This is a genomic window from Micropruina sonneratiae, from assembly GCF_025972045.1.
Lineage (GTDB): Bacteria > Actinomycetota > Actinomycetes > Propionibacteriales > Propionibacteriaceae > Micropruina > Micropruina sonneratiae.
Map to the genome: position 1 here is coordinate 570,077 of NZ_JAPDHX010000002.1, position 55,930 is coordinate 626,006.

A 55,930-nucleotide genomic window follows, 5' to 3' on the forward strand; every position below is an offset into this window, starting at 1 on the left:
TGCCCCGCTGGACAGGCACCGACTACGCCGACCCTCGCACCGGTGAGCTGCTGCCCACCTGGGAGGAATCCCTCGACGCCATCGACATCGATCCCGACGCGGCGCCGGCGCACGTGATGAGATTCGGCAGCCAGCTCGACGCTCAAGGGATCGTGCGCGGCCAGCCCGACGCCGACCGCGCCATTCGCTATTTGACGAAGTACCTCACCAAGGACGTGGTCGGCACCAACGACGACGACCAAGAAGCGCGCCGCCGCGCACACATCGACCGGCTGCATCTCGAGCTCCGCTACCTGCCCTGCTCCGAACGCTGCGCGAACTGGCTGCGCTACGGCATCCAACCCAAGCACGCCGGTCCCCACCTGGCGCCGGGCTTCTGTAACGGCAAAGCGCATCGGCGCGAGCACCTGGGGCTTGGTGGCCGGCGCGTGTTGGTGTCGCGCAAATGGTCGTCCAAGACACTCGCCAGGCACCGGGCAGACCGCGCCGAAGTCGTACGCGAAGCACTGGAATCGGCCGGCTTGGTCGCCCCCGACGTGGAACGGCTCTCGGCCAGCGTTACCACCACCGATGGGCGTGCCCGGTTCGTGTGGGAACAGATCGAAGGCGACCACACCACCTACGCCGAGGTAGTCATGCTGGCGGTCGCAGAACGGCGACGCTGGCGAACCGAATACGAAGCAGCCCGTGAAGTTCAGCAAGGCCGTTCAGCAATGCCGCCGTGACCGCAGACCGCTTCGACCTCCCCGATGACTGCCCACCGTGGGTCAGGGCTGACCGGTCAAGGGAGAGCGAAGCGAATCACGCAGTGACACGAAGTGCCCTTGACGGGGCAGACATGACCCACCAATTCCTTCCCAACGTCGGGGAGGGCGAAGCACCTACGTTCCCAGACCCCAGGGGGTGGATATCCGTGGCTGAGAAGCTGTTGACGATGGCCGATGTGGCTGAGTTGTTGTCGGTGCCGATTGGCACGTTGTATTCGTGGCGGCACCGTAACGAGGGTCCGCGCGCTTACAAGATGGGGCGGCACGTCAGGTATAGCCGGGCTTCGGTTGAGTCGTGGTTGAAGGGGTGCCTCGAGGAGGCAGATCATGGCCTCGATTGAGCGGCGCGAGCTTCAACGAACAGATCGGTCGGGCCGGGTTCGCGCTGTTGTCCGGTACAAGCTTCGTTATCGGGACGCGTCCGCTCGGGAGCACTCCGAGACCTTCGCTCGGCTGAGTGACGCGGAGCGGCGCAAGGCAGAGATTGAGGTCGCCCTCGGCGCCGGCACCTGGCACGACCCTCGCCGCGGAGACGTTCGTTTGAAGGACTGGGCGAAGGAGTGGCTGCCGACTCGTCACGATCTGCGGCCCACCACTCATGCCCGCTTGGTGACGACGATGGAACGCCAGGTGCTCCCTCGCTTTGGCGATGTGCCGCTGATCAAGATCACGAACGGCGCGGTGCGGGCATGGGTGGCTGATCTGTTGGCCGAGGAACTGTCGCCGGCGACTGTGCGTAAGGCTGTGTTCGCCTTGCGGCGGTGCCTGGATGCTGCCGTTGAGGACCGTCGCATATCGGCCAACCCTGCTCAGAAGGTATCGCTTCCGTCTGAGAAGGCGAAGCGGCCTCGATACCTAACCAGGGACGAGGTGGAGCGCCTCGTTGATGAAATCCCTGATCGGTACCGCGCGCTCGTGCTGGTGGGAGCCTTCGCCGGCCTGCGGTGGGGTGAAGCGATTGGGCTGACCCGCGAGAACGTCGACCCGCTGCGATCACGGATCACGGTGATGTCGACGGCCATTGAGGTCGGCGGGAAGGTGCAGCTCGGCCAAGAGCCCAAGACCGCTAGGTCGCGTCGCACGGTGCCGGTTGCGCGCTCGATCATGTGTCGAATCGCGAACCACCTCGATCAGTATGTTGAGCCGTCGCCGGATGCTCTCGTGTTCACGACGACCACGGGCGGGCCTCTGTATAGGGGCACCTTCGGTCGTCAGACTTGGAGGCGAGCGGTCGCCGCGGCGGGTCTGGACGGCTTCACCTTTCACGGCTTGCGGCACAGCTTCGTGTCGATCTTGGTCGCCGCCGGCTGCAACGTGCGCGAGGTCTCGGAGTGGGCGGGCCACAACAGCGTTGCCTTCACACTCACCCGCTACGGCGGTCTGTATCCCGACGGCTCAGACGCCGCCGTCGACCGCCTCGACGCGCTACTCGGCTGAGCGTTCGTGTCCCGTACGTGTCCCGAGGGCTTGAGGTTGGAACATGCGAAGCGGCTCCCGCCGGGTGTTATACCCAGTGGAAGCCGCTTTCGTGCCTTGCAGCCCCGACGGGATTCGAACCCGCGCTACCGCCTTGAGAGGGCGGCGTGCTAGGCCGCTACACAACGGGGCCCTAGCGATCGCCTCGCGGCGACGAACAAGAAGATTACCAAAGCCAGCGCAGCTGCGGCGAATCCTCTGCGCTGGGGTACTAGGACTCGAACCTAGACTGACGGAACCAGAATCCGGCGGGCTGCCAATTACCCCATACCCCATCGCCGGCCCCTGCGGACCAGCCGAGGGACAACGTTACCGAATCGGCCGGGCGCCCTCCAAATCGGCGGACGCTTTCCGGCAGCACCGCGCCGGGGAACGCAGGCCGGCACGCCCAGGGCAGGCCTGCGATGACGCAATCCATCAGCCACCTGCGCGCACGCCGGGATCTCGACTCCGCCGATGTCGAGATCGGTGCCCGCTGGAGGGTTGGGCGTCCGATTTCGGGTTGTAACCCTGCATCGGCGTCGGTTCGTCGCCAGCGGACGCCGATGTCGAGATCGGCCACCCGCCGGGGTCGACACGCGATCCCCCGGGTGGCGTGCGGGACGTGAGGAGTCAGGACCGGACGACCGGGTCCCAGGGGTCGACGCCCTCCGGTTTGCGGGTGCCCGGCGTGGTCGTGGCGAGGCCGAGCCGGCGTCCGAGCAGCACGGCCACCACCGCGAACAGGCCGAACCCGGCCACGTCCCAGGCGAAGTCGCCCCAGCCGATCACCTGCGTCGCCTTGACCTCGGCGATGGTCGATTTCAGGCCGGCGTAGGTGAACGCCAGGACGTTGTTGATCGCGTGCGCGCCGATCGCCGCCTCGAGCCCGCCGGTCTTCACCACCAGCACGCCGACCAGGACGCCGAAGCAGAACCTGTCGAGGAACAGAGGCAGATTCTGGGTTCCGTGGAACAGGGCGAACAGGGCGGCCGAGCACACCACCCCGAACCAGGGGCTGCGCGGCGCCAACGTGTGGAAGGCCTGCAGCAGGTAGCCGCGGAAGAAGAACTCCTCAGCGGCCGCCTGCAACGGCGAGGTCAGCACGATGACCACCAGGAACACCCAGAACCCGGGCTGCGGCTGCAGCGTCCCGAAGGGCTGGCCCAGGTTCTGCACCAGCAACACCACGTTGAACAGCACCAGGGCCAATCCCAGCGACAGCAGCAGGTAGCGCCAGCGGAACCAGGGCCGCACCGACGCCAGCCACTTCGGGTGCCGGCGATGCACGAACAGCACCATCGCCAGCGAGATCGGAATCAGCATCGCCAGCGCGAGGTGACCCGACAGCATGCCCCACGGATGCTCGTAGGCGTTCAGCGCCTTCGACCAGGCGCTGAAGTCGACGCCCGGCCGCAGCAGCACCCAGCCGAGCCAGGACAGCCCGACACCGACCAACGGGGTCAACACGAAGAACAGCAGCAGGCCCGACAGGATGCCGACGGCGGAACGCAGCTTGGGCCGGTCCTCGGCGCCGAGCAGGATCTCGTCATAGCGGACGCCGGTCGGCGTCGGCACCGTGGCGATCGAGTCGACCCACGACGTGCGCCGCGCGGGCGGTGGCGCCACCTCAGTCCTCCGCCACGACCGGGTTGGTCAGCGTGCCGATGCCCTCGATCGTCACCGACACCGAGTCGCCCGGCAGCATCGGACCGACACCTTCCGGCGTCCCGGTCAGGATGACGTCGCCGGGCAGCAGCGTGGTGAAGCTGGTCACGAACTCGATCAGCCGCGGAATGCCGTAGACCATCAGCGAGGTGGTGGACGACTGGCGCGGCTCGCCGTTGAGCGTGGTCGAGATCTCCAGGTCGGCCACCTCGTCCAGGCCCAGGTTGGTGACGATCCACGGGCCGAGCGGACAGAACGAGTCGTAGCCCTTGGCGCGGCTCCACTGCTTGTCCTTCGCCTGCAGGTCGCGGCAGGTGACGTCGTTGGCGATCGTGTAGCCGAAGATCACGTCGGCGGCCCGCTCGGCGGGCACCCGGCGGCAGATCCGGCCGATGACGATGGCCAGTTCGCCCTCGAAGTGCAGGTTCTCGGTCTCGGGTGGGTACAGGATCGGCTCACCCGGCCCGATCACCGAGGTGTTGGGCTTGAGGAAGGTGAGCGGTTCGGTCGGCACCGTGGAGTTGAACTCGGCGGCGTGCGCGGCGTAGTTCTTGCCGATCGCCACCACCTTGCTGCGCGGGATGACCGGGCTGACCAGCCGGACGTCGTCCAGCGCGACGCGTTCGCCGGTGTAGTTCACCGCGCCCGCCAGCGGGTCGCCGGAGATCGCGGCGATCGAATCGGGGTGACCGCCGGCGTCCTGTTCGAGTTCGACGATGCCGTACCGGGGGTCGCCGTCGTCGGCGACGTAACGGGCGATGCGCATGACCGCAGCCTAACCGGCCCCGACGGCTGCGCCGGTCAGGCCCGGATTGCCATACTCGCGCCATGAGCAGCTATGACGTGGTCGACCTGATCCGCGCCAAACGGGACGGACGTCGGCTCGGCCCCGACGAGATCGACTGGCTGATCGCCGCCTACACCGCGGGCGAGGTGGCAGAGGAGCAGATGGCCGCGATGGCGATGGCGATCGTCTTCCGTGGCCTGGACGCCGCCGAACTCACCCGCTGGACGGAGGCGATGATCGACACCGGTGAGCGGATGTCGTTCGCCGGGCTGAACCGTCCGGTCGTCGACAAGCACTCCACCGGTGGGGTCGGCGACATGATCACCCTGCCGCTGGCCCCGATCGTCGCCGCATGCGGGGCCGCGGTCCCCCAGCTGTCCGGCCGTGGCCTGGGGCACACCGGCGGCACCCTGGACAAGCTGGAGGCGATTCCCGGCTGGAGCCCCGACGTCGAGCCCGGCGACCTGATCCGGTTGCTGGACGAGGTGGGCGCCGTCATCTGCGCACCCGGCCCCGGACTCGCGCCCGCCGACCGCAAGCTGTACGCGCTGCGCGACGTGACGGGCACAGTGGAGTCGATTCCACTGATCGCATCGTCGATCATGAGCAAGAAGATCGCCGAGGGCACCCCTGCGTTGGTGCTCGACGTGAAGACCGGCTCGGGCGCGTTCATGCGACAGCGCGAGCAGGCCGTCGAACTGGCCCGCACCATGGTCGGGCTGGGCCGGCGCTCCGGGGTCGCGACCGTGGCCCTGGTCACCAGCATGGCGATGCCGCTGGGCCGGGCCGCCGGCAACGCCGTCGAGGTCGCCCAGGCCGTCGAGGTGCTGAACGGGCGCGGGCCGTCCGACGTGGTCGAACTCACCCTGGCGCTGGCGCGGGAGATGCTCACCCTGGCCGGACTGGACGCCGATCCGGCCGAGGCCCTCGCCTCGGGCCGGGCGCTGCAGACGTGGCGGGCGATGATCCGCGGTCAGGGCGGCGACCCGGACGCCGCTCTGCCCCGCGCCCGCCACCAGCGGGTGATCGAGGCACCCCGGGACGGCTTCCTGACCCGCCTGGACGCCCTGGCAGTCGGCGTCGCGGCCTGGCGGCTGGGCGCCGGCCGGGCCCGTAAGGAGGACCCGGTGCAGGCCGCGGCCGGAGTGCTGTGGCACGCCGGGGTGGGAGAGCGGGTGCGGGCCGGGCAGCCGCTGTTCACCCTGCTCACCGATACCCCGGAGCGGTTCGACCGGGCCGCCCAGGCGCTCGAGGGTGGCTGGTCGGTGGGCGACGAGCCGGGCGAGCCGCAGCCGCTCCTGCTGGAGCGAATCGCCGGGTGACCCGATCGGGTGGTCAGCGGATCTTCCGGCACTCGACCCCGACCCGCACATCGCGCCGGGACAGGATCCGCCGGCGCGTCGGCCGGTCGGCACCCGGCGCGGCATGCGTCCGGGTGCCGGCGACTGCGCCGACGGTGCTGGTGCTGATGCTGGTGATGGTCATGTCTCCTCCTGGTTTCCAGGCTCTCTCTGAACCTGGAACCACTGTCCGAGGACGCCGTAAACGGGCCATAAACGACCTCGCGCGAAGCAGCCGAGGCATCGCCGCCCGTCCGTCCGCAGGGGCTCCGGAAGCAGGAAATTCACACCAGCCTAGAGGGTGCAGGAACGGGTCCCGGGGCGGACACGCTCGAAATAGTCACATCTACCAATACCTGACAGAGTGGCCGCGGGCAGCCTTCCCCCCGGCCTCGGTGCCCGACCCCACTGAGATCACTTTCGAGTTCTGTGAAAGGCCTGACACACCATGCTGAAGCTGACCGGTTCGCGTTCGTCGTCCACCCGCAAGATCACCTTCGCCCTGCCCGCCGACCACCCGGCCGGCAAGGTGTCCGTGGTGGGCAACTTCAACGACTGGACGCCGGGCACCGTGCCGCTGAAGAAGCGCTCCAACGGCACCATGAGTGCCACCGTCACCCTGCCGTCCGACTACATCGTCGCCTTCCGCTACCTCGGAGAGAACGGCCAGTGGTTCGACGATCGGGACGCCGACTTCGTGGACGCCGGCGCGAGCGTCATCCTGGCCCGGGCCTCCTGAGTCGTCCCCGAGAACCGTCCCCGCACCGCCGGCACCGGGACGCCGGTACGGCTCCGCCGGAGCGTCCCACCGACAACGGGGACAGTTCCGGCGATCCCGGCGATCCCGGCGGCGCGCTGGACGCGCGGGGTGCTGACCGAGGGCTGATCAGGCGATGACCTGCGTGCCCGGGACCGGTTCATGGGTGCACACTGGCGGTCGTGACATCGCAGGGCTCCACCGACCAGGGCTCGTCGCGCCGGCAGCCGCAGGCTGCGCGTCCGTCTCGTCGAGGCCGTGCCCCCCGACGCTGGACCGTCAAGCGCTGGGACGACGCCGCCGCCTGGCCGCTGGCCGTCGCAGCGGTGGCCTTCCTGGTCGCGTACTCGTGGGAGATCCTGGCCACCGACCTGTCACCCCGGCTGCGCCTGCTGCTGCAGGTGGTCGACTACGTCACCTGGGCGGTGTTCGCCGTCGACTACCTGGTGCGGGTGCTCCTGGCGAAGCGACGCGGCGAGTACTTCGTCCGGCACATCTTCGATCTGCTGATCGTGGTGCTGCCGCTGCTGCAACCGTTGCGGCTGCTGCGGCTGTTCGTGCTGCTGCGGTTCATCGAACGCCGGGCGGCCAGCTCACTGCAGGGCCGGGTCGCCTCCTACGTGGGGGTGTCCACGGTGCTGCTGCTCTACACCGGGGGGTTGGCCGAGTTTGCAGCAGAGCGCGATGTCGCGGGCGCCAACATCACCGACTTCGGCACGGCGTTGTGGTGGGCGCTGACCACCATCACCACGGTTGGTTACGGCGACCACTACCCGGTCTCGTTCGAGGGACGGCTGGTGGCGGCGGTGCTGATGATCGCCGGCGTGGCATTGATCGGCGTGGTCACGGCCACGGTCGCCGCCTGGCTGGTGCAGCGCGTATCGAGGCCCGGCCGGGCCGAGGACGAGGGCGAGACCTCGATCGCCGAACTGCGCGCCCAGGTGGCGGAGCTGACCGAAGCCGTCCGGCAGCTCAACGGCCCGCCACAGGGCACGGCACCGGGCCGGGACCCGCACGGGACGGCTCCATCGGCTGCCGGTTGACCACCAACCGGGCCGCGCGTGCCCGGTGCACCCGCAGGGCGCGCGGCTGATCGAACGCAGCCGGCTCGGCGTGGTCGATCTGACAGCCTCCCGTCGGGCGGCGACCTCAGCGATCCTGGCCGAGGCGACGGCGGTCGAACCAGTTGGCACCCCGGGCCCGGAACGTGCCCAGGCCGATCGAGCCGCGGGCGACGATCAGCGGATTGCCCCAGGACGCCTGATCGGGAACCTTGGAGACCACCGTGCCGAGGGTTTTGCTCAGCCGGTCACACTGCACTGCCCAGCCTTCGGGGACGATGACCAGCACCGTGGCGGCGCCGGGCAGCACCTCCAGGTCGATCACCTCGCTCGCGGCGACGGCCTGCAGACAGTCCAGCCGGACGGTGTCGGCCAGCGCCTGCACCCGCAGGAAAGGCGGCACCCGCCACGGGCCCGTCCGCTTGGCGCCGGTGAACCCGGCGTTCAGCACCAGCGGGTCGTTGGGCGAGAAGCCCGGCGGGGCGGACGACGGGGCGGCCGGCACCGCCGTCGGCGACAGCCCCGGGTAGGCCTCCACCTGCTGCAACAGCACCCGTTGCTCGGGCGCGGGCGGGCGCAGGTCCGCGAGCACCTGCTCCAGCTCGCCGTAGGTCCGGGCGGCCTGGGCGCCGGCGATGCGCTCGAAAAGCTCCTGCTCGGTGAGCTTGCCCTCGGCGGCGGCCCGGCGCAGTTCGACGATCGCGGCGTCCCGCTGGGCGTGGCCGACCCGCAGGTGAGCATGGGAGTCGGTCATGCGCCGATCTTAGATCGTCGGGGTCCCGCCTCCGGTTGGCGCCGCCTGACAACCCCCACCCCGCTGCCGCCCCACCCGGGCACGGCGCCCCCAGGGCTTGGACGCCGAGCCCTCAGTGGGCGGCGCTGCCGGCCGGCTGCCGGCCGGCGTCCAGGTAGTCCACCTCGAGCAGTTCGGCCGAGTCGTCGGCCGCCGAATCCCGCAGGAACCGGTTGATGCCCCAGCGGTAGGCGTCCACCAGGGCCTCCCAGCTGGCCTCGATGACGTTGGTGCCCACCCCCACCGTGGTCCACGTGCGGCGGCCGTCGGTGGTGTCGATCAGCACCCGCACGATGGCGTCCGTGCCGTGACCCTGGTCGAGGATGCGCACCCGGTAGTCGGTCAGCTCGTAGTCGTCGGCCACCGGATAGGCCTGCTTCAAGGCGGTGCGCAGGGCCAGGTCGAGGGCGTTGACGGGCCCGTGCCCGTCTGCCACGAAGGCGAGCGGCGTCCCGTCCACCCGCAGCTTGACCGTCGCCTCGGAGTCCCCGTCGGACTTCACCTCGTGTCCGGTCAGCACCCGCCAGGCGAGTACGTCGAAGTGTGTGTCGCCGAGGCCGAGTTCCTCACGCAGCAACAGTTCGAAGCTGGCGTCGGCGGACTCGTAGCTGTAGCCCTCCATCTCACGCTGCTTGACGATGTCGGTGATCCGGCCGGCCAGCTCGCGGTCGGACAGGTCGTAGCCGAGCTCGGAGCCCTTGAGCTGGATGTTGGCCCGGCCGGCCATGTCGGAGACCAGCATGCGCATGTCGTTGCCGACCAGTGTGGGGTCGATGTGCTGGTAGAGGTTGGCGTCCACCTTGATCGCCGAGGCGTGCAGTCCGGCCTTGTGCGCGAACGCGGACATGCCGACGTAGGGCTGCCGCGAGTTGGGCGGCACGTTGGTGATGCCGGCGATGGCGTGACTGATCCTGGTCGCCTCGCGCAGCGCGGTGTCGGGCACCAGAGACCAGCCGTACTTCAGCTGCAGGTTGGCGATCAACGTGATGATGTTGGCGTTGCCGGTGCGCTCGCCGTGCTCGTTGACTGTGCCCTGGATGTGCATCACGCCGGCGTCGACCGCGGCCAGGGTGTTCGCCACGGCGCAGCCCGTGTCGTTGTGGCAGTGGACGCCGAGGTCGACGCCGATCGCGCCGGCCGCGGTCACCACGTCGCCCATCTGGGACGGCAGCATGCCGCCGTTGGTGTCGCAGAGCACGACGACCTCGGCGCCGGCCTCGGCCGCGGTGCGGACGCACTCCAGCGCGTAGGAGGGGTTCAGCTTGTAGCCGTCGAAGAAGTGCTCGCAGTCCACGAATACCCGCCGGCCCGCGGCGACCAGGTGCTCGACGGTGTCCCGGATCATCCCCAGGTTCTCCTCGAGCGTGGTGTGCAGGGCTCGGTGGACGTGGCCGGCGTGGCTCTTGGCGACGATGCAGACGACCGGGGTGCGGGCGTCGATGAGGGCCTGGACGAGCGGATCGTCGGCGGCGGTGGCACCCACCCGGCGGGTGAAGCCGAAGGCGACCAGCTCGGCGTGGTGCAACTCGAGTTCGCCCTCGGCGGCCGCGGCGAAGAAGGCCGTGTCGTTGGGGTTGGCGCCCGGCCAGCCGCCCTCGATGAAGTCGACACCGAGTTCGTCCAGATGGACGGCGATGCGCAGCTTGTCGGCGACGGTCAGCCGCAGGCCCTCCTGCTGCGCGCCGTCGCGCAGCGTGGTGTCGAAGACGTGGAAGGTGTCCGGTGCAACGGGAAGACTCGACATTGATCCTCGATCGGTGGTGGTGCGGAGTTCAAGCGTCACTGCGACGCTACAACCAATCGAGTGTGCAACCGGGGACCGCGGCGAGCCAAGGGTCTCAGGCAATGAGATCCGCTTCCGCTGGCGGCGTCCCGCTGGCCGGAACCCTGGTGTTCACGCCTCGGAAGCGTCGGCGTGCGTCCACTGATTGGGATCTCTGAGACGGTTGCCGGGTCGCGGCAGTGCGGGTTGTCTGCGGAGGCTGCGCGGACTAGACAGGCGACATGGCCACGACCAACTACAAGGGCACCGACACCGCGACGGCCGGAGACCCGCCCGCCGTGGGGGCACCGCTGCCGCCGCTGACGCTGACCCGCGGCGACCTGTCCGAGTGCACCCTGGACGACTACGCGGGCCGCAAACTGGTGCTGAACATCTTCCCCAGCGTGGACACCCGCGTGTGCGGGCTGAGCGTGCGCCGCTTCAACGAGTTGGCGTCCGGGCTGGCGGACACCACGGTGCTGTGCATCTCGCAGGACCTGCCGTTCGCCCAGGCGCGCTTCTGCGGGGCCGAAGGCATCGAGAACGTGGTGATGGGTTCGGCCTTCCGCTCGTCGTTCGGCACCGACTACGGCCTGACCATGCTCGCTTCGCCGATGCGCGGCCTGCTGGCCCGGACGGTCATCGTCGCCGGCGTGGACGGCCTCGTGCGGCACGTCCAGATCACGCAGAGCGTGGGCGACGAGCCCGACTACGACGCCGCCGTCGCCGCCCTGGGCTGAACTCCGCTGCGGCTCGGCCGGCAGCCGGGACTCGCCCAACTACCGAGCGCTCGCCAACCTTCGCGAGCGCTCGGTAGTTGGGCGAGCCTGAAGGGACGCCGGGGCGGCACTGCGACGTATCAGCACCGTGGTAGCGGGCTGCGCACCGGCCCGCACCCCGTACTCTGACCGCCGTGCCCGTCCCCGTCGCCTCGTCGTCGACCGCGACGTCGGGCGCTCCGCTGCTGATGGTGGCGGCCGCCGTGCTCTTCGGGACGACGGGAACGGCGCAGGCGCTGGGCCCGGCGGGCATGGACCCGCTCAGCGTGGGCGCGGTCCGCCAGGCCAGCGGCGGGCTGATCCTGGCCGCCGTCGGCCTGATCGTCTGGTGGCGCCGCGAGGGCGTCCGGACGCCACGCCTCACCCCGAAGCTCGGCTGGGTGGTGCTGGGCGGGGCAGCGATCATGTCCTTCCAGGCGACGTTCTTCGCCGGCACCCTCGCCAACGGGGTTGCGGTCGGCACCGTGACAGCGCTGGGCTCCAGCCCGCTGTTCGCGGGCTTGTTCGAGTGGCTGAGCGGAAGCCGGCCCACGGGACGCTGGCTGGCGGCCACCGCGGTGGCGGTCGTGGGTCTGGTCCTGCTGTCCGGCGCGATCGGTGCCGCCCGGAGTCTCGACCCCGTCGGCCTGGCGTTGTCAATGGCCGCCGGCGCCTCCTACGCCGCCTACGCGGTGTGCGCCGCCACCCTGTTGCGCCGAGGCGTCCGGCCGGTGATCTCGACGGCGTCCATCCTCGGCGTGAGCGGGCTGATCGCCGCGGCCATCCTGCCGTCCACCGACCTCGGCTGGCTGGCCGAACCCCGCGGCGTGGCGATGGCGGCCTGGCTGGGACCGGTCACGGTGGTCGCCGCATATCTGTTGATGGGGACGGCACTGAGGACGCTGACCGCGGCATCGGCGGTCACCCTCGGCCTGGCCGAACCGATCACCGCGGCCGGCCTGGGCGTGATCGTCCTGGGCGAAACCCTCAGTGGCGGGCAGTGGCTGGGGCTGGCCACGGTGCTCGTCGGCGTCCTCATCGCCGGGACGGGCGGGCGCCGGACGCCCTCGGCTCCCCCACCGCCCCCCGCCCGGCCAACGCTCGCCTGACCATGTGGGCGAGCCTCAGGGCAGACCGGAAGGCCACCGGGCGGCGACGGCGGGCGGGTGTGGCGTCACACCACCCGACGCAGCCAGCCGTGGGTGTCCTCGGCGCGGCCGTACTGGATGTCGAGAACGGCCGACCGCAGCTGCATGGTCCGCTCCCCTGGTTCGCTGCCGACGACGTGGTTCCCGTCCTTCGACCGGAACTCCGCCACCGGGGTGAGGACGGCGGCCGTCCCGCAGGCGAACGCCTCGACGATGTCTCCGGAGTCGACCCGGTCGAAGATCTCGGCCAGGGTGATCGTCCGGGCCACCGGACGCAGGCCGAGGTCGGCGGCCACCGTCAGGATCGAGTCGCGGGTGACGCCCTCCAGGATCGTGCCGGTCAGGGCCGGGGTGATCAGTTCCCCGTCGGCGGTGATCACCCCGATGTTCATGCCGCCGAGCTCCTCGGTGTTCACCCCACTGCCCGCATCGGCGAACAACACCTGCGAGCAGCCGTTGTCGGCCGCCTCCTGCTGCGCGAGCAGCGACGAGGCGTAGTTGCCGCCGCACTTCGCGGCCCCGGTGCCACCCTTGCCCGCGCGGCTGTACTCGTCGGTGTACCAGATGTTGACCGGCTTCACTCCGCCGGCGAAGTAGGGGCCGACCGGGGAGGCGATCACGGCGTAGCTGACCCGATGCGCGGCCCGGACGCCGAGGAAGGCCTCGTTGCCGAACATGAACGGGCGCAGGTACAGGCTCGCCTCGCCGCCCCCGGCGTCCGGCACCCACGCGGCGTCCACCCTGACCAGTTGTTCCAGAGAGGTGAGGAAGTCCTGCACGGGCAGCGCGGGCAGCGCCAGCCGGCGTGCCGAGGCGATCATCCGTTGGGCGTTACGCTCGGGCCGGAACAACCAGATCGAGCCGTCGGCGTGCCGATACGCCTTCAGTCCCTCGAACACCTCTTGGGCGTAGTGCAGCACCGCGCTGGCCGGGTCGAGCTCGAAGGGCCGGTACGGGACCACCGCGTCGCCACTCCACCCCTCGCCGATGCACCAGGTCGCCACCGCCATGTGATCGGTGAAGTGGACGCCGAAGCCGGGGTCGGCGTGGATCGTGGCGATCGTGTCGGGCGTGGACGGGGTGCTCGTGGGCGTCAGCGGGAAGGTCAGCGGCATGGGCAGGACAATACTCGTGTGCCTGGGGCCCGCCACGCGAAGGATTATGAGACTCACGGTTCGCGTGCTGGACGGCTGCCTAGGGTGACGGGGTGGCTCAGAACATCGCTGTCATCCCCGGAGACGGGATCGGTCCCGAGGTCGTCACCGAAGGCCTGAAGGTGCTCACCGCAACCGTCGGCGCCGACGCCTTCGACTTCACCCACTACGACCTGGGCGCCGAGCGCTGGCAGCGCACCGGCGAGGTGCTCCCGGACTCGGTGCTGGACGAGCTGGCCCGGGCCGACGCGTTGATCCTCGGCGCGGTGGGCGCGGCGCCCGGCTCGACGGCGATCCCGTCCGGCCTGCTGGAGCGCGGCCTACTGCTCAAGCTGCGGTTCGCCTTCGACCACTACGTGAACCTGCGACCCTCCAAGCTCTACCCCGGCGTCGTCACCCCCCTGTCGGACGCCGTGGTCGCCCGCGGCCCGATCGACTTCGTCGTCGTGCGCGAAGGCACCGAGGGCCTGTACTGCGGCGTCGGCGGCTCGATGCAGACCGGCACCGAGTTCGAGGTCGCCAACGAGGTCAGCGTGAACACCGCCCGCGGTGTCGAGCGGGTCGTCACCGACGCCTTCGAGCGGGCCATGCGGCGCCGCAGGAAGGTCACCCTGGTGCACAAGCACAACGTGCTGGTGAACGCCGGCGGGCTGTGGAACCGGATCTTCACCGCGGTCGCCGCCCGATATCCCGAGGTGACAACCGACTACCTGCACGTCGACGCCACCATGATCATGCTGGTTCAGGATCCGCAGCGCTTCGATGTGATCGTCACCGACAACCTGTTCGGCGACATCGTCACCGACCTGGCCGCGGCAGTCACCGGCGGCATCGGGTTGGCCGCCTCGGCCAACATCAACCCGTCGGGGGCGTTCCCGTCCATGTTCGAACCCGTCCACGGCTCGGCCCCGGACATCGCCGGGCAGGGCATCGCCGATCCGACCGCCACGATCAGTTCCATGGCCCTGCTGCTGGCCCATCTGGGACGCCACGAGGACGCCGCACGGATCGACGCCGCGGTGGACGCCGACGTGGCCGAGCGCGGTGGCGCGAAGCGCTCCACCACCGAGGTCGGCGACGCGATCGTCGCCCGGCTCGGCTGAGAGCCTGCCCGCCTGAGTTGAGATTCCGGCGTCCGCCGGATGACGGGAAGCGCCGGGTCTCCCACGTCATCCCGGGCTTGCCCCGGGATCCGGGCTGGGGTCTCCCCGCTCGACCGGCGATTCGCCGGATGACCGACGCTCAGGCGTCCGCGCCGCGCGGCGTCCAGAAGACGCGGGGTTCTGCGAACAGCGCACCGCGCGCCCACCAGACCAACTCGATCAGCGCCGCCCCGGCCAGGCCGGCGAACAGTCCGGTGGACATCGCCGCGGCGTTGCCGACGTCGAGCAGGAACAGCGACTGGGTGAACGGCCAGCTGAAGATCAACAGGTAGGCCAGCGCCGAGGCCAGCACCAGCGCCACCTTCCACCACCGGTACGGACGGGCCACGACGGCCAGCACCCAGGTGGCGGCCACGATCATGCAGGCCAGGGTTGCCGTGCTCGCCTGCCGCATCGCCACCTCCCCGGCGCCCGAGGGCGGCATCACCAGCAGGTAGGTGACGAAGGTCAACACTCCGACGATCACGCCGGCCGGCACGCCCAGGCGCAGCACCCGCTGCACGAAGCCGGGTCGCGCCCGCTCGCTGTTCGGGGCCAACGACAACAGGAACGCGGGTATCCCGATGGTGAACCAGCCGGTGATCGTGATGTGGATCGGCAGGAACGGGAAGGGCACCCGCCACAGCACGACCAGCAGGGCCAGCAGCGCCGAATAGATGGTCTTGGTGAGGAAGAGGTTGGCGACCCGCTCGATGTTGCCGATCACCCGGCGCCCCTCGGCCACCACGTGCGGCAGGGTGGCGAAGCGGTCGTCGAGCAGCACGATCTTGGCGACCGCCCGGGTGGCCGACGCCCCCGACCCCATCGCCACCCCCAGATCGGCGTCCTTGAGGGCCAGCACGTCGTTCACGCCGTCGCCGGTCATGGCCACGACGTGACCGCGGGACTGCAGGGCGGCGACCATCGCCCGCTTCTGATGCGGCGTGACCCGTCCGAACACGTCGGTGTCGTTCACTGCGCTCGCGAACCCCTCGGGGTCCTCCGGCAGGGTGCGAGCATCGACCGCCGTGCCGGACACCACCCCCAGCGAGCGGGTCACGGCGCCCACCGACGCGGCGTTGTCACCGGAGATCACCTTCAGCCCGACGCCCTGGCCGGTGAAGTACGCCAGGGTCTCGGCGGCGTCCGGCCTGATCAGCTGGTTGAGCACGATCAACGCCTGGGCGGTGACCGCGCCGGGGGCGTCGGGGTCGTCGACCGGGTGCTGCGCCGTCCCGACCAGCAGCACCCGCAGGCCCGAGGACGCGATCCGCTCCGCCTCGGACGCCACGGACTCGCCCTGCTCGGCCAGCACGTCCGGGGCCCCGATCACCCAGCTGACCGGTGCGCCGTCCGGGCCGACGAAGGTGCTGCCCGACCACTTCTTGGCCGACGTGAACGGCGCCTTGGCGAGCACCGGCCACGCCGGATCGGGGGCGCCCACCGCCTCGGCGATGGCCCGCATCGACGCATTGGGTCGGGGATCGCTGGCCGCCAACTGGCGCAACGCGGTCCGCACCGCGTCCTCGTCCGCCCCCGCGGCCGGCCGCAACTCGCCGAACGTCATGCCGTTCTCGGTGAGGGTGCCGGTCTTGTCGGCGCAGACCACATCGACCCGGGCCAGGCCCTCGATGGCCGGCAGCTCCTGGACCAGGCAGTTGCGCCTTCCCAGCCGGATGACGCCCAGCGCGAACGCCACGGCGGTGAGCAGCACCAGCCCCTCGGGCACCATCGGCACCAACGCCCCGGCCATCGCCAGGATGGCCCGGCGCCAGTCCTCGCCGGCGTGGCTGAGTTGCACCCAGACCGTCGCCAGGCCGACCGGCACCAGCACCCAGGTGATCACCCGCAGAATACTGTTGATGCCCTTGGTGAGTTCGGACCTGACCAGGCTGAAACGGGCCGCCTCGGCGGTCAGCTGCGCGGCGTAGGACGCGCCCCCGACCTTGGTCGCCCGGAAGCAGCCGCTGCCGGAGACCACGAAGCTGCCCGACATCACCTCGTCGCCGGCCTGCTTCGGCTCGGGATCGGCCTCGCCGGTCAGCAGCGACTCGTCGACCTCCAGGTAGTCGGCCTCGATCAGCTCGCCGTCGACCACGACCTGATCGCCGGGGCCGACCTCGACCAGGTCGTCGAGCACGATCTCCTCCCGGCCGTACTCGCGGGCGACGCCGTCGCGGCGGATCCGGGGCCGGGCCTCGCCGACCACGGCCAGGCTGTCGAGGGTGCGCTTGGCGCGCAGCTCCTGGACGATGCCGATCACGGAGTTGGCGATGATCAGCAGGCCGAAGGCGCCGTTGATCCACGAGCCGGTGCTCAGCACGAGCACCAGCAGGACGGCCAGGATCGCGTTGATGCGGGTGAACACGTTGGCGCGGACGATCTCGGCGGTGCTGCGTCCCGAGCGCGGCGGCAGGTCGTTGCGTTGGCCGCGGGCGACCCGCTCGGCCACCTGCTGAGCGGTCAGCCCGGGGTCGGCGGGCCGCGTCTGCGTGGTCACGCGGCCAGCTTGCCACACCGTCCCGCGCCCTCCCCAGGCACCGCCGGCTGGAAGCGCGGCGGACGTGTCCCAAGGCGTCATCGGTCGGTGTCGCGGCCCCAGGTCGGCTGCTCGTACGAGACGTCCACACCGGACGCCGCCAGTAGCGTGCTGACGCGTCGCAACTCGTCCTCACTGGGCAGTTCGTCGGTGACGCGCAGGTACTCGGCCCCGACGTCCACCCGCTCGGCCGGGACGAGGCCGGCGCTGACGATCCGGTCGGCCAGCTCGGCGATCTCCTCCACGCTCAGCCGGCGGCGCAGCACGGCCAGCAGCGGCACGTAGTCCGCTTCGGGGATGCCGTGCGGATAGCCGCCCTTCAACCAGTTGACGACCCGCTCGATACGCGACAACACGGGACTGCTCCTCAACCCTGCGGTGGTTCCGCCGAACCGGTGGCCCCCGCCTGCCGGCGGGCGCCGCGGGGGGTGCGGCGGCGGTCGGTCACGTCCGTCGTGGAGCCGCGGCTGTGACGATCGTTTCGTCGCCGGTCGCCCGGCGGCGTCCGATCATTCGGCTCACTTCTTCGCGAACGTCGGAATGACGTTGTCAAAGGATACGTGATAGCCCAGGCCCGACGACACGATGATCGTGATCCCGGCGGCGATCACGGCGAGCACGAGCGCGAAGCACAGGTACGCGACCACGGTGAGCGCCGGGCGGCCGGGCCGGTGGTCGACCTCAGCGGCGCCGCCGCTGCCGAGCGCCAGGGCCCGGACGCCGAACGCGAACAGTGCCGGCAGGCCGGCGCCCACCAGGACGGAGATGACCACCACCTGGCCGAGCGCGTTGCCGAACAGTTGGAACATGACGGCCTCCTCAGGCCTTGACCGGGACGGGGACGGGTGCCACCGATGCGCCCGGGGTGGCCTCGGGATGCCAGTCGGCGTTGACGTTGCCGGCGTGGACGGCGGTGCGGCGCGAGTGCAGCATCATCCAGCCGGTCAGTCCGACCAGCGCGGCGAACACGATCAGGACGCCGGCGTAGCCCCCGATGCCGTTGCCGACGAAGTAGCAGGCGGCGCCGACGAGGCCGGCCGCGGGGAGGGTGATGAACCAGGCCAGCACCATCCGCAACGCGACGCCCCAGCGGACGTCGGCACCCTTGCGGCCCAGGCCCGAGCCGAGGATCGAACCGGTCGCGACATGGGTGGTGGACAGGGCGAAGCCGAGGTGGCTGGAGGTGAGGATGACCGCGGCCGAGGACGCCTCTGCCGCCATCCCCTGCGGGGAGGAGATCTCGACCAGGCCCTTGCCCAGGGTGCGGATGATCCGCCAGCCGCCGGTGTAGGTGCCGGCCGCGATCGCCAGCGCGCAGACCACCTTCACCCACAGCGGGACGCTGGTGGTGTCGGTCCACGTGCCGTAGGCGATCAGGGCGAGGGTGATGACGCCCATGGTCTTCTGGGCGTCGTTCGTGCCGTGCGCCAGCGAGACCAGCGACGCCGTCCCGATCTGTCCCCAGCGGAAGCCTCCTTCGGCGTAGCGGGTGGCCACACCGGCGGTGATCCGGTAGACGAGCCAGGTGCCGATGGTCGCCACCAGGGCGGCGACGACCGGCGAGGCGAAGGCGGGCAGGATGACCTTGCCGAACACGCCGTCGAGCTTGGAGCCGTCGCCCATCCAGTTCACCCCGCCGAGCCCCAGCGCCGCCAGGGTCGAACCGATCAGGCCGCCGAACAGCGCATGGGAGGAACTCGAGGGCAGGCCCAGCAGCCAGGTCAGCAGATTCCACAGGATGCCGCCGATCAGCCCACAGAAGACGATCATCAGCAGCGCGTGGCCGTTGTTGGCGAGGAACTCGGACTTGGGGGCGCCGGATGAGTCCTGGATCCTGATCACCGCGTTGGTGACGGTCAGCGCCACTTCGACCGACAGGAACGCGCCGACGAGGTTGAGGACCGCGGACAACGCGACAGCGGCCTTGGGCTTGAGGGCACCGGTTGCGATCGAGGTCGCCATCGCGTTGCCCGTGTCGTGAAAGCCATTGGTGAAGTCGAACGCAATGGCCGTGCCGATGACCAGGATCAGCAGGAGTAACTCGAGTGTCACGCGCTCAGCGTCGAGCCCCAGGATTAACGGGCGCTGTGGACCAGGTGAACAGAAGGTGTACAACCGCTGTGGTTCGGCAGAATTCCGGCCGCGCTCGGCGTCACTGCAGTGGGCCGCGCGGCCTGAAATGGGGACGGTTCCATTTCAGGCCAAACTCAGCCGGGTGGCCGGGGCGCCCCGGCCACTGCCACGAGGGCATCGCGGTTGACGCAGGAGCTCGGCCCGGTGGCCTGAATCGAACCGTCCCCGATTCAGGCCAATCTCAGATGGCAGATCGGGACGCCCGGGTCGTGGCCTGAAATGGAACCGTCCCCACAACGGGCCGAGATGCAGAACGGGCGCGCACCCCCTCGTGGGGAGTGGCGCCCGTTCCCGTGCGTCCCGGTGGTTGCGGGACGCAGGCTCACTCAGCGTGCGGCGGTGCCTTCGACGTAGTCGTCGTCGTGGCTCTTCACCCACGCCATCAACTTGCGCAGCTCGCGGCCGGTGGCCTCGATCGGGTGCGCCTCGCCCTCGGCGCGCAGCCTGGCGAACTCCGGCGCGCCGGCGTCCTGGTCGTCGATGAACCGCTTGGCGAACGCGCCCGACTGGACGTCTGCGAGCACCGCCTGCATGTTCTTCTTGACCTGGGCGTCGATCACCCGCGGACCCGACACGTAGTCGCCGAACTCCGCGGTGTCCGAGACGCTCCAGCGCTGCTTGGCGATGCCGCCCTCGTACATCAGGTCGACGATCAGCTTCAGCTCGTGCAGGCACTCGAAGTAGGCCACCTCGGGCTGGTAGCCCGCCTCGGTGAGCACCTCGAAGCCGGTCTGCACCAGCTTGGAGACGCCACCGCACAGCACCGCCTGCTCACCGAACAGGTCGGTCTCGGTCTCCTCGGTGAAGGTGGTCTTGATGCCGCCCGCCCGCAGCCCGCCGATCGCCTTCGCGTAGGACAGCGCCAGCGGCCAGGCCTCGCCCGAGGCGTCCACCTCGACCGCGACGATCACCGGGACGCCACGGCCCTCGGAGTACTCGCGGCGCACCAGGTGCCCCGGGCCCTTCGGGGCCACCATGCAGACGTCGACACCGGGCGGCGGGGTGATGTAGCCGAAGCGGATGTTGAACCCGTGCGCGAAGAACAGCGCGTCGCCCTCCTGCAGGTTGGGCGCGATCTCCTCGGCGTAGATCGTCCGCTGGTACTGGTCCGGCGCCAGGATCATGATGACGTCGGCCTCGGCGGCGGCGTCCGCCACGCTCAGCACCCGCAGCCCCTCGGCCTCGGCCTTCGCCGCCGACTTCGACCCGGGCCGCAGGCCGACCCGCACGTCGACCCCCGAATCGCGCAGCGACAACGCGTGCGCATGACCCTGGGAGCCGTAGCCGATCACCGCGACCACCCGGTTGGTGATCACCGACAGGTCGGCGTCGTCGTCGTAGAACATCTCTGCCATGGGTGTCTTCTTCCTTACCTAGTTGTTGCGCACTGGCGTGCGGATCTTGTCTGACTTGGAACGGTCGGTGAGCGACTTGCTGCCCCGGCCGAGCGCGACGAGGCCGGACTGGACGAGCTCGCGCACCCCGTACGGACGCAGCATCTCGAGCAGCGCCTCGAGCTTGTCGGGCGAACCGGTGGCCTCGATCGTCAGCGACTCGTTCTGGACGTCGACGGTCTTGCCCCGGAACAGCTGGACGATCTCGATGATCTGGCTGCGGGTGGCGGGATCGGCCTTGAGCTTGATCAGCACCAGCTCGCGGCGCACCGCGTTGTCCTCGAGTTCGACGATCTTGAGCACCTCGACCAACTTGTTCAGCTGCTTGGTGATCTGCTCGAGGAACTGCTGGTTGAGGACGCCGACCTGCAGGGTGATCCGGGACAGCTCGGGCCGCTCGGTAGGGCCGACCGCCAGGGACTCGATGTTGTAACCGCGTCGCGCGAACAGGCCGGCGATCCGGGCCAGGACGCCCGGCTTGTTCTCCACCAGCACGCTCAACGTGTGCGTGTTCACAGTTCTTCGTCCTCCCAGTCGGGCGCCAGGTCCTTGGCGATCTTGATGTCGTCGTTGCTGGTGCCGGCGGCCACCATCGGCCACACCATCGCATCCTTGTGCACCACGAACTCGACCACGACCGGCCGGTCGGTGATGGACAGCGCCTTGTTGATCACGGCGTCCACCTCGGAGGGATGCTCGGCGCGCAGGCCCACCGCCCCCATCGCCTCGGCCAGCTTCTGGAAGTCCGGCACCCGCAGCGTCTTGAGGTCGGTGTTGGAGTAGCGCTGGCCGTAGAACAGCGTCTGCCACTGCCGCACCATGCCCAGGCTCTGGTTGTTGATCACCGCGATCTTGATCGGGATGCCCTCCAGCGCACAGGTGACCAGCTCCTGATTGGTCATCTGGAAGCAGCCGTCGCCGTCGATGCCCCACACGATCGCGTCGGGGGCACCCACCTGGGCCCCCATCGCGGCCGGCACGCAGTAGCCCATCGTTCCCGCGCCGCCGGAGTTGAGCCAGCGACCCGCCTTCTCGAACGGCAGCAGGTGCGCCGACCACATCTGGTGCTGGCCCACGCCCGCGGCGTAGAAGGCGTCCGGTCCGGTCAACTCGCCAATGCGCTTGATCACGTACTCGGGCGAGAGCATGCCCTCGTGGGTGGGCTCGGTCGGCACCTGGTACTTGGCCTTGATGGCCCCCAGGTAGCGCCGCCACGCCACGTAGTCGGGCAGGTCGGCGCCCCGCAGGACGCCGTTCAGTTCGGCGATCACGTTGCGGACGTCGCCGACGATCGGCACGTCGGCCAGCCGGTTCTTGCTGATCTCGGCCGGGTCGATGTCGGCGTGGATGACCTTGGCGCCGGGCGCGAAGCTGTCCAGCCTGCCGGTCACCCGGTCGTCGAAGCGGGTGCCCAGTGCGATCAGCAGATCGGCCCGCTGCAGCGCGCCCACCGCCGCGACGGTGCCGTGCATGCCCGGCATGCCCATGTTCAACTCGTGGCTGTCGGGGACGGCGCCGCGCGCCATCAGGGTGGTCACCACGGGGATGCCGGTGATCTCCACCAGCTTCGCCAGCTCGTCGGCCGCGCCGGCCTTGATCACGCCGCCGCCGATGTAGAGCACCGGGCGACTCGCCTCGGCGATCAGCCGGGCGGCCTCGCGGATCTGCTTGACGTGCGGCTGGGTGACCGGGTGGTAGCCGGGCAGGTCGATGGTCTCGGGCCAGACGAACGGCGCTGCGGTGGCCAGGGCGTCCTTGGCGATGTCGACCAGCACCGGCCCGGGGCGTCCGGTCTTGGCGATGTGGAAGGCCGCCGCGATCGCGGCGGGGATGTCCTCGGCCTTGGTGATCAGGAAGCTGTGCTTGGTGATGGGGAACGTGATGCCCCGGATGTCCGCCTCCTGGAAGGCGTCGGTGCCGATCGAACTGCTGCCGACCTGGCCGGTGACGGCGACGATCGGAACCGAATCCATGTAGGCGTCGGCGATGGCCGTGACCAGGTTGGTCGCGCCGGGGCCGGAGGTCGCCATGCAGACGCCGACCTTGCCGGTGGCCAGCGCGTAGCCCTCGGCGGCGTGCCCCGCGCCCTGCTCGTGGCGCACCAGGATGTGCCGGATCAGCTTCGACTGGGCGAGCGGGTCGTAGGCCGGCAGGATCGCGCCGCCGGGGATGCCGAAGATGACCTCTACCCCCACCCGCTCCAGGGACTCGACGAGGGCTTCGGCCCCGGTCAGCATCGGTGGCGCAATGGTCTCGGTCATCGTGACCCCTTTCTGGATACGGGTTGGCGGGTTCCCTGCATGAAAAAACCCCCGCTGCGTCGGCAGGCGAGGGTGCGTGTCGGTCGACTAATCGGCGTCGGCTGACACGCTCACGAAAGTACGAGGAAGAAAATCCGCACGAGGACAGTTTTGGCCGCGCCCCGCCGGGGTGTCAACCTCGCCGCGCCCATTTCCAGGATGTGGACGCCGCGTCCACCCCTCGGCCCGGCTTGCTGGGCGGACCGGACGGTCCCGGCAACGCCGCACCATTGCCCGAACGCACCCGGATGCCCGGGCCGGCCGCCGGATCCCGCGGGGCGCCGCTCGTTCCGCCGGCGCGACTAGGTCAGGAAGCGCCCACCCAGGCCGTGGGCGGCGTCGGCGATCCGGTGGGCCAGTTCGACGTCGAGCTGGGTCACGCCACCCTTGGAGTGGGTGCTGAGCCGCCAGTATGTGGTGCGCCACCGGATATCGATGTCGGGGTGGTGGTTCGTCGCCTCGGCGTCGGCGGCGACGGCGTCCACCAGGGCGATCGCGGCCGGGAAGTCGGGTGCCTCCACCGACGCCACCAGGGCGTCCCCCTCACGGGACCAGCCGGGCAGGTCGGTCAGTTGGCGGGTGATCTCGTCGTCGTCGAGGAGTCGGCTCATGCCGCCATTGTGCTCCCCGACCCGGTTCCCTCCCCCGCCCGGCCCGGCGCACTCGACCTCTGGTCACGACTCGGCGTCCGCCTGGCCGCCAACGGTTGTGCCCGGCGCCGCATCCGGGTGACCATGTCCGGATCCGTCCCCCGAAGGTGAACACCATGTCGCGAGCCGCAGCGGTCCCTCCCGTCCGACCCCGCCCCGAGAGCCGGGGCCGGCCCCGCCGGTGGGCGTCCGCACTGGCCGGCCTGTGTCTCGTGGCCGCCGGACTGGACGCCGCAACCCCGCCCGCGCGGGCCGACGAGGCGGTCACCCCGGTCAACTCCTATCTGGTGATCACCGGCTCCGGGTGGGGACACGGCATCGGCATGTCCCAGTACGGCGCCTACGGCGCAGCGGTGGCCGGGCTCAGCTACCGAGAGATTCTCGCGTTCTACTACCCGGGCACGACCCTCGCATCACTCAAGGCGGGCAACACGATCAAGGTCTGGGTCAGCGCCGACACCGACTCGATGCTGAACGTGGTGCCCGAGAAGGGGCTTCGGGTCCGCGACTCGGCCGGCGCGAAGGCCACCCTGCCCACCGGGTCGAGATACCGGCAGTGGCGGATCGTGCGGTCCGGCTCGAAGCGGGTGCTGCAGTACTACAGCACGGCGGGCGTGTGGGTGAGGAAGACGGTCGCGCTCGACTCGGGTCGGGTGTGGAGCTTCGACAACCCGACCCGGGCGATCGTGAAGCTGCGGCTGCCCGGCGGCGGCAACCGGGACTATCGCGGGTCGGTGGCGCTGCGCTTCTACGGCTCGGGCGCGCGCACGGTGAACACCGTGCCGATGGAGGACTACCTGCGCGGCGTCGTCCCCAGCGAGATGCCGACCGAGTGGGCGAAGGCCGCGGTACAGGCTCAGTCCGTCGCGGCGAGGTCGTACGCGGCGCGCTTCCAGGCGAACCCGCAGCTGTCGATCTACGACCTGTGCGACACCATCTCGTGCCAGGTGTACCAGGGGCAGGATTACGAAACATCGGGCGGAAACGCAGCGGTCGCGGCGACGGCCGACCGCATCCTCAAGGCGGGTTCGGCTATCGCGCTGACCATGTTCTCCTCGAGCAACGGCGGGCACACGGCGTCCGGGGGGACGTCGTACCTGGTGGCCAAACCCGATCCCTACGACGGCCGGATGAAGAACCAGAAATGGTCGACCTGGTTCTCCTCGACCGCGGTCGAGCAGCGTTACCCGGCCGTCGGCAGTCTGCGCAGCGTCAGGGTGTCGGCCCGGGACGGCGCGGGCGCGTGGGGCGGCCGGGCCGAGACGGTGGTGATCACGGGCAGCCGCGGCACGGTCAGCGTCAGCGGCGCGGCGTTCCGGGCCGCCTTCGGCCTGCGCGAGCGGTTGTTCGCGGTGTACGGCGGGCTCAAGCCGGGCACCGGCAACCACGAACGCTGGCAGGGCGAGCTGGGCGGTACCACCGGACGCCTCGGCGGGCCGAGCGCCAGCGAGGTGAAGGTGGCCGGCGGGCTGTTCGCCCCCTTCGAGGAAGGCGAACTGTACTGGTCGAAGGCGACCGGGTCGCGTCGGCTGTCCGGACGGGCGGCGTCCGTGTACCGCTCGGCGGGCGGTCCGGCCGGTACCCTGGGCTTCCCGACCGCCGACGTGAAGAAGACCAGCACCGGCACCCTGTCGAGGTTTCAGCACGGAACGATCACCTGCCTGACCGGCGGTGGCTGCACCGTGCGGGTGAGCTGACCGCCGGCGTCCGCGGGTCGCCCCCGGCGCGCGCGTGCGGTCAGTGAGTGAGGGCCGCCTGAACCTCGTCGAGGTCGTCGGCGGCGCCCCGATCGAACAGGGTGCGCAGGCCGGCGTCGTCTGCGTAGCGGGGCACCAGGTGCACGTGCAGGTGGAAGATCTCCTGCCCGGCCACCGCGCCGGAGCTGGAGAGCATGTTGAGGCCGTCGGCCGCCAGCCTGTCGGCCAGCAGCCGGGCGGTGGCGCTGATCGCCGGCGCGATCTCGGTCAGCACCTCACCGGCGGCCAGCAGGTCATCGACGTGACGCCTGGGGATGACCAGCGTGTGGCCCCGCTTCCACGGGTTGATGTCGAGAAAGGCGATCGCGTGATCGTCGGCATAGACCTGGCGCGACGGGATCTCGCCGGCGACGATCGAGCAGAACAGGCAGGCCATGTCCCGCAATCTAGCGCCACTCCCCCGACCGCGACGGCGGTGATGAAGCGGGCCGGGCCGATGATCCGACCCATCGCCGCGAGCGGCCCCAGCTCGCCGCCGGCACCGACCTCAGCATCGTCGCCAGCGGTGCGCCTAGGAGACCCACCGGTCGGCGCTGCTCGAGCAGCGGTTGCAGCCGATGATCCCTGCCCTCGACCCGCATTCTGGGCAGCGTGCTGCCCGACGACGTGAACGACCTGGGTCCGGCCGCCGGCTGAGGGTTCGGCCCGGACTCGTCCCTCGACCAGCGCACGCTGGTCATTCCCGGGCTTACCCCGGGGATCTCTGCCCGCCGTGGGCGCACGAGTGCGATCCCGGCGTCGCCGGGATGACGAGGGCCGGTTCTCGTCCTACCCGGCGACGAGCCGGCGCACCGGGAAGCCGGCCTCGGCCAGGGCGTCCTTCACCTCGGCGATGCTCAGCGTGCCGTAGTGGAAGACCGACGCCGCGAGTACGGCGTCCGCCCCGGCCCGGGCGGCGTCCACGAAGTGCTGCACGGCGCCGGCTCCCCCGGAGGCGATCACCGGGACGTCGACCACCGCGCGCACCGCTTCGATCATCGGCAGGTCGAAGCCGTTGGTGGTGCCGTCGGCGTCCATCGAGTTGAGCAGGATCTCCCCCGCCCCACGGTCGACGGCCTCACGGACCCACTCCAGGGCGTCCAGGCCGGCCGACGCGCGTCCGCCGTGGGTGGTCACTCCGTAGCCGGACGGCTGCCCCGCCTCGCGCCGGGCATCCAGGGAGAGCACCAGCACCTGGTTGCCGAAGCGTTCGGCGATCTCGTCGATGGCACCCGGCCGGTTGATCGCGCCGGTGTTGATGCCGACCTTGTCGGCGCCGGTGCGCAGCAGCGTGTCGACGTCGGCCACCGAGCGCACTCCCCCGCCGACACACAGCGGGATGAACACCGTCTCGGCGGTTCGGCGGACCATGTCGTGGGTGGTCTCGCGGCCCTGGTGCGAGGCGGAGATGTCGAGGAACGTGAGCTCGTCGGCACCCGCCTCACCGTAGGTCGCGGCCAGCTCGACCGGGTCGCCTGCGTCGCGCAGGTTGAGGAAGTTGACGCCCTTTACCACCCGGCCGTCGTGGACGTCCAGGCACGGGATGACGCGGATCGCGACGCTCATGGGCGTCAGCGTAATGGTGCGTCCTGCCCCCGGATGCCCGCCGGCCGGCCGTGGGCGCATGGCCTCGCCCGGCCCCCCGCTGTGAGGTCAGTCCTCCAACGGGGCCGCATCCACCACCCCGCGCCGCACCCGGTCGATCACCTCGCGGCAGGTCGTGCGCAGTTCTCCGGCGCCGGCCGCCTGGCCGAGCTGGCCGGCGAAGTCGACCACCTGCCTGGCCCAGCGGACGAAGTCGCCCGCGGTCAGCCCCGAGGCGTCCAGCACGTCACCCAGCGGCTCACCGGCGGCCCACGCGTGGATCGGCTCGGCGAAGCCGATGTCGGGTTCCGGTCCACGCTCCAGGCGGTGGTCCCGTTCGGTCAGTCCCACCTCGCGCCAGACCCTGCGCACCTGGGTCTGGGCCGCCTCGCTGGCCCGGTCGGGCATCCGGGGTGGCCGTTGGTGCTTGTCACCGCCACGGGACTCGAACACCAGCGACGACAGCACGGCGGCCAGCTGCGGTGCGGACAGGCCGTCGAACACCCCGGCCCGGAGGCACTCGGCGCTGACCAGGTCGAGTTCGGAGTAGATGCGGGCCAGCATCCGGCCGGCGTCGGTGACCCGATCGCCGCCCTCGGCGAGGTAACCCAGCGACTCCAGCACCGAGCAGATCCGGTCGAACTTCACCGCGATCGTGTTCGTGCGCCGATCGGCCTGCCGCTGCAACCCGGCGCTCTCCCGCTCGAGCCGCAGCGCCTGCTCCGCCCAGCGGGCGTGCTCCTCGCGATCGGGGCAGTCGTGACACGGGTGCGCCGACAGCCGGCGGCGCAGCTCGGCGATCCGATCGGCCGCATCGGCGTCCATCGCCGCCGCGTCGGGTCGGGGTGCGGTGAGGTCGATCTGGGCCAGCTTCGACCGGAAGGCCGCCGACAGATTGCGCCGGGACGCCGGCTGCCGCGGATCGAAGTGTTTCGGTATCCGCATCCGGCCGGCGACCAGCGGCGGCGTCGGGAAGTCGGCGCTGGACAGCCGTTTGAGCTGCCGCTGCTCGGTCATCACCAGGGGGTGCGGGTCGCCCTTCGCCAACCCCGGGTCGACGACGACCGCCCAGCCGCCGTGCCGCCCGGACGGCACCTGCAGGATGTCGCCCGGCCTCAGTTCCAGCAGCACGCTCATCGCCTCGGCACGCCGGTCCGCCTTGCGGTTGCGGGCGGCGTCCGCCTCGATGGCCGAGATCTCGGCGCGCAGCCGGGCGTACTCGGCGAAATCGCCGCGGTCGCAGTGCGCCTGCCGCAGGTAGCCTGCGACGCGTTCGTTGTTGCGGGCGATCGTGCGGGCCAGCCCGACGACGCCCCGGTCGGACTGGTACTGGGCGAAGGACTGTTCCAGCAGCACCCGGGCACGCTCGCGGCCCACCGCACCGACCAGGTTGACCGCCATGTTGTAGGTGGGCGCGAACGACGAGCGCAGTGGGTAGGTACGGGTCGACGCGAGCCCGGCCACCGCGCGGGGATCCATGCCGGTCTGCCACAGCACCACGGCGTGACCCTCGATGTCGATGCCGCGCCGGCCCGCGCGTCCGGTCAGCTGGGTGAACTCGCCGGGGGTGATCGGGACGTGGCCCTCGCCGTTGTACTTGACCAGCCGTTCCAACACCACGCTGCGGGCCGGCATGTTGATGCCCAGCGCCAGGGTCTCGGTGGCGAACACGACCTTCACCAGGCCACGGACGAAGCCCTCCTCGACGCACTCCTTCAGTGCCGGCAGCAGGCCGGCGTGGTGGGCGGCGATGCCGTTGCGCAGCGCGGCGAGGAAGGTGCCATAGCCGAGCACGGCCAGATCGGCCTGGTTGAGTCCGGCGGTGTGCCGCCCCGCGATCTCCTCCAGTTCGCGTCGCTCGGCCGGCGTGGTGAGCCGCAGTCCCGAGTGCATCAACTGACCGACGGCGGCGTCGCAGCCGGCCCGGCTGAAGATGAAGTGGATGGCGGGCAGCAGCCCCTCGGCGTCCAACCGCTCGACGGTGGCGTCCCGCCGCGGAATGAGCGTCGAGCGCGGCCGGCGCTGCTCGATCCTGTTGCGCACCTTGCGGCTGCGCAGCTTGCGCGAATCGTCGCGGACGCCCCGCGACTCCTCCTTGGCCAGCCGCAACAGCTCCGGGTTGACGTCGGCGTTCGCACCCACGGTGGGTTGGGTGGTCGGCGCATCGCCGGCGAACAGGTCGTAGATCCGCCGGCCGGCCATCACGTGCTGGAACAGCGGCACCGGACGCCGCTCGGACACCACGATCCGGACGTTGCCGCGCACCTCGTCGAGCCAGGCGCCGAACTCTTCGGCGTTGCTCACGGTGGCCGACAGCGACACCACCTGCACCGACTCGGCCAGCGAGATGATGACCTCCTCCCACACCGCCCCGCGGAACCGGTCGGCCAGGTAGTGCACCTCGTCCATCACGACGAAGCCGAGCCGCCGCAGCGTCGGCGAGTTGGCGTAGATCATGTTGCGCAGCACCTCGGTGGTCATCACCACCACGTCGGCCTCGCCGTTGATCGAGGTGTCACCGGTCAGCAGCCCGACGCGGTCGGCGCCGTAGCGGTCGGCCAGGTCGTGGAACTTCTGGTTGCTCAGCGCCTTGATCGGGGTGGTGTAGAAGCACTTGGTGCCGCGCTCCAGCGCGAGGTGGACGGCGAACTCGCCGACCACCGTCTTGCCCGCCCCGGTGGGTGCCGCGACGAGGACCCCGGAGCCCGCCTCGACGTGGCGGCACGCCTCGACCTGGTAGGAGTCGAGGGGGAAGTCGTAGCCGGCGGCGAAGCCGGACAGGGTGTCGGACGCGATGCTCATCGCGGCCAACCTACCGCCCGCTCAGCCCAGAACGGTGAGCGCTCCGGGCACCGCCCGCACGATCAGTGGCACCTCACCCAGGGGTTCCCCGTCGCCGCTGCCCACCAGGCCGTCGCCGTCCACCACCACCTCGGTCGCGCGCAACCGTTCGACGCACGGGTGGCTGACGAAGCGGCCCGAGTACAGGGTCGGAAGCAGCCGAAGCAGCACCCCCCGGGAGACCGGATGGATGATCGTCACGTCGAGCAGCCCGTCGGTGACGTCGGCCCCCGGAGCGGCTCGCATGCCCCCACCGAAGAACTCGGCATTGGCCACGAACACCGCCATCGACGACAGCTCGCGCCGGGCGCCGTCGATGCCGAGTCGGTACTGCAACGGGACGAAGGTGCGCAGTTCGGCCAGCGCCGACCAGGCGTAGGCCAACGGACCCAGCGGCACCCGCATGGCGGCGGTCCGCAGCGCCACCCTGGAGTCGAAGCCGGTCGACACCACACACCCCACCCAACGGACGCCGCCGCCGGCCGGTTGCACCCGGGCGAGATCGACCGTCCTGACCCTGTCGCGGGTCAAGGCGGCCACGGCGTCCCGGACGCGCAGCGGCAGGCCGAGCCCGCGACACAGGTCGTTGCCGGTCCCGGCGGGCAGCACCCCCAACGGCACCGTGGTGCCCGCGCACGCGTTCAGTCCGAGGTGCGCCATGCCGTCCCCGCCCATCACGAGCAGGGCGTCGGCTTCGGTCGCGGCGGCCCGGCAGGATTCCTCGGCGTGTGCGGTCGCGGTGGCGGTGATCACCCGAAGGTCGACACCCGGCAGCGCCTCGTTCAGCACCCTGGTCACCGTGGGCAGGATGCGTCCGGCCCGGCCCCGTCCGGCGGTGGGGTTGACCACGAGATCGAAGCGCCGGGCGGCGGTGCTCACGTGCCGACGAGTTCCGCCGCCGCGCGGCGGTCGCGCCGCTTGTCGTTGAACCGGCAGACGACCTCGGCCAGGACGAACAGCAGCGCCATCGGCACTGCCAGGGCCAGCATCGAGAACGGATCGGTCGAGGGCGTGGCCGCCGCGCCGAAGACGAAGCAGCCGAAGATGACGTAGGTGCGGGCCTTGGCCAGTTGCCTGGCCTTCAGCACACCCACCAGGTTGGCGCCGACCACGACGACCGGCATCAGGAAGCCGAGCCCGAACACCACCATCAGCTGCAGCATCAGCTCGAGGAACTTGTCGATCTCGATCAGGTTGGTGATCGGCACCGACTGCGGGGTGAAGGCCATCAGGACCGAGATGCCCTGGGGCAGGATCAGGTAGCCGACGGTCACGCCGGCCAGGAACAACGGCAGCGCCACGGCGAGGAAGATGAGCGCCCAGCGCTTCTCCTTGGCCAGCAGCGCGGGCACGATGTAGGCCCAGATCTGGTACAGCCAGATCGGTGCGGCGAGCACCAGTCCCCCGACGCCGCAGATCTTGAGCGCGAGCGTGAGCGGGGCGGTCACCCCGGACAGCACCATCTGGGTGCTGATCTCGGGGTTCGTGGCGCTGATGATGTCGCGGGCGTACAGCCAGGGTTGGGCCAGGAACAGGTAGACCTGGTTGTAGAAGATCGCGACGACCACCATGCCGAGCACGATCCAGACCAGCGAGAACACCACCCGGTAGCGCAGCTCGCGCAGGTGGTCACCGAGGGACATCACCCCGTCGGGGGACGTGGGGGGCGGTTTGAGCCACCCGAGGCTGAAGCGTCGGGCCACCTCGGATCAGGCCTGCTGGCCCTTGTCCTTCGGTTCGTTGACGATCTCGCCGTCGTAGACCTGAGGTGTCTGCTCCGCGGTGGTGGTCGGCGTGGCCGTCGGCACCTGCGGGGTGGTCTGCTCAGGGGCGTCCGACTTCTTCAGCGAGGAGGTCTCCTCCTTGAACTCGCGGATCGCCTTGCCGGCGTTCTTGCCGGCGTTGGCGAGTCGGCTGCCGCCGAACACCAGAAGGGCGATGATGGCCAGGATGACCCATTCCATACCGCCGGGAAGGCCGAACATTCTGCTGCGCTCCTAGGTTGCGAGTAACTCGGTGAGTCTAGTCAGTCGATGGGATCTTCACCTGGGACACCAACTCGGCCAGTTCTTCGGCACGAGTGCCGATCATCTGCAGTTCGCTGAACAGGTCCGCCGCCTTGTGTGCCAGCCACACCCCGTAGGACGCCACGGTGATGACACCGGCCAGCGCGATGCCGAGGAAGACCCACACCCAGATCATGCAGCGAGACTAACCGATCGGCCCGCCGGGGCGTCCATGAATCGGCTGTGCGTCCGCTGCGAGAGTGCGAACCCGGGACCCTCGCCGCACCCCAACGCTGGGGCTGGTCAACCCGCGGGCAGGCTCTGGTACAGCGCCAGGGTCTCCTCGGCGGCCGCCCGCGCCGAGCTGGACGCCTCGGCCGGCTCGACGTCGAGCACTTGCGGACCCAGCCGCAGCAGCAGGCCGCGCAGCCAGGCCGGGTCGGCCACCAGCAGGCCGACGCGCCAGCCGCGCTCGACCCGTTCGACGAAGCGCACGGGGTAGTACTCGCCGATCCATCGGGCCTGATCGGTGACGGTCAAGGTGACCATCGCGGCGTCCGGACGCACCTCGAGCCAGCCGCCGTCGAACACCGGGGGCTCGCCCCGCTCGGCCACACCACCGGCCGCGGCGTCGACGGCTGCGATCCGGTCGAGGCGGAAGGTGCGCCACGCCTGCCGGTCGCGGCTCCAGGCCTCCAGGTAGACGTAGCCGTCACGCACGCTCAGCCGGTGCGGTTCCACCACCGGCGTGGTCGTCTCGGCGCGGGTGAAGCCGTCGTAGCTGAGCTGCACGGCCGAACGAGCCTCGATCGCCTCGGCGAGGCGGTCCCTGATCGCGCTCTCCGAGGTGGCGACCGCGAAGCCGACGCGACGACTCTCCTGCGCGCCCGCCACCCGTGACAGCTTCGCCAGCGCCGAATCGACCGCGGCGCCCGCGGCGCCGCCGGTCACCTCGCGGACCGCCCGGAGCGCGACGATCAGGCTGGTCACCTCCTCGATGGTGAACCGCATCGGGCGTGAGAGGTAGTCGGCGTTGGACAGGCTGATCCTGCCCTGCTCCTGCACGGCATCCATGTCGATGTCGATCAGGTCGCCCGGCAGTCCGCCCGGCAGGCCCACGAACCAGAGCACCTCCAGATCGGCCAGCAGCCGGCGCGGGGTCACCCCGAACGCCGCGGCGGTGGCGGCCAGGTCGGCGTCCGGACGGGCCTGCAGGTAGGGCACCAGCGCCAGCAGCCGGGACACCTGCTCGAGCGAAGTGCTCATCGGGCGACCACCTGCCCCAGCCGCTCGACCACGTGGCGGCGCACCTCCAGCGGCTCCAGCACGAGCACCGCCGGACCGTAGCCGCACAGTTCGGTGACGAACTCGGCGTCGGAGGAGTACGGCACCCGCCAGGCGGCGAAGCCGGGCGGAAGGGCCGCGGTCGTCTCGGTCGGGACGCCGCGGCGGCGCAGTCCGGGCGCCTTGTCGCCGCGGATCGCCACCACCGCCTCGGACGCCGCGGGCGCGGGCTCCAGCGAACGGGACAGCTCGGCCAGGTCGACGTCGTCGGGCACCCGGTACGACTCGGGCTTGCCGACCGTCTGCGGCGCGTCCTCGAACCGGGTCAGCTTGAACATCCGGGCCGCGCCGCGGGTGCGGTCCAGGCCCAGCAGGTACCACGAGCCGCGCCGGTAGGTGAGCATCCACGGCTCCACCTCGCGGCGGACCCCGCGGTAGCCGAACGACACCGCCGTGTGCGACATCGTCGCTTGCCACAGCGGTTCGAAGGCCTGCTCCTTGGCGCCGATGCTGGGGCTGATGCCACTCAGCCGGGACGCGTCGGGGTCGACTCCGGCGGCCCGCAGCTTGGCCAGTGCCGAAGTGGTGCGTTCCGCCTGCGCCGCCGTACCCCAGACCTGACTGGCCAGGCCGAGGGCGGTGGCCTCGGCGGCCGTGAAGTCGATCGGCGGCAACTCGAAATCCTGCCGACGGATGCGGTAGCCGATCTCGTCGGGGAACAGCGGGGAGTTGCTGCCGGTCTCGACCGGGATGCCCATCGCCCGGAGATCGTCCTTGTCACGCTCGAAGGTGCGATCGAAGGCCGCGTCCGACAGCCCGGAGTAGCCCTCGACGACCTCGCGCAGGTGGCTCTTGTCCAGGAAGCGGCGGGCCATCAGCAGGCAGATCGCGAGGTTCATGATGCGCTCGGACTTGCGTGGCGCCATCGATCCCTCCCCTGCGGTGTCGGTACGTGACGTTACCAGCGGGGCCGGGTCGCGCGGCCCAGGGCCGTTGGGTGGGTCCGAGTCGGATGGCCGCAAGCCAGTGACGTCCCATCCGGTCGACGACTGGTGCGGCGCGGCACTGGCCCGCAGTTTTCAGACCGGTGCGGCGGCCAACCCCGTCCACCGATGCGCCAGAATCGGCTCATGGCAGGCCGGTTCGCACCCTCCCCCACCTCGGACCTGCATCTGGGCAATCTCCGGACGGCGCTGGTCGCCTGGCTGCTGGCACGCTCGACCGGGCGGGCCTTCCTGCTGCGGATCGAGGACCTGGACACCCAGCGGGTGCGGGCCGCCCCCGAGGTCGCCGCCCGGCAGATCGCCGACCTGGCCGCGATCGGCCTGGACTTCGACGGCGAGCCGGTGTGGCAGTCCGATCGGCTGGCACGCTACGCCGACGCGGTGGCCCGGCTGGACACCTACGAGTGCTTCTGCACCCGCCGCGAGATCGCCGAGGCGGCATCGGCCCCGCACGGCGACGGGTACCGGGCCTATCCGGGCACCTGCCGGCACCTCACCGAGGCCGAGCGCGAGCAGCGGCGCCGGGACCGCACCCCGGCGATCCGGGTCCGGGCCCACGGGGCGGTGCAGGCCGTCACTGACCTGTGGGCCGGCGAGGTGAGCGGCGTCGTGGACGACTTCGTCGTGGTGCGCAACGACGGCGTCCCCGCCTACAACCTCGCCGTCGTGGTGGACGACGTGGCCCAGGGCGTCGACCAGGTGGTGCGCGGCGACGACCTGCTGAGCAGCTCGCCGAGACAGGCCTGGCTCACCCGAAGGCTGGGCGGCACGATGGCGCAGTACGCGCACGTGCCCCTCGTGCTGAACCCACAGGGTGGGCGGCTGGCGAAGCGGGACGGCGCGGTCACCCTCGCCGACCTGGCGGACGCCGGGGTCACCGCGGGGCGGGTACTCACCCTGCTGGCGCACTCGCTGAACCTGGCCGGGCGCGACGAGTCGGTCTCGCCCGGGGCGCTGCTGGCCCGGTTCGACCCGGCCGCACTGCCGCGCGAGCCCTGGGTCCTTGGCCCGGTGGACTGATCGGTCAGCGCCCCGCCGCGACGGCGTGACGGACGCCGTCGAGGCCGTCGCCGGTGAGCTGCTCCCAGTCCGGCGCGCGGCCGGTCGAGAGCATCAACAGCTCGAGGATGGGGCCCGCCACGACGGCGCCGTCGCCGCGCGCCCAGTCGGCGTCCGTCGCCTCGAACCGAGCGGCCCGCACGATCGCGACCGAGCCGAGCGCCTTGGCCCGGTCCCGGGCCTGGTCGGCCGCCACCGCGGACGACTCGGGCGCCGGCGTGTGGGTGCGGCCCAGCGGACGCAGGATGTCCTGCGGGTGCACCAGGGCGTCGATCAGCGCCTCGCGCGGGCCGACCACGACCGGTCCCCTGCGCAGCGGGCGTACTGGCCGAGGATGTCGGCAACCGGGGAGTCGCCGCGGCGGCGTCCGTCGCGCAGGATCATGCCGTTGAAGCCGTACCGCAGCATCGCGGGCATGGTGGCGAGCAGCTTCGGCCAGGTGAGTTGCGGCCCGGCGATTAGGTGGGCCGCCACGTCGCGCACGCGCCACCCCGCGCACAGTGAGGGGTGATCCCACTCGGCTTCGGTCAACCCCGCCAGAACGGACGCCAGCGCAGCTCGCTCGGCCACCACGACGTCCCAGATCTCGTCTTCCCGCACCACCCCACCCCCTGTTGGTCAGCCCCGATGACTAGATAGTCAGCTACTCTGACGATCATGTCAACAGCATCGCTGGGACTGCTGGCCTTCATCGCCGCCCGCGGCTACGAGCAGCGGCTGCACGAGGAGCTGCGCCGGGCCGGGTTCACGGCCACAGTCGCCCAGTTCAGGCTCGCGGCGCGCATCGATGAGGGCGGCAGCCGGCTCAGTGACCTGGCCCGTGCCGCGCAGGTCACGAAGCAGACCGCCGGCTTTCTGGTCGATCAGTTGGAGCGCAACGGGTACGTCGAGCGTCACCCCGATCCGTCCGACGCGCGGGCCCGGCTGATCAGGTTGGCTCCGCGCGGCCTGGCGGCCCAACAGGCCGCACGGGCGGCCGAGGAGCGCCTCGACGCCGAGTGGGCCGATCACCTCGGCCCGGGCGCGGTGGCCGCCCTGCGCACCGCGCTGGAGCGGCTGCGCCCGCTCGTGGACCCCTACGACGCGCCGGACTGACGTCCACCGAGGGGTCCGCTCACGCCGGGACACCACCTGCCGCGGGCAGCGAGGCGCCAAGTGACCCGGAGAGCCAGGGGAGGCTCGACGCCGCCGGTCAGCTCTTCTGTTCGGCCGCGTACAGGATGTCCACCACGTAGACCAGGGTGTCACCGGCGGTGACCGGCGGGCTGTTGCTGCCCTGGGGGTAGTTGTCCTCGGGCGGCAGCACCAGCAGCACCCGCTGGCCGACCTTCCTGCCGACCAGCCCCTTCTGCCAGCCGGGAATGGTGCTGGACAGCAGTCCGCCGTCGACGGCGTCGTACTTGTCCTCGATCACCTTGCCGGTCTGCCACGAGTAGGCGACGTAGTTGACCGCGATCACGTCCTTCGCCGTCACCTTGCGCCCGCTGCCGGCGGTGAGCGGCTGGACGACCAACTTGGCCGGCGGGTCGGACTGCGGGATCGTGATCGTCGGCTTGCCGTCGGCCTCGGTCACCGTCGGCAGGCCCTTGGGCGGGGTGATGGCCTTGCCGGTCGGCCCGGTCAGCACCGTGTCGACGATGTCGATGACGAAGATCAGTGTGTCGCCGACCTGGACGTCGATGCTCGAGTTGCCGCCGGAGGAGTCGTAGCCGTCCGAGCCCGGCATGGCGACCAGCACGCGGCTGCCCACCTTCTTGCCCTCGAGCGCGGTCTTGAACCCCGGCACCACCGACGAGAGGTCGAACATCGCCTCGGTCGAGCCGAAGTTGCCGTCGAAGACCTTGCCGGTGCGGGCGTTCACGCCGATGTAGTGCGCGAACACGTACGACGGGTTGACCACCGGGCCGTCGCCCTCGGTCATCACCTTGACCCGGGTCTTGTCGATGGCCCATGGCGCGTCGACCACGACCGTCGGCTTCTTGCCGAACTCCGGGTTCTTGACGGTGATGTCGGCGAGGCTGTTCGACGGCTTGATGGTCGTCGTCGGCGTCGCGCTGGCCGAGGCGGACGCCGAGGCCGAAGCCGAGGGCGACGCGGACGCCGTGTCGGTCGGCGTCGCCGACGGGTCTGCGCCGGAACCACAGGCGGCGAGGGTCAACAGGGCTGCAGCGCAGATCGCGGCGGCTGCGGTCTTGGAAGCGGCAAAAGGCACCCCCCGACTGTAGTCGACCTGACTGTGCTGTCCGGACGCCGCCCGCCGGTGGGTCGAATGCGCCGGTCCTGACCCGTCATCCCGGCGAAACGCCGGGATCTCCTGCCGGGCGACCGGGATCCCGGGGCAAGCCCCCGATGACGAAGGACAGCGTCAGGGCGCCACCCAGGGCGCCGACAGGGCGGCCAGCATGGCCTCGACGGCGTCGTCCGCGACGGCCAGCGGATCGGGCAGCTGCACCGTCTGGTCGCCGCGCCGGCCCCCGGCCACGGGCAGGTCGTGGGCTGTGAACTGCAGCCAATCGACGGTGTAGCGCCGCTTCTCGCGCTGCGCGGCCGAGATCAGCCGGCCGCGCAGCACCGCCCGGGTGTCGCTGGGCGGCTCGACCAGGGCGCGGGTCACGGCGTCCGGATCGGTGAGCCGCACCGCGGCGCCCCGGGCCTCGAGCAGGCGGAACAGGCCCCGTGGAGTGCCGTCGGCCTCCCGGGTGAGCTCGTGGAAGGCGAGATCCACCTGGGCCAGCCGGCGATCCGCCCAGGACAAGCCGCGGGCCTCGGCGTAGCGGCGCAGCAGCGCCCGCTTCGTCACCCACTCGACCTCGCCGTCCAGGTCGTCCTCGGCGCCGGCCTCGACGGCGTCAAGCACCCGCGCCCAGCGCGGCGCCGCGGCCGACTCACCCACCGCCGCCAGATACCGACGCTGCACGTCGACCGCGCTGATCGTCGCGCCGGACGCCAGCCGCAGCACCGCCCGCGGATCGCGCGACACGGCGCGCAGCGAGCCGGGCACGTCGTCGAGTTCGAGCGCCGGCAGGGCGGGCCCACGCCCCGCGGCCGCCGCCTCGGCGGCGTCCAGAACCGCCAGCAGCGACCCCACCTTGAGCGCCGCCGACGGCTCGGACAGGTTCGAATCGCCGGAGATCACGTGCAGCCGGCGGAACCGTCCCGGGTCGGCCAGCGGTTCGTCGCGGGTGTTGATCAACGGACGCGTGCGCGTCGTCATCGACGACAGCTCGTCGTGCAGCACCTCGGCGCGCTGACTGATCGCGAAACCGTCCGGCGTCCAGCGGCCGGCGCCGCACAGCAGCGGCCGGGTCACCAGGAACGGCGTCACCGCCGCCGCCAGCCACGGCAGGTCGAGCCCGCGCCCGATGCAGTAGTTCTCGTGACAGCCGTAGGAGTTGCCGTGCGGATCGACGTTGTTCTTCAGCAGCCGGAACCGCACCGGCTCCCCCGCCTCCACGCCGTCGGCCTCGGCCCGCTGCGCCAGCGCCACCAGCAGTTCGTCACCCGCCCGCTCATGGACGAGGAGGTCGCCCAGTGACGCGCATTCCGCGGTCGCGTACTCCGGGTGCGAGCCGACGTCGAGGTAGAGCCGGCCGCCGTTGCGCAGGAACACGTTCGAGCTGGCGTGCTCGCGCTCGACGGGGGCGAACAGCCGCTGGGCCGCCTCCCCACCGCTCAACCGGACGCCACCGGGCTGCGAGCCACGGCCGGGATCGGCGCGGCGGGCGGACAGCCCGTACTCGGTCTCGATCCCGATGACCCGACGGCTCACAGGCCTGCCAGGTCGATCAGTGCGCCCAACTCGGTGCCGTTGAGCTCGCGCATCTCACCGACCGGCAGCTGGCCCAGCTTGACCGGCCCGATCGCGGTGCGGCTCAGCCGGCGCACCGGATGACCCACCGACTCGAACATCCGCCGCACGATGCGGTTGCGTCCCTCGTGCAGCACCACCTGGACGATGCTGCGGGTGCCGCCGCGCTGGATCAGCTTGATGGCGTCGGGCCGGACCGGGCCGTCCTCGAGCTTCACGCCACGGCCCAGCCGACGCAGCGTGACGTTCTCGATCACGCCCTCGACCTCGGCCACGTAGGTCTTGCTGACGGCGTGCGACGGGTGGGCCATCCGCTGGGCGAACTCACCGTCGTTGGTGATCAGCAGCAGGCCCTCGGTCGGGGTGTCGAGCCGGCCGACATGGAACAACCCCTCGCGGCTGCGCCGGCCCAGGAAGTCGGCGATGGTGGTGCGACCCTGTGGGTCGTCCATCGTCGACACCACCCCGCGCGGCTTGTGGAAGGCCAGGTAGAGGTGCCGGCGCGGCGGCGGAATGCGTGCCCCGTCCACCCGGATCACGTCCCGGCGGGGGTCGACCCGCATCCCCTGCTCGGCGACGATCCTGCCGTTGACCTCGACCAGGCCGTCCTCGATGAGCTGCTCGCAGTGCCGGCGTGATCCGAGCCCTGCCGAGGCCAGCACCTTCTGCAACCGGATGCCTTCTTCGTCGCTCACCGCGTCTCCTCGTCATCGGCTCTGGGGTCGCCGCCGGCGGATCGTTCCGGAAGCGCGGTGTCGGACTCGAATGGCGAGGGCTCGCCCTCCTCGACCGGCGTGCCGTCCGCCCCCGGCTGCTCGCGCGAGACCGACGAGAGCATCAGTTCGGCCTCGAGTTCGGCGGCGTCCGGGAGCAACGGTGCGATCGGCGGCAGGTCGTCCAGGCTCGCCAGGCCCAACCGCTCCAGGAACTGGCCGGTGGTGCCGAACAGCATCGCGCCGGACTCGGCGTCACGGTCGACCTCCTGCACCAGGTCCCTGGTGACCAGGGTGCGCAGCACGCCGTCCACGTTCACCCCCCGCACGGCGGACACGCGACCGCGTGAGATCGGCTGCAGGTAGGCGACCACCGCCAGGGTCTCGAGCGCCGCCTGGGAGAGCCGGCTGTGCTGACCCTCGACCAGCCAGGCACCGATCAGCTCGGCGTGCTGCGGGCGGGTCCAGTACCGCCAGCCACCGCCGACGAAGCGCAACTCGAACCCACGCTCGGTCTGGTCGTAGAAGTCGGCGAGCGCGGCGAGCGCCTGTTCGACCACCTCGACGGGCGCTCCCACGGCGTTGGCCAGGTCGACGGTGGGGACGGGCTCGGTCGCCATCAGCAGCAGCGCCTCGAGCGGTGCCGCGATCGACTCGGCGTCCGGCGCGACGGCCGGCGACTCGTCCGCCGCGGCGAGCAGGTGGCTGCCCGGCGACTCGGCGACGCCAAGCGCGCCGCCGTCATCGGGTTGCGTCATCACGGGCCTCCTGGGAATCGTCGAGGTCGAACTCGGCCGAGATGGCGATCTGGTCGGCCTCTCCGGCGACCCACCGTACTCGCAGCTCACCCAGCGGAGTGAGCTGCTCGAAGGCGACAGCGCGCTCACGGAACAGCTCGAGCAGGGCAAGGAACCGCGCCACCACCACGAGCCGCTCCCCCGCGTCCGCGGTCAGGTCACGGAAGCTGGCCGACCCCTGCTCGCGCAGCCTGGCGATCACGATGTCCGCCTGCTCGCGCACGCTCACCTGCGCCGCGTGCAGATGGGTCAGCGACACCTGTTCGGCAGGTTCGGGGGTGAGGGCGCGGGCGGCCAGCCACGCCAGTTCGTCAGCGGTTGCGGTGAACCGCAGCTCGGGCAGCAACGCCTTGAAGTGGTCCTCGAGCCCGCCCGGCCTGGCGAACCGGCGGTCCTGTTCGGTCAGGGTGTCGGCGATCCAGCCGCTGACCTGCTTGAACGCCCGGTACTGCAGCAGCCTGGCGAACAGCAGGTCGCGCGCCTCGAGCAGGGCCAGATCCTCCGGGTCGTCGACCTCGCCCTGGGGCAGCAGCCGGGCGGCCTTCAGGTCGAGCAGCGTCGCGGCCACCACGATGAACTGGCTGGTCTGCTCCAGATCCCAACGACCAGCGCCGGCCTCGTGCTGACCGGCCCGGACGTGCGCGATGAACTCGTCGGTGACCACCGACAGCGCCACCTCGGTGATGTCCAGCTTGTGCCGCGAGATGAGCTGCAGCAGCAGGTCGAACGGTCCCTCGAAGTTGGCCAGGTGCACGGTGAAGCCCGGCACGGCCTCGCTGACGGCGGCGGTCACGACGCGTCGAGTTGCCGGATCAGGTCGGATTCCTCGCCATTGGCGTCCAGATCGGCCATCGCCAGGGCGATCGCGGCGCGGACGAACCGGCCACGGTCGACGGCGATGCCGTGCTGGCCGCGCAACGCCAGCCGGGCATGCTCGAGGGCGAGCAACTCGTCGGCGCTGACGTAGACGGTGATCTTCTCGTCGTGTTTCACCCGGCCCGACGGTCGCACTCCGCCCGGCGGTTCGGTGGCGCGGAAGAGTTCCTGGGCACCGGGCAGCGCTACGCGCCGGGGCATCGGGCCAACACCTCCCGGGCCAGCATCCGGTACGCCCCAGCTCCCGGCGAGTTGGTCGCATAGGTGGTGATCGGCTCGCCAGCGACGGTCGTCTCGGGGAACTTGATGGTGCGCCGGATGACGGTGTGGAACACCTTGTCGCCGAACGCCTGGACGACCCGCTCGAGCACCTCACGCGAGTGGACCGTCCGGGAGTCGTACATGGTGCCGAGGATGCCGACGATCTCCAGTTCGGGATTCAGCCGGTCCTGCACTTTGCCGATGGTGTCGTTGAGCAGCGCCAGGCCGCGCAGGGCGAAGAACTCACACTCCAGCGGCATCAGGACGCGATCGGCTGCGGTCAACGCGTTGACGGTCAGCAGCCCCAGCGAGGGCGCGCAGTCGATCAGGATGACGTCGTACTCGCCGCGGACCTGCGCGAGCACCCGCTTCAGGGTCTGCTCGCGGGCCACCTCGGACACCAGCTGCACCTCGGCGGCGGAGAGGTCGATGTTGGCGGGCAGGATGTCGAGCCCGTCGACCACCGACTCGGTGATGATGTCGTGGACGTCGTGGTCGCGGGTGAGCAGCAGGTTGTAGATGCTGGTCTCCAGCGTGTGTGGGTTGATGCCCAGGCCGACCGACAGCGAGCCCTGCGGGTCGAAGTCGACCAGCAGCACGCGGCGTCCGGTCTCGGCCAGCGCCGCGCCCAGGTTGATCGTGGTGGTGGTCTTGCCGACGCCGCCCTTCTGGTTGCACATGGCGATGATCAGCGCCCGCCGGGTGCCCAGCTGGGCGGGCGGGGTCGGCTCGGGCAGGTCGGGCAGCGGGCGTCCGGTCGGGCCGAGTTCGGGGCCGGCCTCGACGTCGGTGTCGGCGTCGGTCTCGAACAGCGCCTCAGTGGTGATCTGGGTCACAAGAACCTCCAAAGTGTCGATAAAGACGCTAATACCCACGAGCTCGATCGCCGGGACCACGCCGGGGCGTGTCGGCGTCGCGCCGTTCCCGCCCGCCTCCTCCCCCGCGCGCCCTTGGGCCCGCCCGGGCGAACGGCAGGACCGCTGTTCCGGAACGCCCGCGCGGCATACCCACGGGGGGTATCTTCGACACATGCATGCTCTTGCCAGGATTACCCTCCCCGTCGCCGCCCTCCTCGCCCTCGCCGGCTGTCAGGCCGCCGCCACGCCTGTGGCGACGACCAGCGGTTCGCCCGCCGCGTCCAGCCCCGCGGCGTCCGCCAACTCCGCCGACGTGATGTTCACCCAGATGATGATTCCGCACCACGAGCAGGCCGTCGTGATGAGCGACCTGATCCTGGCCAAGCAGGGCATCTCCGCCGAGGTGACGAAGCTGGCCGAACAGATCAAGGCCGCCCAGCAGCCCGAGATCGACCAGATGAAGGGATGGCTGAAGGAGTGGGGCGCCTCCGAGCACAGCGACCACACCGGCCACGGCGGCATGGACGGCATGCTCTCCCAGGAACAGCTGGACGCCATCGAGGACGCCCAGGGCACCGAGGCCGAGAAGCTCTTCCTGACCGGCATGATCGGCCACCACGAGGGGGCGGTCACGATGGCCAAGCAGGTGCAGGCCGAGGGCAGCGACACCGAGGTGCGCGCCCTCGCCGACGCGATCATCACCAGCCAGCAGGCCGAGATCGACCAGATGAAGAAGATGCTCGACGCCTGACCGGACGCCCCACCGGCGAGCACCCGGACACTGAGCAGGTGCTCGCCGGCTTCGAGCCCGGCCGGGGGATGGCCGGGGTCTGTGGTCGCCGTCCGCGAGTCGTCGGTCGTCAGCGGCGTTGTCCAGCGAGTCGGGAGCCGATCAGCACGACCAGTCCGGTCACGGCCACGCCGAGGCCGGCCGCGAGCCAACCAGGATCTGCTCCCGAGCCCGTCTGCGGCAGCTGGGTGGTGGGCCGTCGGCCGCTCGAGGAGGAGGTCGGGTCGGTCGGCGTCGGCATGGTCCCGGTCGGTGTGGTCGGGGCCTCAGTCGGCGTGGTCGGGGCCTCCATCGGCGCGGTGGGCGTGTCCATCGGCGTGGTCGGCGTCTGCGTCGGTGTCGTCGGCGCGCTGGGCGAAGGCGTCGAGTCGGCGCCGCAGAGCAGCCGGCCGCCGAAGGCCCGTGATGGATCTCGCCACCGCCCGACGTGGTGATGTCCTGGGCGAACCATTGGCCGTTGGTCGACACCCCTGAGTCGAACCGGAGATTCGCCGAGCGAGCCCAGATCGCCCCGAGGGTGAGGCCGTCCACGGTGACCGTGCGCGCCGGTGGCGTTCAGATCCCGCGCGGTGGGTGCGTTGCGGTTCGAGATATCCAATGAGCCCGTGCCCACGAACGCGCCGGCGAGGATGCGGACGCTCCGGCCGTCAACCGTCGGAGCGGCGTAGTCCGCCTGGCCCGCCGCCATGTGGACGATCGGATAGTTCTCACGGCCGGCGGCGATGGTGCCGAACGCGGCGCCCGACCCTTCCAGTTCGCCGTTGTTCAACGTCACGTCGCCGCGGCCGACCACGGTGAACCCGTTGCTCGCCTCGTAGGGAGTGAAACCGCGCACACAATTTTGCTGTCGCGTCAGACTTTAGGGCCAACGGCGCGACTCCGAGATGAATTCCGCAGACTAAGAATTGTTGCTCGATGGTGCACCCGCTCCCCGGCCTGGGGGTGGGTCAGCGGGCCCGCGGATGGGAACTCAGGAACACCTCACGGAGATGCTCGACCGTGACCAGCGTGTAGATCTGGGTGGTGGCCACCGAGGCGTGCCCGAGCAGTTCCTGCACGACCCGGACGTCGGCGCCGCCGTCCAGCAGGTGGGTGGCGAACGAGTGCCGCAGGGTGTGCGGACCGATCTCGGCGGTGATTCCGGCCCGCTCGGCATGCTCGCGCAGCAAAGCCCAGGCCGACTGCCGGCTGAGCCGGGCGCCCCGGGTGTTCACGAACAACGCCGGGGTGGACGCCTTCGCCCGCTCCAGCAGGGCCGGACGCCCGCGCACCAGCCACGCATCCACGGCAGCCCGGGCGTACGAGCCGACCGGCACCACCCGCTCCTTGCGGCCCTTGCCGAACAGCCGCAGCCCGGCCTCGGGGTCGGCGCTCAGCCCGCTCACGTCGTCCACGTCGAGGTCGGTCAACTCCGAGATCCGCGCCCCGGTGCCGTACAGCAACTCGAGCAGGGCGGCGTCGCGCAGCCCGGCCGGGGTGGTGGTGTCGGGGCTGTCCAGCAGCGCCTGCACCTGCGCCAGCGACAGCGCCTTCGGCAGCCGGCGTCCGGCCTGCGGCGGCGACACTCCGGCCGCCGCGTTGTCGACGACGGCCCCGTCGTCGACGGCGAAGCGGTGCAGCGACTTCACCGCGCTCAACGCCCTGGCCACACTGCTGGCGGCCAGTGCGGCATGCTCGCCTTCGCCGCTGCGCAGATGCTCGGCGAAGGCGGCGACGTCGGCCCGACCGGCGTCCGACAACTCGGTGATGCCGCGGCCGGCCAGGAAGGCGGCGTACCGGGACAGATCGCGGCGGTATCCGGCGACCGTGTGCACCGAGGCCCCGCGCTCGACGGTGAGGTGGTCGAGGAAGGCGTCCACCACCCGCTCGACGGCCATGGGTCAGCCCAGTCCGGCGATCGCCTCGAGGTTGCCCCGCCGGACATCGCGGGCGGGCCAGGGACTGTCGGCAGGGCGCAGCGAGTCGAGGCGTCGGGCGAGCCGGGCCGCCTCGAGGGCGAGCGCGCCCGCCACCACCGTGGGGCTCTGCACATCGCCCGCGTAGATGCCGTCGAGCAGGTCGGCCAGCGGCACCAGGCACACCTCCATCTCGGCCTCCTCGTGCTCGACGACGAAGCCGTCCGGACGCGGCGCCGGGCGCAGCCCGCGGGCCAGGAAGAAGCGGATGCACTCGGAATTGCAGCCCGGGGAGGTGAACATGTCGATCAGCAGCCGCCAGTCGTCGGCGGCCAGCATCGCCTCCTCGGCCAGTTCGCGCTGGGCCGCACCCAGCCACGATTCGCCGTCGGCGTCCAGCAGTCCCGCCGGTGGCTCGATCAGCTGGTAGCCGACCGGGTGCCGGTACTGGCGCACCACCACGACCCGGTCCTGCTCGTCGATGGCGATCACCGCCACCGCGCCCGGGTGCAGCAGGTACTGCCGATGCATCTCGTCACCACCGGGGGTGATCACCACGTCGTCGACGTAGTCGGAGACCGCGCCCTCGCCGAGCACCGTGTGCGAAGCGATCCGCCACCGGGTGGGAACGTCGCGGGCCTCGTCGCGGCCGATCGGCCGCGGCCCGGGCGCCGTCACGACTCCACCTCGCCGACGGGCAGCCGGGTGTCCAGCTTGCGGCGCAGTGCGGCGCCGACCAGCCCGGCGAACAACGGGTGCGGACGGGTGGGCCGCGACTTGAGTTCGGGATGGGCCTGAGTGGCGAGGTAGAACGGGTGCCGTTCGGGGTCGAACTCGACGAACTCGACCAGCGTCGAATCGGGTGAGGTGCCCACCACGCGCAGCCCCGCGGCCGCCAGTTCGTCGCGGTAGGCGTTGTTGACCTCATAGCGGTGCCGGTGCCGCTCGGCCACCCGGGTGCTGCCGTACAGCTTCGCCACCAGCGACCCCTTGACCAGGTCCGCCGGATACGAGCCGAGCCGCATGGTGGCACCCATCTGACCCTCGCCGGACACGATCGCCACCTGTTCGGCCATGGTCGCGATCACCGGCGCGTTGGTGTCGGGCTCGAACTCGGTCGAGGCGGCGTCCGGCAGCCCGCACAGGTTGCGGGCCACCTCGATCACCATGCACTGCAGGCCCAGGCACAAGCCCAGCGTGGGAATGCCGTTCTCGCGGGCGTAGCGCAAGGCGCCCAGCTTGCCCTCGACCCCCCGGATGCCGAAGCCGCCCGGCACCACGATTCCGTCGAGCTCGCCCAGCTGCGCGGCCGCGCCGGCCGGCGTCTCGCACGAGTCGGAGGCGATCCAGCGCACGTTGACCTTCGCGTGGTTGGCGAAACCACCGGCCCGCAGCGCCTCGGACACACTCAGGTAGGCGTCCGGCAGGTCGATGTACTTGCCGACCAGCCCGATCGTCACCTCCTCCTTGGGGTGGTGCACCCGCTCGAGCAGGTCCTCCCACTTCTTCCAGTTGACGTCGCGGAAGCTGACGCCCAGCCGGCGCACCACGTAGGCGTCCAGCCCCTCGGCGTGCAGCACCTTGGGAATGTCGTAGATCGACGGCGCGTCCGGGCAGGACACCACCGCCTCCTCGTCGACGTCGCACATCAGCGAGATCTTGCGCTTGACCCCGTCGGGGATGTCGCGGTTGGAGCGGCAGACGATCGCGTCCGGGGTGATGCCGACCTGGCGCAGCGCGGCCACCGAATGCTGGGTGGGCTTGGTCTTCAGCTCGCCCGACGGGCCCAGGTAGGGCACCAGCGAGACGTGGATGAACAGCACGTTGGTGCGTCCGACGTCGCGGCGCACCTGTCGGGCGGCCTCGAGGAAGGGCAGCGACTCGATGTCGCCGACGGTGCCACCGATCTCGTGGATCACCACGTCGACGTCGCGGCTGGCCATCGAGAGCATCTCGTCCTTGATCTCGTTGGTGATGTGCGGAATCACCTGGACGGTGTCGCCCAGGAAGTCGCCGCGCCGCTCCTTGGCGATGACGTTGGAGTACACCTTGCCGGTCGTCACATTGGCGTCGGCGTTGAGGTTCACGTCGAGGAAGCGTTCGTAGTGGCCGATGTCGAGGTCGGTCTCGGCGCCGTCCTCGGTGACGAACACCTCCCCGTGCTGGAACGGGTTCATGGTGCCCGGATCGACGTTGAGATAGGGGTCGAGCTTCTGCATCGTCACCCGCAGCCCGCGCGCCACCAGCAGGCTTCCGAGGCTCGAGGCGGTGAGCCCCTTGCCGAGCGAGGAGGCGACGCCTCCGGTCACGAAGATGTGCTTGGTGCTGCCGCTGTTTCCCACGGGATTTCACCCTATAGCGGCGGACGCCGTGGGCGCGATTCGGCGCGCGACGTCACGAGATCGTCACGGGCCGGTTCTGGAGGCCGGTGTTCACGGTGCGGGGACAGGGTGTGTGGCGCACAGGAGCTCGACGATCACGCGGCGTCCGCCGGAACGACAGGATGGAAACGACCGTCAGGTACGCGCGCGGCGGGAGGGGCACGAGGGAGTACGGAGAGGCTTCCTCCTCCCCGGGTTGACCCCGGGATCTCCGCCGCTCGTGCCGCACCCGCCGTTCAGGGGGGTGGGTCGTTCTCAGCAACGCCCACTGTTCTCGGGAACGCCGACTGCTTTCATGTTGCAACGCGAGAGCAGGTACCCAAGGTGCGAGTAGTCGGCGTTGATGAGAACCGCCGCCCCGGCTGTGACACTGCCGCCAGGGGCCGACCAACGGGATCCGGACGCGATTCCGGTGCGGCCCGGCGGGCGTCCCCCAGCGGGGCCCGCCGATCGCCCGCCCGCGGGGCACCGACGACCACCGCGCCCGCCCGCGGGGCACCGACGACCACCGCGCCCGCCCAGACGCGACCGACGGCTGGGAGGACTGGTCCTGGTCACTCCACGGACCGGGACGTGCGTCACCCGGTGGCGGCCCGCAGCAGTTCGGCGGCGTGGGCGTGCGCGTTGGCCGAGCCCTCCAGGCCGGCCATCATCCGGGCCAGCTCGTCGAGCCGCTCGGGTCCCTCGACGCGCCGGATGCCGCTGGTGGTGACCTGCCCGTCGCTTGCCTTCGCCACCACGAAGTGGTCCTCGGCGAAGGCGGCGACCTGGGCCAGATGGGTCACCACGATGACCTGGGCATGCTCGGCCAGCCGCGCCAACCGGCGTCCGATCTCGAGCGCGACCGTGCCGCCTACCCCGGCGTCCACCTCGTCGAACACGAACGTCTGCCCGGACGCCCCGGCGGCCAGCACCACCTCGAGGGCCAGTCGCACCCGGGACAGCTCTCCCCCGGACGCCGCCCTCGCCAGCGGCGCCGGCGAAGCCCCCGGGTTGGCGCTGAACATGATCGTCACCTGGTCGGCGCCGTGCGCACCGATCGGTGCCGGCGCCAGGTCGAACTCGAGGCTTGCGTGCGGCATGGCCAGGGCCGCCAGCTCGGCCCGAACCCGCTGCGCCAGGTCGGACGCCGCCGCCCGCCGGCCGCTACTGATCGCCTCCGCCGTGGCGGCCAACTGCCCGTCGAGGGTGTCGATGAGCGCCCGCAACTCGGCCACCCGTTCGTCGCCACCGGCCAGCACGCCACTGCGGGCGGCCGCGTCGGACGCCCACTGCAACACCTCGGCGACGCTGGCGCCGTACTTGCGCAGCAGCCCCTGCAGCGCAGCGCGTCGTTCGGCGATCCACTCCAGCCGGTTCGGGTCGGCCTCGAGCCCGGCGAGGTAGCCGGCCAGGTCGGCGGCCACGTCGGCGACCAGCACCGACGCCTCCCCCGCCCGCTCGGAAAGCGCGGCCAACGTCGGGTCGTCGACCGCGGCGCCCTCGAGCGCCTTGCGGGCGGCGGCCAGAAACCCCAGCGCGTTCGGCGCATCGTCCCACGCCTCGGCGTCGCCGCTGAGCGCCACCGCAGCGGTGTGCGCGGCCAGCCGCAGGTCGTCGACCGCCTGCAGCCGGTGCGCCTCCGCGGCCAGGGTCACATCCTCGTCGGGCTGCGGGTCGACGTGCTCGATCTCGTTCAGGCCGAACGTCAGCAGGTCGAGTTCCCTCGCCCGCTCGCGGGCCGCCCCGGTCAGTTCGGCCAGTTGGGCCGCAGCCGTCCGCCGCTGCGCCCAGGCGGCAGCGTGCCGCCGCAACAGGTCGGCCTGCTCGGGGCCGGCGTGCGCGTCCAGCACCTCGCGCTGCCGCTCGGCGGTACCGAGCCGCACCTGTTCGGACTGGCCATGGATCGCCGCCCAACGGGTCACCACACCGGTCGCCCGCCCCAGCGGCACCGCGGCACCGCCGAGCAGCGCCCGCGACCGGGTGCGGCCGATCTGCCGCGACACCAGCACCTCGCCGTCGTCGACCTCGGCGCCCAGCTCGAGGAGCTCGTCGGCGACGTCGTCGGCGAGGGTCCACGAGCCTTCGACGACGCACCGCGACGCGCCGTGCCGGATCAGCCCGCTGTCGGCCCGGGCGCCCAGCAGCAGGGAGAGCCCGGTCACCACCATGGTCTTGCCGGCGCCGGTTTCGCCGGTCACCGCGGTGAACCCCGCCCCCGGCTCGAGCACGGCCTCGGCGATCACCCCGAGGTCGCTGATCCGCAGCTCAGTCAGCATGCTGCTGTCGCTGGGCAACACCGCGCCAGCCCTCGACCGGCAACTCGAACTTGCGCACGAGCCGGTCGACGAAGGGGCGCTCGGAGATGCGGGCCAGCCGCAACCGGTGGGTACCGACCTGGGCCGTGACCAGCATGCCGGCGGAGATGTCGATCGTGCGGCGTCCGTCGCACCACACCACCGCCTGGCTCTCGTTGGAGGGCAGGATCTCGATGGACGCCGTCGAGTGCGGCCCGATCACCAGGGGCCGGTTGAACAGGGCGTGCGCCGACAGCGGCACCAGCAGCAGGGCGTCGATGTCGGGCCACAGCACCGGGCCGTTGGCCGAGAACGCGTAGGCGGTCGACCCGGTCGGGGTGGCTACCAGGACACCGTCGGTGCCCCACCGGGACAGCGCCCTGCCGTCGACCCGGACCAGCACCTCGATCATCCGTTGCCGGGCCAGCTTCTCGATCGACACCTCGTTGATGGCGAACGAGCGCCACACCTCGGCGCCGTCGGCGTCGGTGATGATCGTGTCGATCGTCATGCGCTCTTCGACGGTGTAGTTGCGCCCGACCACGTGGCTGATCAGTGAGCCGGCCTGATGCGACTCGAGTTCGGCGAGGAAACCGATGTGTCCGAGGTTGACCCCCAGCACGGGAATGTCGAGGGGCAGGGCCCATTCGGCGGCGCGCAGGATGCTGCCGTCGCCCCCGAAGACCACCACGAGTTCGCTGCGTCGCCCGGTCTCGGCGGTCAGCTCGAGGGTGTCGCCGGCACCGCCCAGCACCGTGCGGTGACCGGGGTCGAGCAGGCAGGTGATGCCGTGCTCGGTCATGCCGGCGATGAACCCCGCGGCAGCGTCGAGGGCGGCCTGGCGCCCGGCGTGCAGGGCCACGGTGACGAAGCGACTGGTTCCCACGCGCTCACCCTAGCCGTGGCGGCCGACACTCACCGGCGTCCGCGCAACAGCAGGAACCACTCCTGATTGCCGGAGGCCCCGGCGATCCGGCTGGGGCCGCGCCACACCTCGGGCCGGCCGAGCCGTGCCGCCTGCTCGGCCACCTCGTCCACGCACCTGGTGCGCACAGCCTCGTCGCGCACGACGCCGCGCGCGTCCAGGCCGCCGCGGCCGACCTCGAACTGCGGCTTGACCAGCAGCAACGCCGACCCTTCGGGCGTGAGCACCCCGAACAGCGGCGCCAGCAGCAGCTTCAGGGAGATGAACGACACGTCGCCGACGACCAGGTCGACGCGGCGTCCGCCCAGATGGTCGAGGGTGAGGTCGCGCAGGTTGAGGCCCTCGTGCACCACCACCCGGGGGTCGTCGGCGACCTGCCGCGCCACCTGACCGTGGCCGACGTCGACGGCGTGCACCGACTCGGCGCCGCGCTCGAGGACGACCTGGCTGAACCCGCCGGTGGACGCCCCGGCGTCCAGCACCCTGCCGGCGACCACGAGGCCGCTGTCGTCGAGGGCGCCCAGCAGCTTGTGGGCGGCCCGTGACACGTAATGGTCGGGCTCCTCGACGCTCAAGGCGTCGGCGTCGCCGATCATGGTTGCCGGCTTCGACGCCCGGCGTCCGTTGACCTGGACGCGTCCGGCCCTGACCACCTCGGCGGCCTGGCCGCGCGAGCGCGCCAGCCCGCGGCGCACCAGTTCCTGGTCGAGCCGCGCGGTCACCGCTCGGAGGCCTCCCGGGGCGGGTTCAGCACGTCCTGCAGCACCCGGTGCACCTCGTCGAGGGCGGACGCGTGCTCGCCGACCGGGCCCGACAGGTCGAGCCGGGACAGCGCTTCGTCGATGGCGGCATGCCCCGTCACCGGCGGTTGGTCGGAGGTGGAAGCGGTCACGGTCTGCATCCTAGACGCGCGGGTGCGGAGCCGACGGGCGCCCCTCGGCCAGCCCGCGCGCCGCCAGGGCGTCCCCGGTCGCCTGGGCGAAGCCGACCGCACGCACCACGACCGGGGTCAGCCGCGCCACCCAGTGTCGTTCCAGGCCGCGGGCGCGGGCGGCGTCCCGGACGTCGTAGAAGGCGCCGCTGAGGAACGGGACGCTGCGCAGCATGATCCCCACCGCCAACCCGAACCGCTCACCGTCGACGAACGGCACCCGGTCGGCGGCGGCGACCAGCGCGTCCACCAGCACCGAGGCGGGCGTGGTGACGATGATCAGCCGCGCCGCCCAGACGGCCAGCAGTACGTTGCCGGGCACCACGAACGCCAGGTCGGGCCGGCCCACCACCAGCTGAAAGACGCCCAGCACCAGCAGCAGCACCAGCAGGGCCACCGGGATCGCGAACATGGCCCGGGCCGGCAGCCGGCACAGCGCCAGGCAGCCCACCACCGCCACCAGTCCGGTCGCCGTCAGCCACGGCTGCTGCACGCAAAGCGCCGGCAGGGTCAGCGCCAGCACCACCAGGTACTTCCACCCCACCCCGGCACGGTGCCACACCGAGTCGCCGGGCAGGTGGCCGCCGAACACCGACACCGTGGGTCTCATGCCATCAGCTCCCGGTAGCGGTCCAGCACCTCGGCCGGCGCCCCGTCTGCGCACACCCGACCCGCGTCGATCAGCAGGACCCGCTCGCACTGCCCGGCCAGCGCCAGATCGTGGGTGGCCACGATCACCTGGTGCGGCAATGCGCTCAGCACCTGGCTGACCAGGTTGCGGTTGCGCAGGTCGAGCAGGGTGGTAGGTTCGTCGCAGACCAGGGTCGAGGGTTCGACGGCGAGCACGCTCACCAGGGCCGCCAGCTGCCGCTCACCGCCGGAGAGGTCGTAGATGCTCTGCTCGGCGACCGCCGCCAGGCCGTAACGATCCAGCCAGTCCAGGGCCAGGCGGCGGCGCTCCCCCCGGTCGCGGACGCGGGCGCGCAGGCTGAGCTCGACGTCGTCCAGCGGCGTGGGCAGCACGAGCTGGCTCAACGGATCGGTGAAGGTGAAGCCGACCCGGCGGCGGACGGCGGCGGACTCCGTGCGGGTGTCGTGGCCGTCGACCTCGACCCGGCCCGAGGTCGGCACGATCAGCCCGTTGAGCAACCGCAGCAGGGTGGACTTTCCCGAGCCGTTGGCGCCGACCAGGGCGATGCGGTGCTCGGCGAGGCGCAGGTCGACGTGATCGAGCAGCACCTTGCTGCCCGGCGGGCCCGCGACGGGGACCCGGACCCCGACGTCACTGAGCCGGATCACCTCAGGCGGCTACCGGCACCCGTTGCGTCAGCAGCGCCGGGAAGGCCCGGTGGACGGCCAGGGCGATACCGGCCGCGGCCAGGTTCTTCACGACGTCTCCTGGCCAGAACGGCAGGTCGATGGCGATCGCGGCCGGCAGGTCGACGTGCAGGATCGTCATCAGGCCGAGGATGCCGGCCGGGTGGATGATCAGGATGGACGCGGCGAACCCTGAGACGAACAGCCACAGGAACCGCAGCCGGCGCCCGGCCGGGGCCAACCGGACGGCCAACAGGCCCGCCACGGCCGCCGCGATCGGGAAGCTGAGCAGGTAGCCGATGCTGGGCTTGGCCAGCACGCCCAGGCCGCCGGTGCCGCCGGCGAACACGGGCAGCCCCGCGAAGCCGACCACCAGGTACAGCATGGTCGCACCGAAGCCGCGCCAGGGCCCGAGGACGAGGCCCGCCAGGGCGACGCCGAGGGTCTGCAGGGTGATCGGCACCGGCCCGATCGGAATGCCGGGGACCACGGACAGCACGGCGATCAGGGCCGCGAAAACGGCGATGAACGCAAGGTCGGTGGTGGTGGGCTGCCTTCCAGCCGGCACGGGTGCTCCTGACTCTCGGGACCCGGTGGCGTTCGGGTCCCTCGCAGGATACCGCCGGGTGACGGCAGGTCGAGCGGCAACCGCTGTCCGGGCCCCTGTGTGCCGCCGATGGGACCTGGCGGCGTGCTCAGTGCAGCTGGTCGAGCCGGTCCAGGGCTTCGGTCGCGTCGGCGTTGGTGGCCCAGACCAGGTTGGCGAGCGCCCACAGGGCGTCCAACTGACCGGACTGGCCGGTCAGTTCGCCCTCGAGCAGGATCCGGCCGTCCTTCAACCGCGCGGACGCCGCTCCGCACAGCCAGGCGTGGCCCTCCTGGGTCGCGACGCGGGGCGGTTCGAGCAGGGCGCGGACATCGGCGCCGATGTAGCTGGGCCGGTCACCCGGACCGGTCTCGATCAGGTCCCGCTTGCCGTGAGCACCGGTGAACACCAGCATCGAGGCCATCCCTGCCCGGTTGGCGCCCATGATGTCGGTGTCGATCCGGTCACCCACGAAGATCGGACGCCGCGCACCGGTGTGCCGGATGGCGAAGTCCAGCATCGGCGCGTGCGGCTTGCCGAAGACGATCGGTTTGCGGCGCACCACCATGCCCACGACCGAGAGTTGGGCACCGAGGCCGGGCACGAGGCCCCGGTCGGTGGGACGGGTGCGGTCGTCGTTGGTGGCGTACCACGTGGCGCCGCGCTGCACGGCTATCGCCGCCTCGTCCAGCAGGCCCCACGGGATGGTCGGGCTGTAGCCCTGGAGCACGGCGTCCGGGCCGTCGTCGGCGTTGCCGGTCGCCCGGAAGCCGGCCCCCTCGACCAGGTCGACCAGGTTCCTGGTGCCGGCGACCAGGATCAGGCTGCCTGCGGTGAGGGTCTCGGCGAGCACGTTGGCCGCCACTTGAGCACTGGTGATCAGGTCGTCCACTCCGGCTTCGAAGCCCAGGCTGGTCAGGTGCTCCGCGACCGTTTCGGCGCTGCGCGCCGCGTTGTTCGTGACGTACATGACCCGTGCGCCCGCTTCGAGGACGGCGTGGATGCCCTCCGCCGCCCCCGGCACGGCGACCGGTCCGAGATAGATCACCCCGTCCAGGTCGAAGAAGGCGACGTCATGGTCGTCGATGATCCGTTCGGTCACTGGCCCTCCCCAGGCTCCTCCTGCGTCGCGACGGCCGGTTGCGGCTCGCCGACGCTGGTCGTGCCGCCATCCTCGGCCGCAGCCGGCTCGGCAGCGTCCTCGGTCTCGTCGAACTCGATCGTGACGCCCTGCAGGGCGGCGAGGGCCTCGGCCGCCCCGGTCTCGTTGTCGGGATCCAGCCTCAGCGCCGCTCCGAACCACTGCTCGGCGCCGGCCTCGTCACCAGACCCGGCCAGCAACTCGGCGAAGTAGTAGCGCAACCGGGCACGGGCAGCCTTGGGCCCGCGCGGCCCGACCGCCTCGATCTCCTGACGCAGAAGCCGGACCGCCTCATCGCGCTGGCCCAAGGCGTCGCGCGCACCGGCCTCGACCAGCTTGAGCTCCACCCGGGCGGCGATCGGCGGCTGGGTGGCCAGTCCCTCACGGATCAGTTTCAACGCCGCCTGCGGACGCCCGAGCCCCCGCTCGCAGTCGGCCATCACGGCCAGGAAGTCGTCGCTGCCGGTCATCCGGCGCAGGGCCCGGAACTCGTTGAGTGCCGCGGCGTACTCGCCGGCCGCATAGGCGGTGGTGGCCGCCGCCTCACGCACCACGGGCAGGCGTGCGGCGCGACGGCGCGCCGCCTCGGCGTGGGCATAGGCCAGGGCCGGGTCCACATCCACGAGTTCCGCCGCGGCCGCCAGATGGGCAGCAACCTTCTCAGCCCGTTCGCTGCTCAGCCCGCGCAGTTCGGCCTTCACCCCGCGCGACAGCAGGTCCAGATCGACATCGGTGGGCGTCGCCGGTTCGTCCGGGCGAGGCTCCAGGCCCGGATGCAGCGGCTCCCGCTCCTCGATCGGCCCCCGGTCGCGGGCCGGCTGCGGACGCCGCTGGGCCACCCCTGGGCCGTCCTGACGCCGCGGACGTCCTTCTTCACGGGGACGGTAGCCGTCCTGGCGATCGTCCGATCGCCCTTCCCCGCGGGGCCGGTAACCGCCCTGGCGGTCGTCCGAACGCCCGCGCCCGGAGCTCTGCCGCTCGTCGGAGCGGCCTCTGTCGGCGCCACGCCGGGCAGCGTCGACGCCACGAGGTTGGCCAGCCCGAGCGTCACGACCCGCGGCACGGCGAACGGCGCCGGGCTGATCGGAGCTCCATTGCCGGGATTCGGAACGCCGCGCCCCCTCGTCCGAGCGCGGACGCGACGTACGGGTGCCCTCGGGCCGAGCCGTCCCCTCCGCCCGGGGACGGTACCCGCGGTTCTGCGGACGCCCCGATGCGCCCTCGTAGCGAGGGTTGCCGGACCGACTCTGCGAG

At 71.1% G+C, this 55,930-nt stretch carries 58 protein-coding genes and 2 tRNA genes (1 of these 60 only partly in view); 13 read left to right on the forward strand and 47 right to left on the reverse strand.

Features of this window, described 5'->3' with window-relative positions; translation table 11 throughout:
- The 3 genes from OIE40_RS07830 to OIE40_RS07840 form a co-directional block, all read left to right on the forward strand.
- Nucleotides 1-725, forward strand: partial view of a replication initiator gene (locus tag OIE40_RS07830; RefSeq protein ID WP_264701637.1) — the 3' portion only. Its footprint begins 781 nt before the window's first position; only the last 725 of its 1,506 coding nucleotides appear in the window; the start codon falls outside the window, past its left edge; the stop codon is at nt 723-725.
- A 209-nt stretch (nt 726-934) separates the two neighbouring features.
- Nucleotides 935-1,108, forward strand: coding sequence for a helix-turn-helix transcriptional regulator (locus OIE40_RS07835; RefSeq protein WP_264701719.1), 174 nt, complete (start codon nt 935-937; stop codon nt 1,106-1,108).
- Nucleotides 1,095-2,204 carry a tyrosine-type recombinase/integrase gene (locus OIE40_RS07840; protein ID WP_264701638.1) on the forward strand — a complete coding sequence of 370 codons (1,110 nt, stop codon included), beginning with the start codon at nt 1,095-1,097 and terminating at the stop codon, nt 2,202-2,204. The genes OIE40_RS07835 and OIE40_RS07840 overlap by 14 nt, the downstream gene beginning before the upstream one ends.
- A 99-nt stretch (nt 2,205-2,303) precedes the next feature.
- Here OIE40_RS07840 and OIE40_RS07845 read toward each other — a convergent pair.
- The 4 genes from OIE40_RS07845 to OIE40_RS07860 form a co-directional block, all read right to left on the reverse strand.
- A tRNA-Glu gene (locus OIE40_RS07845) sits at nt 2,304-2,376 on the reverse strand.
- Between the two features lie 70 nt (nt 2,377-2,446).
- Nucleotides 2,447-2,518 (reverse strand) — tRNA-Gln (locus OIE40_RS07850).
- Between the two features lie 337 nt (nt 2,519-2,855).
- Nucleotides 2,856-3,851 carry a CPBP family intramembrane glutamic endopeptidase gene (locus OIE40_RS07855; RefSeq protein WP_264701639.1) on the reverse strand — a complete coding sequence of 332 codons (996 nt, stop codon included), beginning with the start codon at nt 3,849-3,851 and terminating at the stop codon, nt 2,856-2,858.
- 1 nt (nt 3,852) lies between these two features.
- Nucleotides 3,853-4,656 carry a fumarylacetoacetate hydrolase family protein gene (locus OIE40_RS07860; RefSeq protein ID WP_264701640.1) on the reverse strand — a complete coding sequence of 268 codons (804 nt, stop codon included), beginning with the start codon at nt 4,654-4,656 and terminating at the stop codon, nt 3,853-3,855.
- A 62-nt stretch (nt 4,657-4,718) separates the two neighbouring features.
- On the opposite strand from OIE40_RS07860, the gene OIE40_RS07865 reads away from it, so the two are divergent.
- On the forward strand, nt 4,719-5,999 hold the full coding sequence (locus OIE40_RS07865; RefSeq protein ID WP_264701641.1) for a thymidine phosphorylase: 1,281 nt from the start codon (nt 4,719-4,721) through the stop codon (nt 5,997-5,999).
- A gap of 13 nt (nt 6,000-6,012) precedes the next feature.
- Here the strand turns inward: OIE40_RS07865 and OIE40_RS07870 are convergent, their stop codons facing one another.
- On the reverse strand, nt 6,013-6,162 hold the full coding sequence (locus OIE40_RS07870) for a hypothetical protein (protein ID WP_264701642.1): 150 nt from the start codon (nt 6,160-6,162) through the stop codon (nt 6,013-6,015).
- 303 nt (nt 6,163-6,465) lie between these two features.
- On the opposite strand from OIE40_RS07870, the gene OIE40_RS07875 reads away from it, so the two are divergent.
- Both OIE40_RS07875 and OIE40_RS16930 read left to right on the forward strand, forming a co-directional pair.
- Entirely contained in the window at nt 6,466-6,756 is a 291-nt protein-coding gene (locus tag OIE40_RS07875; RefSeq protein ID WP_264701643.1) for an isoamylase early set domain-containing protein, read from the forward strand.
- Nucleotides 6,757-6,956: 200 nt separating this feature from the next.
- Nucleotides 6,957-7,817, forward strand: coding sequence for a potassium channel family protein (locus tag OIE40_RS16930; protein ID WP_319805214.1), 861 nt, complete (start codon nt 6,957-6,959; stop codon nt 7,815-7,817).
- 106 nt (nt 7,818-7,923) lie between these two features.
- On the opposite strand, the gene OIE40_RS07885 is transcribed toward OIE40_RS16930, so the two are convergent.
- Together OIE40_RS07885 and cimA are read right to left on the reverse strand one after the other, a co-directional pair.
- Entirely contained in the window at nt 7,924-8,589 is a 666-nt protein-coding gene (locus OIE40_RS07885; protein WP_264701644.1) for a DUF1707 SHOCT-like domain-containing protein, read from the reverse strand.
- 112 nt (nt 8,590-8,701) lie between these two features.
- Nucleotides 8,702-10,372, reverse strand: coding sequence for a citramalate synthase (gene cimA / locus OIE40_RS07890; RefSeq protein ID WP_264701645.1), 1,671 nt, complete (start codon nt 10,370-10,372; stop codon nt 8,702-8,704).
- Nucleotides 10,373-10,632: 260 nt separating this feature from the next.
- Here cimA and tpx point away from each other — a divergent pair, with 260 nt between their 5' ends.
- Together tpx and OIE40_RS07900 are read left to right on the forward strand one after the other, a co-directional pair.
- Nucleotides 10,633-11,130 carry a thiol peroxidase gene (gene tpx, locus OIE40_RS07895; RefSeq protein WP_264701646.1) on the forward strand — a complete coding sequence of 166 codons (498 nt, stop codon included), beginning with the start codon at nt 10,633-10,635 and terminating at the stop codon, nt 11,128-11,130.
- A gap of 173 nt (nt 11,131-11,303) precedes the next feature.
- Nucleotides 11,304-12,257 carry a DMT family transporter gene (locus tag OIE40_RS07900; protein ID WP_264701647.1) on the forward strand — a complete coding sequence of 318 codons (954 nt, stop codon included), beginning with the start codon at nt 11,304-11,306 and terminating at the stop codon, nt 12,255-12,257.
- Nucleotides 12,258-12,322: 65 nt separating this feature from the next.
- On the opposite strand, the gene OIE40_RS07905 is transcribed toward OIE40_RS07900, so the two are convergent.
- The gene (locus tag OIE40_RS07905; protein WP_264701648.1) at nt 12,323-13,411 is read right to left on the reverse strand and encodes a branched-chain amino acid aminotransferase; all 1,089 of its coding nucleotides are present in this window, start codon (nt 13,409-13,411) and stop codon (nt 12,323-12,325) included.
- Between the two features lie 92 nt (nt 13,412-13,503).
- Between OIE40_RS07905 and OIE40_RS07910 the strand changes: the two genes are divergently transcribed.
- The gene (locus OIE40_RS07910; RefSeq protein WP_264701649.1) at nt 13,504-14,553 is read left to right on the forward strand and encodes a 3-isopropylmalate dehydrogenase; all 1,050 of its coding nucleotides are present in this window, start codon (nt 13,504-13,506) and stop codon (nt 14,551-14,553) included.
- Nucleotides 14,554-14,692: 139 nt separating this feature from the next.
- On the opposite strand, the gene OIE40_RS07915 is transcribed toward OIE40_RS07910, so the two are convergent.
- The 8 genes from OIE40_RS07915 to OIE40_RS07950 form a co-directional block, all read right to left on the reverse strand.
- On the reverse strand, nt 14,693-17,092 hold the full coding sequence (locus OIE40_RS07915; RefSeq protein ID WP_264701650.1) for a cation-translocating P-type ATPase: 2,400 nt from the start codon (nt 17,090-17,092) through the stop codon (nt 14,693-14,695).
- Nucleotides 17,093-17,169: 77 nt separating this feature from the next.
- Nucleotides 17,170-17,487 carry a DUF3349 domain-containing protein gene (locus tag OIE40_RS07920; protein ID WP_264701651.1) on the reverse strand — a complete coding sequence of 106 codons (318 nt, stop codon included), beginning with the start codon at nt 17,485-17,487 and terminating at the stop codon, nt 17,170-17,172.
- Nucleotides 17,488-17,649: 162 nt separating this feature from the next.
- Nucleotides 17,650-17,940 (reverse strand): hypothetical protein, encoded by a 291-nt coding sequence (locus OIE40_RS07925; RefSeq protein ID WP_264701652.1) that lies wholly within the window; start codon nt 17,938-17,940, stop codon nt 17,650-17,652.
- A 10-nt stretch (nt 17,941-17,950) separates the two neighbouring features.
- A complete protein-coding gene (locus tag OIE40_RS07930; RefSeq protein ID WP_264701653.1) occupies nt 17,951-19,183 on the reverse strand; it encodes an inorganic phosphate transporter in 1,233 nt (410 codons plus the stop codon).
- A gap of 407 nt (nt 19,184-19,590) precedes the next feature.
- Nucleotides 19,591-20,619, reverse strand: a complete 1,029-nt coding sequence (gene ilvC / locus OIE40_RS07935; protein WP_264701654.1) for a ketol-acid reductoisomerase — start codon at nt 20,617-20,619, stop codon at nt 19,591-19,593.
- 18 nt (nt 20,620-20,637) lie between these two features.
- Nucleotides 20,638-21,174, reverse strand: a complete 537-nt coding sequence (gene ilvN, locus OIE40_RS07940) for an acetolactate synthase small subunit (RefSeq protein WP_264701655.1) — start codon at nt 21,172-21,174, stop codon at nt 20,638-20,640.
- Nucleotides 21,171-22,919, reverse strand: coding sequence for an acetolactate synthase large subunit (locus OIE40_RS07945; protein WP_264701656.1), 1,749 nt, complete (start codon nt 22,917-22,919; stop codon nt 21,171-21,173). The genes ilvN and OIE40_RS07945 overlap by 4 nt, the downstream gene beginning before the upstream one ends.
- 341 nt (nt 22,920-23,260) lie before the next feature.
- Nucleotides 23,261-23,569, reverse strand: a complete 309-nt coding sequence (locus OIE40_RS07950) for a 4a-hydroxytetrahydrobiopterin dehydratase (RefSeq protein WP_264701657.1) — start codon at nt 23,567-23,569, stop codon at nt 23,261-23,263.
- Between the two features lie 251 nt (nt 23,570-23,820).
- Here OIE40_RS07950 and OIE40_RS07955 point away from each other — a divergent pair, with 251 nt between their 5' ends.
- Complete coding sequence (locus OIE40_RS07955) at nt 23,821-25,305, forward strand: SpoIID/LytB domain-containing protein (protein WP_264701658.1); 1,485 nt, start codon at nt 23,821-23,823, stop codon at nt 25,303-25,305.
- Between the two features lie 40 nt (nt 25,306-25,345).
- On the opposite strand, the gene OIE40_RS07960 is transcribed toward OIE40_RS07955, so the two are convergent.
- The 9 genes from OIE40_RS07960 to OIE40_RS08000 form a co-directional block, all read right to left on the reverse strand.
- Complete coding sequence (locus tag OIE40_RS07960; RefSeq protein WP_264701659.1) at nt 25,346-25,741, reverse strand: HIT family protein; 396 nt, start codon at nt 25,739-25,741, stop codon at nt 25,346-25,348.
- Nucleotides 25,742-26,133: 392 nt separating this feature from the next.
- Complete coding sequence (hisF, locus tag OIE40_RS07965; protein ID WP_264701660.1) at nt 26,134-26,910, reverse strand: imidazole glycerol phosphate synthase subunit HisF; 777 nt, start codon at nt 26,908-26,910, stop codon at nt 26,134-26,136.
- An 87-nt stretch (nt 26,911-26,997) separates the two neighbouring features.
- Complete coding sequence (locus tag OIE40_RS07970) at nt 26,998-29,730, reverse strand: DEAD/DEAH box helicase (protein WP_264701661.1); 2,733 nt, start codon at nt 29,728-29,730, stop codon at nt 26,998-27,000.
- A gap of 21 nt (nt 29,731-29,751) precedes the next feature.
- The gene (locus OIE40_RS07975; protein WP_264701662.1) at nt 29,752-30,648 is read right to left on the reverse strand and encodes a diacylglycerol/lipid kinase family protein; all 897 of its coding nucleotides are present in this window, start codon (nt 30,646-30,648) and stop codon (nt 29,752-29,754) included.
- On the reverse strand, nt 30,645-31,412 hold the full coding sequence (gene tatC / locus OIE40_RS07980) for a twin-arginine translocase subunit TatC (RefSeq protein WP_264701663.1): 768 nt from the start codon (nt 31,410-31,412) through the stop codon (nt 30,645-30,647). Before tatC ends, OIE40_RS07975 begins: the two co-directional genes overlap by 4 nt.
- 66 nt (nt 31,413-31,478) lie before the next feature.
- Complete coding sequence (locus OIE40_RS07985; RefSeq protein ID WP_264701664.1) at nt 31,479-31,754, reverse strand: Sec-independent protein translocase subunit TatA/TatB; 276 nt, start codon at nt 31,752-31,754, stop codon at nt 31,479-31,481.
- Between the two features lie 37 nt (nt 31,755-31,791).
- Nucleotides 31,792-31,971: a hypothetical protein gene (locus OIE40_RS07990; RefSeq protein WP_264701665.1), complete on the reverse strand. Its 180-nt coding sequence runs from the start codon at nt 31,969-31,971 to the stop codon at nt 31,792-31,794.
- A 107-nt stretch (nt 31,972-32,078) separates the two neighbouring features.
- Nucleotides 32,079-33,041, reverse strand: coding sequence for a WYL domain-containing transcriptional regulator (locus OIE40_RS07995; RefSeq protein WP_264701666.1), 963 nt, complete (start codon nt 33,039-33,041; stop codon nt 32,079-32,081).
- The gene (locus OIE40_RS08000; protein ID WP_264701667.1) at nt 33,038-33,985 is read right to left on the reverse strand and encodes a helix-turn-helix transcriptional regulator; all 948 of its coding nucleotides are present in this window, start codon (nt 33,983-33,985) and stop codon (nt 33,038-33,040) included. The genes OIE40_RS07995 and OIE40_RS08000 overlap by 4 nt, the downstream gene beginning before the upstream one ends.
- Nucleotides 33,986-34,189: 204 nt before the next feature.
- Here OIE40_RS08000 and gluQRS point away from each other — a divergent pair, with 204 nt between their 5' ends.
- On the forward strand, nt 34,190-35,083 hold the full coding sequence (gluQRS, locus tag OIE40_RS08005; RefSeq protein WP_264701668.1) for a tRNA glutamyl-Q(34) synthetase GluQRS: 894 nt from the start codon (nt 34,190-34,192) through the stop codon (nt 35,081-35,083).
- A gap of 4 nt (nt 35,084-35,087) precedes the next feature.
- Here the strand turns inward: gluQRS and OIE40_RS08010 are convergent, their stop codons facing one another.
- On the reverse strand, nt 35,088-35,420 hold the full coding sequence (locus OIE40_RS08010; protein WP_264701669.1) for a hypothetical protein: 333 nt from the start codon (nt 35,418-35,420) through the stop codon (nt 35,088-35,090).
- Nucleotides 35,396-35,725 (reverse strand): maleylpyruvate isomerase family mycothiol-dependent enzyme, encoded by a 330-nt coding sequence (locus tag OIE40_RS08015; RefSeq protein WP_264701670.1) that lies wholly within the window; start codon nt 35,723-35,725, stop codon nt 35,396-35,398. The genes OIE40_RS08010 and OIE40_RS08015 overlap by 25 nt, the downstream gene beginning before the upstream one ends.
- A 54-nt stretch (nt 35,726-35,779) precedes the next feature.
- Between OIE40_RS08015 and OIE40_RS08020 the strand changes: the two genes are divergently transcribed.
- Nucleotides 35,780-36,217, forward strand: coding sequence for a MarR family winged helix-turn-helix transcriptional regulator (locus OIE40_RS08020; RefSeq protein ID WP_264701671.1), 438 nt, complete (start codon nt 35,780-35,782; stop codon nt 36,215-36,217).
- A gap of 97 nt (nt 36,218-36,314) precedes the next feature.
- Here the strand turns inward: OIE40_RS08020 and OIE40_RS08025 are convergent, their stop codons facing one another.
- From OIE40_RS08025 to OIE40_RS08055, 7 genes are all read right to left on the reverse strand, one after another.
- Nucleotides 36,315-37,334 carry an FKBP-type peptidyl-prolyl cis-trans isomerase gene (locus OIE40_RS08025; RefSeq protein WP_264701672.1) on the reverse strand — a complete coding sequence of 340 codons (1,020 nt, stop codon included), beginning with the start codon at nt 37,332-37,334 and terminating at the stop codon, nt 36,315-36,317.
- A 153-nt stretch (nt 37,335-37,487) separates the two neighbouring features.
- On the reverse strand, nt 37,488-38,891 hold the full coding sequence (locus OIE40_RS08030) for a proteasome accessory factor PafA2 family protein (protein WP_264701673.1): 1,404 nt from the start codon (nt 38,889-38,891) through the stop codon (nt 37,488-37,490).
- On the reverse strand, nt 38,888-39,625 hold the full coding sequence (locus OIE40_RS08035; RefSeq protein WP_264701674.1) for a pseudouridine synthase: 738 nt from the start codon (nt 39,623-39,625) through the stop codon (nt 38,888-38,890). The genes OIE40_RS08030 and OIE40_RS08035 overlap by 4 nt, the downstream gene beginning before the upstream one ends.
- On the reverse strand, nt 39,622-40,401 hold the full coding sequence (gene scpB / locus OIE40_RS08040; RefSeq protein ID WP_319805215.1) for an SMC-Scp complex subunit ScpB: 780 nt from the start codon (nt 40,399-40,401) through the stop codon (nt 39,622-39,624). Before scpB ends, OIE40_RS08035 begins: the two co-directional genes overlap by 4 nt.
- Nucleotides 40,385-41,233: a segregation and condensation protein A gene (locus OIE40_RS08045; RefSeq protein WP_264701675.1), complete on the reverse strand. Its 849-nt coding sequence runs from the start codon at nt 41,231-41,233 to the stop codon at nt 40,385-40,387. Before OIE40_RS08045 ends, scpB begins: the two co-directional genes overlap by 17 nt.
- Nucleotides 41,230-41,517, reverse strand: coding sequence for a hypothetical protein (locus OIE40_RS08050; RefSeq protein ID WP_264701676.1), 288 nt, complete (start codon nt 41,515-41,517; stop codon nt 41,230-41,232). Before OIE40_RS08050 ends, OIE40_RS08045 begins: the two co-directional genes overlap by 4 nt.
- Nucleotides 41,502-42,404: a ParA family protein gene (locus OIE40_RS08055; protein WP_264701721.1), complete on the reverse strand. Its 903-nt coding sequence runs from the start codon at nt 42,402-42,404 to the stop codon at nt 41,502-41,504. The genes OIE40_RS08050 and OIE40_RS08055 overlap by 16 nt, the downstream gene beginning before the upstream one ends.
- A gap of 202 nt (nt 42,405-42,606) precedes the next feature.
- Here OIE40_RS08055 and OIE40_RS08060 point away from each other — a divergent pair, with 202 nt between their 5' ends.
- The gene (locus OIE40_RS08060; protein WP_264701677.1) at nt 42,607-43,185 is read left to right on the forward strand and encodes a DUF305 domain-containing protein; all 579 of its coding nucleotides are present in this window, start codon (nt 42,607-42,609) and stop codon (nt 43,183-43,185) included.
- A 109-nt stretch (nt 43,186-43,294) separates the two neighbouring features.
- On the opposite strand, the gene OIE40_RS08065 is transcribed toward OIE40_RS08060, so the two are convergent.
- From OIE40_RS08065 to OIE40_RS08125, 13 genes are all read right to left on the reverse strand, one after another.
- Entirely contained in the window at nt 43,295-44,059 is a 765-nt protein-coding gene (locus tag OIE40_RS08065) for a collagen-binding domain-containing protein (RefSeq protein WP_264701678.1), read from the reverse strand.
- A gap of 112 nt (nt 44,060-44,171) precedes the next feature.
- Complete coding sequence (gene xerD / locus OIE40_RS08070; RefSeq protein WP_264701679.1) at nt 44,172-45,101, reverse strand: site-specific tyrosine recombinase XerD; 930 nt, start codon at nt 45,099-45,101, stop codon at nt 44,172-44,174.
- 3 nt (nt 45,102-45,104) lie between these two features.
- On the reverse strand, nt 45,105-45,797 hold the full coding sequence (locus tag OIE40_RS08075) for an NUDIX domain-containing protein (protein ID WP_413774472.1): 693 nt from the start codon (nt 45,795-45,797) through the stop codon (nt 45,105-45,107).
- Nucleotides 45,794-47,461 carry a CTP synthase gene (locus tag OIE40_RS08080; RefSeq protein WP_264701680.1) on the reverse strand — a complete coding sequence of 556 codons (1,668 nt, stop codon included), beginning with the start codon at nt 47,459-47,461 and terminating at the stop codon, nt 45,794-45,796. The genes OIE40_RS08075 and OIE40_RS08080 overlap by 4 nt, the downstream gene beginning before the upstream one ends.
- A 617-nt stretch (nt 47,462-48,078) precedes the next feature.
- Nucleotides 48,079-49,758, reverse strand: coding sequence for a DNA repair protein RecN (gene recN, locus OIE40_RS08085; RefSeq protein WP_264701681.1), 1,680 nt, complete (start codon nt 49,756-49,758; stop codon nt 48,079-48,081).
- A complete protein-coding gene (locus tag OIE40_RS08090) occupies nt 49,748-50,662 on the reverse strand; it encodes an NAD kinase (RefSeq protein ID WP_264701682.1) in 915 nt (304 codons plus the stop codon). Before OIE40_RS08090 ends, recN begins: the two co-directional genes overlap by 11 nt.
- Nucleotides 50,663-50,691: 29 nt before the next feature.
- Entirely contained in the window at nt 50,692-51,423 is a 732-nt protein-coding gene (locus OIE40_RS08095; RefSeq protein WP_264701683.1) for a TlyA family RNA methyltransferase, read from the reverse strand.
- Nucleotides 51,420-51,593: a hypothetical protein gene (locus tag OIE40_RS08100; protein ID WP_264701684.1), complete on the reverse strand. Its 174-nt coding sequence runs from the start codon at nt 51,591-51,593 to the stop codon at nt 51,420-51,422. Before OIE40_RS08100 ends, OIE40_RS08095 begins: the two co-directional genes overlap by 4 nt.
- 10 nt (nt 51,594-51,603) lie before the next feature.
- A complete protein-coding gene (locus OIE40_RS08105) occupies nt 51,604-52,242 on the reverse strand; it encodes an energy-coupling factor transporter transmembrane component T family protein (protein WP_264701685.1) in 639 nt (212 codons plus the stop codon).
- The gene (locus OIE40_RS08110) at nt 52,239-52,931 is read right to left on the reverse strand and encodes an energy-coupling factor ABC transporter ATP-binding protein (RefSeq protein ID WP_264701686.1); all 693 of its coding nucleotides are present in this window, start codon (nt 52,929-52,931) and stop codon (nt 52,239-52,241) included. The genes OIE40_RS08105 and OIE40_RS08110 overlap by 4 nt, the downstream gene beginning before the upstream one ends.
- A 1-nt stretch (nt 52,932) precedes the next feature.
- Complete coding sequence (locus OIE40_RS08115) at nt 52,933-53,517, reverse strand: biotin transporter BioY (RefSeq protein ID WP_264701687.1); 585 nt, start codon at nt 53,515-53,517, stop codon at nt 52,933-52,935.
- A 127-nt stretch (nt 53,518-53,644) separates the two neighbouring features.
- Nucleotides 53,645-54,637 (reverse strand): HAD-IIA family hydrolase, encoded by a 993-nt coding sequence (locus OIE40_RS08120; protein WP_264701688.1) that lies wholly within the window; start codon nt 54,635-54,637, stop codon nt 53,645-53,647.
- Complete coding sequence (locus OIE40_RS08125) at nt 54,634-55,515, reverse strand: tetratricopeptide repeat protein (protein WP_264701689.1); 882 nt, start codon at nt 55,513-55,515, stop codon at nt 54,634-54,636. The genes OIE40_RS08120 and OIE40_RS08125 overlap by 4 nt, the downstream gene beginning before the upstream one ends.
- Between the last annotated feature and the right edge of the window lie 415 nt (nt 55,516-55,930).

What these genes read in the sequence shown, in the direction of transcription:
- OIE40_RS07835 (WP_264701719.1), top strand. Translation starts at nt 935, where the DNA reads ATGGCCGATGTGGCTGAGTTGTTGTCGGTGCCGATTGGCACGTTGTAT.
- OIE40_RS07840 (WP_264701638.1), top strand. Translation starts at nt 1,095, where the DNA reads ATGGCCTCGATTGAGCGGCGCGAGCTTCAACGAACAGATCGGTCGGGC.
- OIE40_RS07860 (WP_264701640.1), bottom strand. Translation starts at nt 4,656, where the DNA reads ATGCGCATCGCCCGTTACGTCGCCGACGACGGCGACCCCCGGTACGGC.
- OIE40_RS07865 (WP_264701641.1), top strand. Translation starts at nt 4,719, where the DNA reads ATGAGCAGCTATGACGTGGTCGACCTGATCCGCGCCAAACGGGACGGA.
- OIE40_RS07870 (WP_264701642.1), bottom strand. Translation starts at nt 6,162, where the DNA reads ATGACCATCACCAGCATCAGCACCAGCACCGTCGGCGCAGTCGCCGGC.
- OIE40_RS07875 (WP_264701643.1), top strand. Translation starts at nt 6,466, where the DNA reads ATGCTGAAGCTGACCGGTTCGCGTTCGTCGTCCACCCGCAAGATCACC.
- OIE40_RS07885 (WP_264701644.1), bottom strand. Translation starts at nt 8,589, where the DNA reads ATGACCGACTCCCATGCTCACCTGCGGGTCGGCCACGCCCAGCGGGAC.
- cimA (WP_264701645.1), bottom strand. Translation starts at nt 10,372, where the DNA reads ATGTCGAGTCTTCCCGTTGCACCGGACACCTTCCACGTCTTCGACACC.
- tpx (WP_264701646.1), top strand. Translation starts at nt 10,633, where the DNA reads ATGGCCACGACCAACTACAAGGGCACCGACACCGCGACGGCCGGAGAC.
- OIE40_RS07905 (WP_264701648.1), bottom strand. Translation starts at nt 13,411, where the DNA reads ATGCCGCTGACCTTCCCGCTGACGCCCACGAGCACCCCGTCCACGCCC.
- OIE40_RS07925 (WP_264701652.1), bottom strand. Translation starts at nt 17,940, where the DNA reads ATGTTCCAACTGTTCGGCAACGCGCTCGGCCAGGTGGTGGTCATCTCC.
- ilvC (WP_264701654.1), bottom strand. Translation starts at nt 20,619, where the DNA reads ATGGCAGAGATGTTCTACGACGACGACGCCGACCTGTCGGTGATCACC.
- OIE40_RS07945 (WP_264701656.1), bottom strand. Translation starts at nt 22,919, where the DNA reads ATGACCGAGACCATTGCGCCACCGATGCTGACCGGGGCCGAAGCCCTC.
- OIE40_RS07950 (WP_264701657.1), bottom strand. Translation starts at nt 23,569, where the DNA reads ATGAGCCGACTCCTCGACGACGACGAGATCACCCGCCAACTGACCGAC.
- OIE40_RS07960 (WP_264701659.1), bottom strand. Translation starts at nt 25,741, where the DNA reads ATGGCCTGCCTGTTCTGCTCGATCGTCGCCGGCGAGATCCCGTCGCGC.
- hisF (WP_264701660.1), bottom strand. Translation starts at nt 26,910, where the DNA reads ATGAGCGTCGCGATCCGCGTCATCCCGTGCCTGGACGTCCACGACGGC.
- OIE40_RS07970 (WP_264701661.1), bottom strand. Translation starts at nt 29,730, where the DNA reads ATGAGCATCGCGTCCGACACCCTGTCCGGCTTCGCCGCCGGCTACGAC.
- tatC (WP_264701663.1), bottom strand. Translation starts at nt 31,412, where the DNA reads ATGTCCCTCGGTGACCACCTGCGCGAGCTGCGCTACCGGGTGGTGTTC.
- OIE40_RS07985 (WP_264701664.1), bottom strand. Translation starts at nt 31,754, where the DNA reads ATGTTCGGCCTTCCCGGCGGTATGGAATGGGTCATCCTGGCCATCATC.
- OIE40_RS07990 (WP_264701665.1), bottom strand. Translation starts at nt 31,971, where the DNA reads ATGATCTGGGTGTGGGTCTTCCTCGGCATCGCGCTGGCCGGTGTCATC.
- OIE40_RS07995 (WP_264701666.1), bottom strand. Translation starts at nt 33,041, where the DNA reads ATGAGCACTTCGCTCGAGCAGGTGTCCCGGCTGCTGGCGCTGGTGCCC.
- OIE40_RS08000 (WP_264701667.1), bottom strand. Translation starts at nt 33,985, where the DNA reads ATGGCGCCACGCAAGTCCGAGCGCATCATGAACCTCGCGATCTGCCTG.
- gluQRS (WP_264701668.1), top strand. Translation starts at nt 34,190, where the DNA reads ATGGCAGGCCGGTTCGCACCCTCCCCCACCTCGGACCTGCATCTGGGC.
- OIE40_RS08020 (WP_264701671.1), top strand. Translation starts at nt 35,780, where the DNA reads ATGTCAACAGCATCGCTGGGACTGCTGGCCTTCATCGCCGCCCGCGGC.
- scpB (WP_319805215.1), bottom strand. Translation starts at nt 40,401, where the DNA reads ATGACGCAACCCGATGACGGCGGCGCGCTTGGCGTCGCCGAGTCGCCG.
- OIE40_RS08050 (WP_264701676.1), bottom strand. Translation starts at nt 41,517, where the DNA reads ATGCCCCGGCGCGTAGCGCTGCCCGGTGCCCAGGAACTCTTCCGCGCC.
- OIE40_RS08060 (WP_264701677.1), top strand. Translation starts at nt 42,607, where the DNA reads ATGCATGCTCTTGCCAGGATTACCCTCCCCGTCGCCGCCCTCCTCGCC.
- xerD (WP_264701679.1), bottom strand. Translation starts at nt 45,101, where the DNA reads ATGGCCGTCGAGCGGGTGGTGGACGCCTTCCTCGACCACCTCACCGTC.
- recN (WP_264701681.1), bottom strand. Translation starts at nt 49,758, where the DNA reads ATGCTGACTGAGCTGCGGATCAGCGACCTCGGGGTGATCGCCGAGGCC.
- OIE40_RS08105 (WP_264701685.1), bottom strand. Translation starts at nt 52,242, where the DNA reads ATGAGACCCACGGTGTCGGTGTTCGGCGGCCACCTGCCCGGCGACTCG.